Annotated in this window: 53 protein-coding genes and 1 tRNA gene (1 of these 54 only partly in view); 16 read left to right on the top strand and 38 right to left on the bottom strand. The window is 74.7% G+C overall.

Features of this window, described 5'->3' with window-relative positions:
- Positions 1–150 precede the first annotated feature (150 nt).
- The 12 genes from AC6CH9_RS17220 to AC6CH9_RS17165 form a co-directional block, all read right to left on the bottom strand.
- Positions 151–223, bottom strand: a tRNA-Ala gene (locus AC6CH9_RS17220).
- Between the two features lie 79 nt (positions 224–302).
- Positions 303–983 (bottom strand): histidine phosphatase family protein, encoded by a 681-nt coding sequence (locus AC6CH9_RS17215; protein WP_498155984.1) that lies wholly within the window; start codon positions 981–983, stop codon positions 303–305.
- Positions 980–1,426: a ribosome silencing factor gene (gene rsfS / locus AC6CH9_RS17210; protein ID WP_047233694.1), complete on the bottom strand. Its 447-nt coding sequence runs from the start codon at positions 1,424–1,426 to the stop codon at positions 980–982. Before rsfS ends, AC6CH9_RS17215 begins: the two co-directional genes overlap by 4 nt.
- Before the next feature lie 25 nt (positions 1,427–1,451).
- The gene (locus AC6CH9_RS17205; protein ID WP_498155983.1) at positions 1,452–2,561 is read right to left on the bottom strand and encodes a hypothetical protein; all 1,110 of its coding nucleotides are present in this window, start codon (positions 2,559–2,561) and stop codon (positions 1,452–1,454) included.
- The gene (gene nadD / locus AC6CH9_RS17200; protein WP_498155982.1) at positions 2,554–3,159 is read right to left on the bottom strand and encodes a nicotinate-nucleotide adenylyltransferase; all 606 of its coding nucleotides are present in this window, start codon (positions 3,157–3,159) and stop codon (positions 2,554–2,556) included. Before nadD ends, AC6CH9_RS17205 begins: the two co-directional genes overlap by 8 nt.
- A 43-nt stretch (positions 3,160–3,202) precedes the next feature.
- On the bottom strand, positions 3,203–3,358 hold the full coding sequence (locus tag AC6CH9_RS17195) for a hypothetical protein (protein WP_021483496.1): 156 nt from the start codon (positions 3,356–3,358) through the stop codon (positions 3,203–3,205).
- Positions 3,359–3,549: 191 nt separating this feature from the next.
- Positions 3,550–4,896 carry a glutamate-5-semialdehyde dehydrogenase gene (locus AC6CH9_RS17190; RefSeq protein WP_498155981.1) on the bottom strand — a complete coding sequence of 449 codons (1,347 nt, stop codon included), beginning with the start codon at positions 4,894–4,896 and terminating at the stop codon, positions 3,550–3,552.
- A 53-nt stretch (positions 4,897–4,949) separates the two neighbouring features.
- Positions 4,950–6,095, bottom strand: a complete 1,146-nt coding sequence (proB, locus tag AC6CH9_RS17185; RefSeq protein ID WP_498155991.1) for a glutamate 5-kinase — start codon at positions 6,093–6,095, stop codon at positions 4,950–4,952.
- A 130-nt stretch (positions 6,096–6,225) separates the two neighbouring features.
- Complete coding sequence (gene obgE, locus AC6CH9_RS17180) at positions 6,226–7,746, bottom strand: GTPase ObgE (protein ID WP_498155980.1); 1,521 nt, start codon at positions 7,744–7,746, stop codon at positions 6,226–6,228.
- 93 nt (positions 7,747–7,839) lie between these two features.
- On the bottom strand, positions 7,840–8,097 hold the full coding sequence (gene rpmA, locus AC6CH9_RS17175; RefSeq protein ID WP_047234735.1) for a 50S ribosomal protein L27: 258 nt from the start codon (positions 8,095–8,097) through the stop codon (positions 7,840–7,842).
- An 87-nt stretch (positions 8,098–8,184) separates the two neighbouring features.
- Entirely contained in the window at positions 8,185–8,493 is a 309-nt protein-coding gene (gene rplU, locus AC6CH9_RS17170) for a 50S ribosomal protein L21 (protein WP_498155990.1), read from the bottom strand.
- Positions 8,494–8,733: 240 nt separating this feature from the next.
- On the bottom strand, positions 8,734–8,940 hold the full coding sequence (locus tag AC6CH9_RS17165; RefSeq protein ID WP_047234741.1) for a dodecin family protein: 207 nt from the start codon (positions 8,938–8,940) through the stop codon (positions 8,734–8,736).
- A 195-nt stretch (positions 8,941–9,135) separates the two neighbouring features.
- Between AC6CH9_RS17165 and AC6CH9_RS17160 the strand changes: the two genes are divergently transcribed.
- Positions 9,136–9,777, top strand: coding sequence for a protein-L-isoaspartate O-methyltransferase family protein (locus tag AC6CH9_RS17160; RefSeq protein ID WP_498155979.1), 642 nt, complete (start codon positions 9,136–9,138; stop codon positions 9,775–9,777).
- On the opposite strand, the gene AC6CH9_RS17155 is transcribed toward AC6CH9_RS17160, so the two are convergent.
- Genes AC6CH9_RS17155 through AC6CH9_RS17140 form a run of 4 tightly spaced genes read right to left on the bottom strand, consistent with a single transcriptional unit; the run spans position 9,717 to position 16,111 of the window.
- Positions 9,717–10,406 carry a thymidine kinase gene (locus tag AC6CH9_RS17155; protein ID WP_498155978.1) on the bottom strand — a complete coding sequence of 230 codons (690 nt, stop codon included), beginning with the start codon at positions 10,404–10,406 and terminating at the stop codon, positions 9,717–9,719. The two genes, AC6CH9_RS17160 and AC6CH9_RS17155, sit on opposite strands and share 61 nt — an antisense overlap.
- A gap of 56 nt (positions 10,407–10,462) precedes the next feature.
- Positions 10,463–11,950 carry a 5'-nucleotidase gene (locus tag AC6CH9_RS17150; protein ID WP_498155977.1) on the bottom strand — a complete coding sequence of 496 codons (1,488 nt, stop codon included), beginning with the start codon at positions 11,948–11,950 and terminating at the stop codon, positions 10,463–10,465.
- Between the two features lie 52 nt (positions 11,951–12,002).
- Positions 12,003–12,614 (bottom strand): GNAT family N-acetyltransferase, encoded by a 612-nt coding sequence (locus AC6CH9_RS17145; RefSeq protein WP_498155976.1) that lies wholly within the window; start codon positions 12,612–12,614, stop codon positions 12,003–12,005.
- Positions 12,611–16,111 (bottom strand): Rne/Rng family ribonuclease, encoded by a 3,501-nt coding sequence (locus AC6CH9_RS17140; RefSeq protein WP_498155975.1) that lies wholly within the window; start codon positions 16,109–16,111, stop codon positions 12,611–12,613. Before AC6CH9_RS17140 ends, AC6CH9_RS17145 begins: the two co-directional genes overlap by 4 nt.
- A gap of 532 nt (positions 16,112–16,643) precedes the next feature.
- Between AC6CH9_RS17140 and AC6CH9_RS17135 the strand changes: the two genes are divergently transcribed.
- From AC6CH9_RS17135 to cydC, 4 genes are read left to right on the top strand one after another with little or no spacing between them, the layout of a single operon-like run.
- Positions 16,644–18,158, top strand: a complete 1,515-nt coding sequence (locus AC6CH9_RS17135; protein WP_498155974.1) for a cytochrome ubiquinol oxidase subunit I — start codon at positions 16,644–16,646, stop codon at positions 18,156–18,158.
- 39 nt (positions 18,159–18,197) lie between these two features.
- Positions 18,198–19,310, top strand: a complete 1,113-nt coding sequence (gene cydB / locus AC6CH9_RS17130) for a cytochrome d ubiquinol oxidase subunit II (protein ID WP_498155973.1) — start codon at positions 18,198–18,200, stop codon at positions 19,308–19,310.
- On the top strand, positions 19,307–21,091 hold the full coding sequence (gene cydD / locus AC6CH9_RS17125; protein WP_498155972.1) for a thiol reductant ABC exporter subunit CydD: 1,785 nt from the start codon (positions 19,307–19,309) through the stop codon (positions 21,089–21,091). Before cydB ends, cydD begins: the two co-directional genes overlap by 4 nt.
- Positions 21,088–22,920 carry a thiol reductant ABC exporter subunit CydC gene (cydC, locus tag AC6CH9_RS17120; RefSeq protein ID WP_498155971.1) on the top strand — a complete coding sequence of 611 codons (1,833 nt, stop codon included), beginning with the start codon at positions 21,088–21,090 and terminating at the stop codon, positions 22,918–22,920. The genes cydD and cydC overlap by 4 nt, the downstream gene beginning before the upstream one ends.
- 85 nt (positions 22,921–23,005) lie before the next feature.
- Here the strand turns inward: cydC and AC6CH9_RS17115 are convergent, their stop codons facing one another.
- Genes AC6CH9_RS17115 through gadC form a run of 3 tightly spaced genes read right to left on the bottom strand, consistent with a single transcriptional unit; the run spans position 23,006 to position 26,423 of the window.
- Positions 23,006–24,409, bottom strand: coding sequence for a dipeptidase (locus AC6CH9_RS17115; RefSeq protein WP_498155970.1), 1,404 nt, complete (start codon positions 24,407–24,409; stop codon positions 23,006–23,008).
- Positions 24,406–24,939 carry a hypothetical protein gene (locus AC6CH9_RS17110; RefSeq protein WP_389279715.1) on the bottom strand — a complete coding sequence of 178 codons (534 nt, stop codon included), beginning with the start codon at positions 24,937–24,939 and terminating at the stop codon, positions 24,406–24,408. The genes AC6CH9_RS17115 and AC6CH9_RS17110 overlap by 4 nt, the downstream gene beginning before the upstream one ends.
- Positions 24,936–26,423, bottom strand: coding sequence for a glutamate/gamma-aminobutyrate antiporter GadC (gene gadC / locus AC6CH9_RS17105; RefSeq protein ID WP_498155969.1), 1,488 nt, complete (start codon positions 26,421–26,423; stop codon positions 24,936–24,938). The genes AC6CH9_RS17110 and gadC overlap by 4 nt, the downstream gene beginning before the upstream one ends.
- Before the next feature lie 206 nt (positions 26,424–26,629).
- On the opposite strand from gadC, the gene AC6CH9_RS17100 reads away from it, so the two are divergent.
- Positions 26,630–27,571 (top strand): phosphoglycerate dehydrogenase, encoded by a 942-nt coding sequence (locus AC6CH9_RS17100; protein WP_498155968.1) that lies wholly within the window; start codon positions 26,630–26,632, stop codon positions 27,569–27,571.
- A 49-nt stretch (positions 27,572–27,620) separates the two neighbouring features.
- Here AC6CH9_RS17100 and mutM read toward each other — a convergent pair whose 3' ends face one another.
- The 6 genes from mutM to coaD form a co-directional block, all read right to left on the bottom strand.
- Entirely contained in the window at positions 27,621–28,574 is a 954-nt protein-coding gene (gene mutM / locus AC6CH9_RS17095; protein ID WP_498155967.1) for a bifunctional DNA-formamidopyrimidine glycosylase/DNA-(apurinic or apyrimidinic site) lyase, read from the bottom strand.
- Complete coding sequence (gene rnc, locus AC6CH9_RS17090; RefSeq protein ID WP_498155966.1) at positions 28,567–29,325, bottom strand: ribonuclease III; 759 nt, start codon at positions 29,323–29,325, stop codon at positions 28,567–28,569. The genes mutM and rnc overlap by 8 nt, the downstream gene beginning before the upstream one ends.
- A gap of 5 nt (positions 29,326–29,330) precedes the next feature.
- Positions 29,331–29,525 carry a 50S ribosomal protein L32 gene (gene rpmF / locus AC6CH9_RS17085; protein WP_021482203.1) on the bottom strand — a complete coding sequence of 65 codons (195 nt, stop codon included), beginning with the start codon at positions 29,523–29,525 and terminating at the stop codon, positions 29,331–29,333.
- A 2-nt stretch (positions 29,526–29,527) separates the two neighbouring features.
- On the bottom strand, positions 29,528–30,046 hold the full coding sequence (locus AC6CH9_RS17080; RefSeq protein ID WP_498155989.1) for a YceD family protein: 519 nt from the start codon (positions 30,044–30,046) through the stop codon (positions 29,528–29,530).
- A 309-nt stretch (positions 30,047–30,355) separates the two neighbouring features.
- Positions 30,356–30,955, bottom strand: coding sequence for a hypothetical protein (locus AC6CH9_RS17075; protein ID WP_498155965.1), 600 nt, complete (start codon positions 30,953–30,955; stop codon positions 30,356–30,358).
- On the bottom strand, positions 30,952–31,452 hold the full coding sequence (gene coaD / locus AC6CH9_RS17070) for a pantetheine-phosphate adenylyltransferase (RefSeq protein WP_498155964.1): 501 nt from the start codon (positions 31,450–31,452) through the stop codon (positions 30,952–30,954). Before coaD ends, AC6CH9_RS17075 begins: the two co-directional genes overlap by 4 nt.
- A gap of 87 nt (positions 31,453–31,539) precedes the next feature.
- Here coaD and AC6CH9_RS17065 point away from each other — a divergent pair, with 87 nt between their 5' ends.
- Positions 31,540–32,283 carry a GNAT family N-acetyltransferase gene (locus tag AC6CH9_RS17065; RefSeq protein WP_498155963.1) on the top strand — a complete coding sequence of 248 codons (744 nt, stop codon included), beginning with the start codon at positions 31,540–31,542 and terminating at the stop codon, positions 32,281–32,283.
- Positions 32,284–32,386: 103 nt separating this feature from the next.
- Here AC6CH9_RS17065 and rsmD read toward each other — a convergent pair whose 3' ends face one another.
- The 3 genes from rsmD to AC6CH9_RS17050 all read right to left on the bottom strand — a co-directional run bounded on the left by rsmD (position 32,387) and on the right by AC6CH9_RS17050 (position 37,280).
- Positions 32,387–33,028 (bottom strand): 16S rRNA (guanine(966)-N(2))-methyltransferase RsmD, encoded by a 642-nt coding sequence (gene rsmD, locus AC6CH9_RS17060; protein WP_498155962.1) that lies wholly within the window; start codon positions 33,026–33,028, stop codon positions 32,387–32,389.
- 119 nt (positions 33,029–33,147) lie between these two features.
- A complete protein-coding gene (locus AC6CH9_RS17055) occupies positions 33,148–35,406 on the bottom strand; it encodes an ATP-dependent DNA helicase RecG (RefSeq protein ID WP_498155961.1) in 2,259 nt (752 codons plus the stop codon).
- The gene (locus AC6CH9_RS17050) at positions 35,403–37,280 is read right to left on the bottom strand and encodes a DAK2 domain-containing protein (RefSeq protein ID WP_498155960.1); all 1,878 of its coding nucleotides are present in this window, start codon (positions 37,278–37,280) and stop codon (positions 35,403–35,405) included. Before AC6CH9_RS17050 ends, AC6CH9_RS17055 begins: the two co-directional genes overlap by 4 nt.
- Before the next feature lie 323 nt (positions 37,281–37,603).
- Between AC6CH9_RS17050 and rpmB the strand changes: the two genes are divergently transcribed.
- Positions 37,604–37,795, top strand: coding sequence for a 50S ribosomal protein L28 (gene rpmB, locus AC6CH9_RS17045; protein WP_024840757.1), 192 nt, complete (start codon positions 37,604–37,606; stop codon positions 37,793–37,795).
- 162 nt (positions 37,796–37,957) lie between these two features.
- The gene (locus tag AC6CH9_RS17040) at positions 37,958–38,473 is read left to right on the top strand and encodes a GNAT family N-acetyltransferase (RefSeq protein WP_498155959.1); all 516 of its coding nucleotides are present in this window, start codon (positions 37,958–37,960) and stop codon (positions 38,471–38,473) included.
- A 9-nt stretch (positions 38,474–38,482) separates the two neighbouring features.
- Here the strand turns inward: AC6CH9_RS17040 and AC6CH9_RS17035 are convergent, their stop codons facing one another.
- Positions 38,483–39,529: a thiamine-phosphate kinase gene (locus tag AC6CH9_RS17035; protein WP_498155958.1), complete on the bottom strand. Its 1,047-nt coding sequence runs from the start codon at positions 39,527–39,529 to the stop codon at positions 38,483–38,485.
- A 64-nt stretch (positions 39,530–39,593) separates the two neighbouring features.
- Between AC6CH9_RS17035 and AC6CH9_RS17030 the strand changes: the two genes are divergently transcribed.
- Positions 39,594–40,148 (top strand): DUF3515 family protein, encoded by a 555-nt coding sequence (locus tag AC6CH9_RS17030; RefSeq protein WP_498155957.1) that lies wholly within the window; start codon positions 39,594–39,596, stop codon positions 40,146–40,148.
- 18 nt (positions 40,149–40,166) lie between these two features.
- On the opposite strand, the gene AC6CH9_RS17025 is transcribed toward AC6CH9_RS17030, so the two are convergent.
- The gene (locus tag AC6CH9_RS17025) at positions 40,167–41,336 is read right to left on the bottom strand and encodes a D-alanine--D-alanine ligase family protein (RefSeq protein WP_498155956.1); all 1,170 of its coding nucleotides are present in this window, start codon (positions 41,334–41,336) and stop codon (positions 40,167–40,169) included.
- Positions 41,337–41,544: 208 nt separating this feature from the next.
- Between AC6CH9_RS17025 and AC6CH9_RS17020 the strand changes: the two genes are divergently transcribed.
- The 4 genes from AC6CH9_RS17020 to AC6CH9_RS17005 all read left to right on the top strand — a co-directional run bounded on the left by AC6CH9_RS17020 (position 41,545) and on the right by AC6CH9_RS17005 (position 46,482).
- Positions 41,545–42,975, top strand: a complete 1,431-nt coding sequence (locus tag AC6CH9_RS17020; RefSeq protein ID WP_498155955.1) for a hemolysin family protein — start codon at positions 41,545–41,547, stop codon at positions 42,973–42,975.
- On the top strand, positions 42,972–43,997 hold the full coding sequence (locus tag AC6CH9_RS17015; RefSeq protein ID WP_498155954.1) for a CNNM domain-containing protein: 1,026 nt from the start codon (positions 42,972–42,974) through the stop codon (positions 43,995–43,997). The genes AC6CH9_RS17020 and AC6CH9_RS17015 overlap by 4 nt, the downstream gene beginning before the upstream one ends.
- An 81-nt stretch (positions 43,998–44,078) precedes the next feature.
- Entirely contained in the window at positions 44,079–45,269 is a 1,191-nt protein-coding gene (locus tag AC6CH9_RS17010; protein WP_498155953.1) for an acyl-CoA dehydrogenase family protein, read from the top strand.
- A gap of 64 nt (positions 45,270–45,333) precedes the next feature.
- A complete protein-coding gene (locus AC6CH9_RS17005) occupies positions 45,334–46,482 on the top strand; it encodes a trans-sulfuration enzyme family protein (RefSeq protein WP_498155952.1) in 1,149 nt (382 codons plus the stop codon).
- A gap of 17 nt (positions 46,483–46,499) precedes the next feature.
- Here the strand turns inward: AC6CH9_RS17005 and AC6CH9_RS17000 are convergent, their stop codons facing one another.
- Complete coding sequence (locus AC6CH9_RS17000) at positions 46,500–46,850, bottom strand: DUF6191 domain-containing protein (protein WP_498155951.1); 351 nt, start codon at positions 46,848–46,850, stop codon at positions 46,500–46,502.
- 173 nt (positions 46,851–47,023) lie between these two features.
- On the opposite strand from AC6CH9_RS17000, the gene AC6CH9_RS16995 reads away from it, so the two are divergent.
- Positions 47,024–47,743 carry an AMIN-like domain-containing (lipo)protein gene (locus AC6CH9_RS16995; RefSeq protein WP_498155950.1) on the top strand — a complete coding sequence of 240 codons (720 nt, stop codon included), beginning with the start codon at positions 47,024–47,026 and terminating at the stop codon, positions 47,741–47,743.
- A gap of 24 nt (positions 47,744–47,767) precedes the next feature.
- On the opposite strand, the gene AC6CH9_RS16990 is transcribed toward AC6CH9_RS16995, so the two are convergent.
- From AC6CH9_RS16990 to AC6CH9_RS16965, 6 genes are all read right to left on the bottom strand, one after another.
- Entirely contained in the window at positions 47,768–48,826 is a 1,059-nt protein-coding gene (locus AC6CH9_RS16990) for an NAD(P)H-dependent glycerol-3-phosphate dehydrogenase (protein ID WP_498155988.1), read from the bottom strand.
- Positions 48,827–48,846: 20 nt separating this feature from the next.
- Positions 48,847–49,572, bottom strand: coding sequence for a lysophospholipid acyltransferase family protein (locus tag AC6CH9_RS16985; RefSeq protein ID WP_498155949.1), 726 nt, complete (start codon positions 49,570–49,572; stop codon positions 48,847–48,849).
- Positions 49,573–49,604: 32 nt separating this feature from the next.
- The gene (locus AC6CH9_RS16980) at positions 49,605–50,210 is read right to left on the bottom strand and encodes a response regulator transcription factor (protein ID WP_498155948.1); all 606 of its coding nucleotides are present in this window, start codon (positions 50,208–50,210) and stop codon (positions 49,605–49,607) included.
- Positions 50,207–51,511: a sensor histidine kinase gene (locus AC6CH9_RS16975; RefSeq protein WP_498155947.1), complete on the bottom strand. Its 1,305-nt coding sequence runs from the start codon at positions 51,509–51,511 to the stop codon at positions 50,207–50,209. The genes AC6CH9_RS16980 and AC6CH9_RS16975 overlap by 4 nt, the downstream gene beginning before the upstream one ends.
- A gap of 75 nt (positions 51,512–51,586) precedes the next feature.
- The gene (gene murA / locus AC6CH9_RS16970) at positions 51,587–52,903 is read right to left on the bottom strand and encodes a UDP-N-acetylglucosamine 1-carboxyvinyltransferase (RefSeq protein ID WP_064317243.1); all 1,317 of its coding nucleotides are present in this window, start codon (positions 52,901–52,903) and stop codon (positions 51,587–51,589) included.
- A gap of 332 nt (positions 52,904–53,235) precedes the next feature.
- Entirely contained in the window at positions 53,236–54,276 is a 1,041-nt protein-coding gene (locus AC6CH9_RS16965) for an adenosine deaminase (protein WP_498155946.1), read from the bottom strand.
- 197 nt (positions 54,277–54,473) lie between these two features.
- Between AC6CH9_RS16965 and AC6CH9_RS16960 the strand changes: the two genes are divergently transcribed.
- Positions 54,474–55,832, top strand: a complete 1,359-nt coding sequence (locus AC6CH9_RS16960) for a lytic polysaccharide monooxygenase (protein ID WP_498155945.1) — start codon at positions 54,474–54,476, stop codon at positions 55,830–55,832.
- Positions 55,833–55,914: 82 nt separating this feature from the next.
- On the opposite strand, the gene AC6CH9_RS16955 is transcribed toward AC6CH9_RS16960, so the two are convergent.
- Positions 55,915–55,968, bottom strand: partial view of an SDR family oxidoreductase gene (locus tag AC6CH9_RS16955; RefSeq protein WP_498155944.1) — the 3' end only. The gene runs 837 nt beyond the window's last position; only the last 54 of its 891 coding nucleotides appear in the window; its start codon lies off the right edge, out of view; the stop codon is at positions 55,915–55,917.

Below are 55,968 nucleotides of genomic sequence, written 5' to 3'. Positions count from 1 at the left end.
GTGCGCGAGGTGCGTCGCAACCGTCCGCAACGCCTCGGAGCGGACGAGTGTCAGATCGCGATGGAGCAGTGAAGTCGAGGGAAAATGGATGGAGGCCATCCTGGAGCCCTTCTCTAGAGCTCTGGGATGGCCTCTGTCCTGGTGTTTCGGTGGAGCTGAGGGGACTCGAACCCCTGACCCCCTGCATGCCATGCAGGTGCGCTACCAGCTGCGCCACAGCCCCGTGGATCTGCGAAGATCCTGGTCAAACACTGGATGAACACTCCCCCGGCCGGTTTCCCGTCCTGCGGAGCGTCGCTAGTCTACGCAGAAACCGGCTCCAGATTCCAATCCGGTCCGGCGTTCCACTCGTCGAGGGGGAAACCGGCACCGACGTTGTGCGCCACGAGGCGCCACGCAGGCGTCGCGGCGGGCGCGGAGCGGTGCAGGTGGGACCAGTGGACGTTGTGCAGCCCGGAGATCCCGCGCCAGCCCTCCGGGTCCAGCCCGAGCAGCGCGGTGACGGCGAGCGTGATCGCGGCGCCGTGGGACACGACGACGAGCGTGTCGTCCTTCTCGAGGGCCTCGACGTGCTCGGTGACGGCCTCCACGAGGCGCGCGGCGACGTCGGCCTTGGCCTCGGCGCCCGCGCGCGTGGGCTCCTCGCCCCGGCGCCACGCCGCGTACTCCTCGGGCCACCGCTCGGCGATCTCCGGGCCCGTCAGGCCCTCCCACTCCCCGAAGCCGCGCTCGCGCAGCCGAGGGTCGAGCTGGACGTCCGCGCCGATCGCACCGGCGTACGCGCGCGCGGTGTCCGCGGCACGCACGAGGTCGGACGCGACGACGCGCGTCGCACGGTGCGCGCTCGCGAGCGCCTTCGCGCCGTGCTCGGCCTGCCACTGCCCGACGTCGTCGAGCGGGATGTCGACCTGGCCCTGCAGGCGCATCGCGGCGTTGTACGCCGTGCGGCCGTGGCGCAGGAGGACGAGCGTGCCGGCGGTCACGCCAGGGGCTCCCCCGAGAGGCGGATGGCGCCGTCGCCGCGGGTCGTGTCGTCGGCGTCGTCGGCCGTGCCGTCGCCGCCGCGCGCGTCCTCGGGGAGCTCGACGACGGGGCAGTCCTTCCACAGGCGCTCGAGCGCGTAGTAGACGCGGTCCTCGGAGTGCTGCACGTGCACGACGACGTCGCCGAAGTCGATGAGGACCCAGCGCGCCTCCTGCTTGCCCTCGCGACGGATCGGCTTGGAGCCCGCCTTGTACATCGCCTCCTCGACCGCGTCGACGATCGCCGAGACCTGGCGCTCGCTCGACCCGGAGGCGATGAGGAACACGTCCGTGAGGACGAGCTGCTCGCTCACGTCGAGCGCGATGATCTCCTCGGCCTTGCGGTCGGACGCCGCCCGCGCCGCGATGACGGCGAGCTCTACGGCTCGTTCGGTGGCAGTCACGTGTCTCCGTTCGTGGTGCGGCCGCTCAGCGGCCGGTGTCGAGGGTGCCGGGGCCGTCCCACGTCGACACGGCGGACGCCGAGTCGCTCGTGTCCTCGGTGGCGAGACCCGGGTCGTCGCGCGAGACGAGCGTCCACACGAGCAGGCCGAGGACGAACGCCACGGCGACGAGGATGAGGTAGTGCAGCCACGTGTACGAGGGGCCGCGCGGCTCGTCGTCGAGGTCGTCGTCCGCCTCGTCGTCGAGGTCGTCCGCGCGGGCGCGCACACGGGGGAAGAGGTCGTCGGACGGGCCGCTCGCGGCGGCGGGCGCCGCGGCCGCCTGCTCGCGCACGCCGCCGAAGGGCGAGACGGGCTCGCGGCCCGCGCTCGCCGGCTCGGGTGCCGAGCCCGACGTGATCGCCGACCACGGGAGCGCGGCCCCCGGGGCCTCGGCGGGCGCAGCCGCAGCAGGCGGAGCCGGGGGCCGCGCGGCAGCAGGCGTGCGCTCAGGCGCGGGCGCCGCGGTCGAGCCCCACGGCGAGGGAGCGGGTGCGGGAGCCGGCGTGGCGGAGGGCGCGGCAGGTGCCGCGGCGGGGGCAGAGAAGGCCGACAGCCGCTGCGGCTGGGCAGGTGGCGCCTCGGGCGCTCCGACCCGGCCCACCGGCGCGGAGCCGAAGCCGCCCACGGGGGCGGACGGCGTCGGGGGGCGGACGGGGCCGGTGGCGCCCGGCACGGTCGGCCGCGGCGTGCCCGCAGGGGGGCGGGAGCTCGTGCGCGTCGGCACGACGGGAGTCGGGGCCGGCGGGCGGATCGCGACGCGCTCCGCGGTCTCCTGCACCGGGGTGAGCCGGCCCGTCTCGTCGAGGCCGCGCATGCCGCCCGAGGCGGCCGGCGGGCGGACGACGGACGGCTGCGACGGGTAGTCCGTCGGGCCGGTCGTCTCGCGCAGGGTGCGGCGCGACGGCGACGGTGTCGCCGGAGCGGCGGGCCGCGCCGGGGCTGGCTGCTGCCACCCGCCGGCGCCGGTCGCCGGGGCGGGTGGAGGCGTGCCGGGCTGCGCGGACCGCTCGGCCGCGGCCGCCTGCTCGCGCTCGCGCATCTCGCGCCGCGTGAGGGGGCGGACGGGCTGCATGTTGCTGCCGTTGTCACTCATCGTGCTGACCTCGATACAAACCGTGCTTGGCGATGTACTGGACCACGCCGTCCGGAACCAGGTACCACACCGGCTGGCCCGCCTCCGCACGCCGACGGCAGTCCGTCGACGAGATGGCGAGGGCCGGGACCTCGAGCATGGTGACCACGCCCGGCGGCAGACCCTCGACGCTCAGGCTGTGGCCCGGGCGGGAGACAGCCACGAAGTGTGCCATCTTCCACAGCTCGTCGGCATCCTTCCAGGTGAGGATCTGCTCGATCGCGTCCGCACCCGTGATGAAGAACAGCTCCGCGTCCGGACGCGCGGCCCGCAGGTCGCGCAGCGTGTCGACCGTGTAGGTCAGGCCCGGCCGGTCGACGTCGACCCGGCTCACCGTGAAGCGCGGGTTCGAGGCGGTCGCGATGACCGTCATGAGGTACCGGTGCTCGGCCGGGCTGACGCTCTGGTGCTGCTTGAACGACGGCTTGCCCGTGGGGACGAACACGACCTCGTCGAGGTCGAACCGCGCCGCGGCCTCGCTCGCCGCGACGAGGTGGCCGTGGTGGATGGGGTCGAACGTGCCACCCATCACCCCCAGGCGGGGACGGCGCGGGCTCATCGGGATGTCATCGGTCGCGGGCGCTTCCGTCGTTCCCTACCGGTCAGTGCCGCGTGCCGACGCTGCGGAACGCGTAGGTCACGAGCAGCAGGGCCACGAGCCCGCCGAACCCGAGCAGCCCGTACGCGAGCGGCGGGATGGGCAGGTGCGACGCGGCCTCGGCGCCTTCCTCGGCGGCCAGCACGACGGCAGAGATCACGACGTCCTCCTCGAAGGTCGTCCCCGGGGCGGACGGTGTCGTGCCGCGGCCCGGGGTGGTGCGGTGGTTCGGTACGCCTGCCGGGACCGGCCCGACGGCGGACCGGACGGGCTCCGGTCGCCGACCAGTCTCTCACGACCGCCCGCCGGCCTGGTCCTGCAGGTATCAGGTACTTGCCGACGAACCGCTCGTCACGGACGAACGTGACCGTCGCCGTGCACGACCCATTTCGTCGTCGTGAGCTCGGCCAGGCCCATGGGGCCGCGCGCGTGGAGCTTCTGCGTCGAGATGCCGATCTCCGCGCCGAGGCCGAACTGGCCGCCGTCGGTGAACCGCGTCGAGGCGTTGACCATGATCGCGGCCGAGTCGAGCTCCGCGACGAACCGCTCCGAGGACGCGAGGTCGCGCGTGACGATCGCCTCGGTGTGCCCGGACGTCCACGTGCGCACGTGCTCGATCGCGGCGTCGAGGTCGTCGACGACGCGGACCGCGATCTCGGGCGCGAGGTACTCGGTCGCCCAGTCCTCGTCCGTGGCGGGGAGCACCCCGGTACCCTCGGGCGCGAGAGCGGCCGTGCGGTCGTCGCCGTGCACCACGACGCCCGCCGCGGCGAGAGCGGCGAGAGCGGTGGGCAGGAAGTCCGGTGCGGCGTCCGCGTGGACCAGGAGCGTCTCCGCGGCGTTGCACACACCCACGCGCTGCGTCTTGGCGTTGAGCAGGATCTCGAGCGCCATGGCCCGGTCCGCGCTCGCGTCGACGTACACGTGGACGTTGCCGACGCCGGTCTCGATGACGGGGACGGTCGACTCGCGGACCACGGTGCGGATGAGGTCGGCCCCGCCACGCGGCACGAGCACGTCCACGAGCCCGCGCGCGTGCATGAGCGCGACGGCGCCAGGCCGCCCGTGGCGGTCGATCGACTGCACGAGGTCGCCCGGCAGGCCCTGCGCCTCGAGAGCGCGCGAGAGCACGCCCACGATCACCTCGTTGGAGCTCGCTGCCGCGGACCCGCCGCGCAGGATCACGGCGTTGCCGCTCTTCAGCGCGAGCCCCGCGGCGTCGACGGTCACGTTGGGCCGCGCCTCGTAGATCATGCCGACGACGCCCATGGGCACGCGCAGCTGGCGCAGGCGCAGCCCGTTCGGCAGCGTCGAGCCGCGCACGACCTCCCCGACCGGGTCCGGCAGGCCCGCGAGGGCGCGCAGCGCGTCGGCGATCGCGGCGATGCGCGGGCCGTCGAGCGCGAGGCGGTCGAGCAGGCCCTCGCTCATCCCGTTCGTGCGCTCGCGCTCGAGGTCGACGGCGTTCGCCGCCACGATCTCCGCCGTCGCCGCGACGAGCGCGTCGGCGAGCGCGAGGAGGGCGGCGTCCTTGGTCGCGCGCGTGGCCGTCGCCAGCGTGCGCGAGGCGACCTTCGCGCGGCGCGCGACGTCCTCGACGGCGGTCGCGACGTCGGTCGCGGCACCCGCTGCGGCGGGACCGGCGGGCTGGGGCTCGGCGGCGCCCGCGACGACGGGCGCGTCCTCGGTGGTGGTCATGGACCGAGCCTACGTCGGCCGGCCGTGCGCCGGGGGCGCCGTCCGACGGCCGGTCAGCGGGCGCGCTTGCGGACCAGGACGAGGTCGTCGCGGTGCACGACCTCGCGGTCGTACCCCTCGCCCAGCTCGGCCCGCAGCTCGGTGGTGGACCGGCCGAGGAGGTCGGGGATGTCGCGGGACTCGAACGCGACGAGCCCGCGGGCGACCACGCGACCGTCCGACGTCACGAGCTCGACCGGGTCCCCGGCGTCGAACTCCCCCTCGACGGCCGTGACGCCCGCGGGCAGGAGCGACGCGCGCCCTCCCTGCACGGCCTTCACCGCGCCGTCGTCGAGGACGAGCCGGCCGCGCGTGCGCGCGGCGTGCGCGAGCCACAGCCGCCGGCGCGTCGTCCGCTTGCCGGTCGCCGCGAACCACGTCCCGACGGCGTCGCCCGCGAGCGCGGCGGCGGCGTTCTGCGCCTTCGTCAGCACGACGGGGATGCCGGTACCGGTCGCGATGGAGACGGACTCGAGCTTGGTGAGCATCCCGCCGGTCCCGACGGCGCTCCCCCGGCCCGTGACCTCGACGCCCTCGATGTCGGCGGCCGAGCGCACCTCGGCGATCCGCCGCGTGCCCGGGCGCGACGGCGGGCCGTCGTACAGGCCGTCGACGTCCGTGAGCAGGACCATCGCGTCGGCGCGCACGAGGTGGGAGACGAGCGCGGCGAGGCGGTCGTTGTCGCCGAACCGGATCTCGTCCGTCGCCACGGCGTCGTTCTCGTTGACGATCGGCACGACGCCGAGGTCGAGCAGGCGCTCGAGCGAGCGCTGGGCGTTGCGGTAGTGCCCTCGGCGCACGGTGTCCTCCGCGGTCAGCAGCACCTGCCCGACGCGCAGCCCGTGCCCCGCGAACGCCTCCGTGTAGCGGGCGACGAGCATGCCCTGGCCGACCGAGGCGGTCGCCTGCGCCGTCGCGAGGTCGCGCGGCCGGCTCGCGAGCCCCAGGGGCCCGATCCCCGCGGCGATCGCCCCGGACGTGACGAGCACGACCTGGCCGCCCGCCGCGCGTCGGGCCGCGAGGACGTCGACGAGCGCGCGCAGGGCGGTGAGGTCGAGGTGCCCGTCCGCGCCCGTGAGCGAGGACGAGCCGATCTTCACCACCACGCGGTGGGCGGTGGCGATCTCGGAGCGGGAGGACAGCGCGTTCACGCGTCCCATCATCGCCGCCGGACGGTCGCGGGCGCGCAGGATTTCACGGACCAGGACGCCCCGAACCGGTTGTGGGCATGGAATGGGCCCGGTCCCCACGAGGGGACCGGGCCCATTCCATGCCCACAACGGACCCGCGTCAGTCCGCGTCGGGGTCCGTCCACGTGCCGGCCTCGCGCTCGGTCCACAGCTCGCGGCGCGCCTCCGCCTTGGCGTCCATGCGCTCGTGGTGCTCGCGGCGCTTCTCCGAGCGGGTGGGGCGCAGACGCTCGTCGAGGCGGTTGTCGGAGCCGCGCGGGCCGCCGAGCAGCTCGGAGCCGGTCATGAGCGTCGGCTCCCAGTCGAAGACGACGGCGTTGGCGTCGGTGCCGATGCGCACCTCGTCGCCCCCGACGGCCCCGGCGGCGAAGAGCTTCTCCTCCACGCCCAGGCGGGCGAGGCGGTCGGCGAGGTAGCCGACGGCCTCGTCGTTGCTGAAGTCCGTCTGGCGCACCCAGCGCTCGGGCTTGGCGCCGCGCACCTCGAACCAGTAGTCCGTGGCCCCGCCCTTGCGGGTGACGGTGAACCCGGCCTCGTCGACGGCGCGCGGCCGCAGCACGACACGCGTCGGCTCGGGCGCGGGCGCCTCGGCCCGCGCCTTCTCGACGAGCTCGGCGAGCGCGTAGGTCAGCGGGCGCAGGCCCTCGTGGCTGGCCGTCGAGATCTCGAACACGCGCAGGCCGCGCGCCTCGAGGTCGGGCTTGACGAGGTCGGCGAGCTCGCGCGCCTCGGGCACGTCGATCTTGTTGAGGACGACGAGCCGCGGGCGCTCGGTGAGCGGCACGCGGCCGCCCTCGATGTCGAGGTCCTGGGCGTAGGCCGCGAGCTCCGCCTCGATGACGTCGAGGTCGCTGATCGGGTCGCGACCCGGCTCGAGCGTCGCGCAGTCCAGGACGTGCACGATCACGGCGGTGCGCTCGATGTGGCGCAGGAACTCGAGCCCGAGCCCCTTGCCCTCGCTCGCGCCCGGGATGAGGCCCGGGACGTCCGCGACGGTGAAGCGCGCCGAGCCCGCCTGCACGACGCCGAGGTTCGGCACGAGCGTGGTGAACGGGTAGTCGGCGATCTTGGGCCGCGCGGCCGAGATCGCGGCGACGAGCGACGACTTGCCGGCGCTCGGGTACCCGACGAGCGCGACGTCGGCGATCGTCTTCAGCTCGAGGACGACGTCCCGCTCCTCGCCCGGCTCGCCCAGCAGGGCGAAGCCCGGCGCCTTGCGGCGCGGCGACGAGAGCGCGGCGTTGCCGAGCCCGCCGCGGCCGCCCTCGGCGACGACGTACTCCGCGCCGTCGCCCACGAGGTCGGCGAGGACGGTCCCGTCCGTCGCCTTGACGACGGTGCCGTCCGGCACGCGCAGGACGAGGTCGTCGCCGTTCGCGCCGTCGCGGTCGTCGCCCATGCCCTGCGTGCCGGACGTCGCGTGCCGGTGCGGCGAGTGGTGGTACTCCAGCAGCGTGGTGGTCTGCGCGTCGACCACGAGCCGCACGGTGCCTCCGTCGCCGCCGTTGCCGCCGTCGGGGCCGGCGAGCGGCTTGAACTTCTCGCGACGGACCGAGGCGCACCCGTTCCCGCCGTTGCCGCCGGAGACGTGCAGGACGACACGGTCGACGAAGCTGGCCATGGAACGATCCTCTCAGAGGTGGGTGTGCGAGAAACAGCAGGAGGGGCGCACCGCGTCGGTGCGCCCCTCCTGCTCGAAGCCTGTGGCTGTCGCTCAGCCCTCGACGGCGACGATGTCGATGACCTTGCGGCCACGACGCGTGCCGAACTGGACCGCACCGGCGGCCAGGGCGAACAGCGTGTCGTCCTTGCCGCGGCCGACGTTCTCACCGGGGTGGAAGTGCGTGCCGCGCTGGCGGACGATGATCTCGCCCGACTTGACGACCTGACCGCCGAAGCGCTTGACGCCGAGGCGCTGGGCGTTCGAGTCGCGACCGTTGCGCGAGGAGCTCGCGCCCTTCTTGTGTGCCATGACGAACCTGCTTTCGTGCTGGTTGCTTGAGGGAGGGTGCCGATCGGCGCGGGGCGGCCCGTGGCCGCTACCTCGCGCCGGGCGAGGTCACTTGATGCCGGTGACCTTGAGGCGGGTCAGCTGCTGACGGTGACCCTGACGACGGCGGTAACCGGTCTTGTTCTTGTACCGCAGGATCGTGATCTTCGGACCCTTCTCGTCCTGCACGACCTCGGCGGTGACCTTGACCTTCGCGAGCTTCGCCGCGTCGGTGGTCACCTTCTCCCCGTCCACCAGCAGGAGAGCGGGCAGCTCGAGGGACTCACCGACCTTGGCGGACACCCGGTCCACCACGACGATGTCGCCGACGGAAACCTTCTCCTGACGGCCACCGGCCTTGACGATCGCGTACACCACGTTGCTGCTCATCTCTCCTAGTCTTGGCGTGCTCGTCACGGCGAGTTCGTCTTGGAGACTCCGGCCACGCCGCGGCGTGCGAGTGCGAGTCGTCCGTGGGCACACGGGACCGGCGCGCCTGGGCGCGCCGACGTTCAAGACTACGGAATTCGACTGGGCAGGTCAAATGGCGCGGGCCATGGCCGCGCGCGCGATCGCTCGCGCGCCACGGCCTCGTCCCGCGGTCCTCCGACCGACGCCCTACTCGAGGACGAACGTGATCTCGAGGACGACCTGCCAGGTCGTGATGCGACCGTCGACGATGTCGACCTTCTGCTCCTTGACCCACGCGCCCGAGACGTTGCGCAGCGTGCTCGCCGCGCGCTCGACGCCGATCTTCACGGCGTCCTCGAAGCTCGTGTCCGACCGCGCGCTGATGTGCGTGATCCGTGCCACCGTGCCGCTCATGCCGGGCTCCCCCGTCCGGGGCGGGCGCACCGACGCGCCCGCGCACCCGTCGAGCATCCCGCTGCGCGTGCGCCCTCGCCACCGGGAGAGGTCCGGTCGCGTCCGTCGTCGTCCGACCCCACCACCGCCGGCGACCGCCACGACGGAGGGCGCGTGGCGCACGGCCGTGCCTACGCTGGCGGTGGAGGTGGTCGCATGCGCCCGGCAGGCCCGCCCGACGGCAGCCGCCGTCGCGGGCACGACGCCGTCGCCGCCGCGATGCGCGCGGTCGACCGCCGCGCGTTCCTCCCCCGGGCGCAACGCCGCTGGGCCGGTCAGGACCGCCCGCTCGCGATCGGGCACGGCCAGACGAACTCGCAGCCCTCGACCGTCGCGGCGATGCTCCGGCTGCTCGACGTCGCCCCCGGCCACCGGGTCCTCGACGTCGGCGCCGGCTCCGGGTGGACGACGGCGCTGCTCGCCGTGCTCGTCGGGCCGTCGGGCGGCGTGCTCGGGCTCGAGCGCGACCTCGACCTCGCCGCGTGGGGCGCCGCGAACGTCGCGACGGCGCACGTCCCCTGGGCGCGCCTGGAGCCCGCGCGGCGCGGCGTCCTGGGCACACCGGGCGAGCAGTACGACCGGGTCCTCGTCTCCGCGGCGGCCGACGCGCTCCCCCACGCCCTGGTGGACCAGCTCGCGCCGGGCGGCCGGATGGTGGTCCCGGTCCGGCACACGATGCTGCTCGTCGAGGCCGACCCGGACGCGCCGGGTGGCGCCCGGGTGAGCGAGCACGGCTCCTACTCGTTCGTCCCGCTCGTCGAGGACCCGCCCGGTCCTCCGGGGTCGCCGGCCGGCTGAACCCGCCACGGCGCCGCGGGCAGGTGCGCGCGGCACCGCGCCTCGTAGCTCTCTGCGCCGCCGACGTGCGCGGCGACGGGTGCCAGCGGGTCGCGCGGTCCGTCGTCGGCCGTCGCCTCCGGAGCCACCCGCACATGGAACGCCGCGTCCTCACCGCACACCGCGCACACGGCGGTGAGCTTGTCGACGCGCTCGGCGAGGGCCGCGAGCGTCGGCAGGGGCTCGAACGGCCGCGCGTCGAACGTCACGTCGAGGCCCGCGACGACCACCACGAGCCCGTCGTCCGCGAAGCGCTGCACGACGTCGACGATCTCGGGACCGAAGAAGTGGGCCTCGTCGACCGCGACGAGGTCGAGCGCGCCACCGTCGTGGACCAGCCGCGCGAGGTCGGTCGCGTCGCGCGCCGTGCGCGACGGGATCGCGAGACCGGAGTGCGAGCTCACCGTGCCCGTGCCGCGCCGTGTGTCGAGGACGTGGCCGACCACCTCGACGCGGCGTCCCGCGACCTCGGCCCGCCGGACCCGTCGCAGCAGCTCCTCGGTCTTGCCCGCGAACATCGGGCCGCACACCACCTCGACGCGTCCGCCCATGCGGGGCGACGGATCGGGGAGACGTGCGGCGCCGCTCATGCGAGCAGTGAACCACCGGACCCCGACGGCGCGCGACGCGGGGGTGGGTGCGCCGGTCAGTGGTGCCGGGCCGAGCCGTTCGACGAGGGGCGGACCGGGAGCGGCTTGGGCTCCGCTGCCGGGCCGAGCACCGACACGCGGTCGGGCGCCCCCGGGCGCGCGAGGTCGCGACGACTGAGGAGCGTGATCCCGGTGGGCGCCGAGTCCTCGGCGCCGGACGGACGGCCCGTGGGCTCCGGGCTCGTCGCCGGCTCCGGCCCGGCCTCGTCGTCCTGCGGAGCAGGAGCGGAGGCCGCGGGGCCGAGGGTCGGCTCGGGACGCTCGGCCTCGCGCGCCGGCTCCGCGGCGGGCACGACCGTCGACGCCCCGGCGAGACCGGCGAGACCCGCACCACCGATGCCCGGCACGGAGCGCACGAGCGGGAGCTCGCGCGTGCCGGTCCCCCGGGCGCGGACCTCGTCGCCGCGCGGCGGCGCCGGCTCCTCCTCGGCGTCGCGCTCGCCCGTCGGCGGGGCCGGTGCCGGCGGCGTGGCCGCCTCGCGCCGCGCGGGCGCGGGCGGCACGGCGTCGGCCGGACGCGGGCGCCGGGTGTCGAGCGCCGGGTCCGCGGGCAGGACGCCACGGTTGAGCTCGCCGTAGGGGACGTGGACCGACGGGGCGACCCGGCGGGTCGCCTCCACGACGGCGCGCTGGTCGTCGAAGAAGATGTGCGGGCGCAGCACCTCGAGGACGCCGTCCTTGTCCACCCCACCGAGGAAGAACGCGTCGTCGACGGTGACGCCCCACGACGACAGCGTCGCGACCGCGCGCTCGTGCGCCGGGGCCGAGCGCGCCGTGACGAGGGAGACGTGCACGCGCGGCCGGTACGACGGGTCGGTCGCGTTCCGCTCGCGCTCGACGACCTGCACCCGGTGGATGCCGACGAGCAGCTCGCGCAGCGGGCCGCGCCCGAGCGGGACGTCGGCGTTGAGCGCCTCGTGCTCGCGGAACGAGGCGAGGCCGCCGTCCTGGAAGTGTCGCTCGGACGAGTCGTCGGCGAGCACGCCGTCGAAGTCGAACGCGATGCGCAGCTCGTCGCCGGCCTCGTCCGCGAACGTCGGGTCCAGCACGTACCCGGCCGGCAGACCGAGGTCGACCGCGTCGCGCACGGAACGCTCGTCGGCCGAGAGGAACAGGTCGACGTGCAGCGGGCGGATGAACTCGTGCGGGCTGCGGCCCTGGCGGAAGACGGCGCGCGTGATGTCGAGGTCGTGGTGCCGGATCGAGCGCATGACCCGCAGGCCCGTCTCGGGCGAGTTGCGCGACATCACGATGACCTCGACGAGCGGGTCGTCCGCCGACGGCGCCAGGTCGTTCAGCGCGAGCAGGCGGCGCACGAACCCGAAGGCGACGCCCGGGGCCAGCGCGTCGTCGCGGTGGCGCTCCTGGAACTCGCGGTACGCCGCCTCCCCCTGCGTGCGGAACACGCGGTCGGACTCGGTGAGGTCGAACAGTGCGGACGAGGCGACGCCGACGACGAGGCGGCCCGAGAGGTCGTAACCCATGGGCGCATGATGCCAGGTGCAGGTGACGAGGACGAAGACGGTCGCGCACCGGTCAGGGACCGGCGGTCCACTCCGAGCGCAGGACGCCCAGGACCACGGCGTCGTGCCGCACGCCGTCGACGACGCGGGCGTCGCGGAACCGGGCCTCCTCGACGAGGCCGAGGGCTCGGCCCGCGCCCAGCATCGCGGCGTTCCCGGACCACGTCGCGAGGTCCAGGCGGACCCAGTCCGTCACGGAGAACAGATAGGTGATCCACGCGCCGAGCGCGTCGCGGCCCAGGCCGCGGCCGCGCACCCCGGGGTCGTAGAGGCCGATCCCGACCCGTGCCCACTGCGTCTCGGCCGACTCCCAGTACCAGGAGCACGTCCCCACGAGGCGGTCCTCCTCGTCGGCGACGACGACGCGCCGCGGCGGGAGGCCGTCGTCGTCCAGGCCGTCCGGGCGGGCGGCCTGCGCAGCGGCCGCGCGGGCGAGGCGCGCGACCGCGGCATCGGACGCAGCGGCGTCGGGCACGGGGTAGTACGGGCCGTCCCACCGGTGCCACTCGTGCTCCGGGCGTAGCCACGCGCGGTACGCGGCGAGGTCGTCCGCGCGCCACCCGCGCAGGCGGGCGCGCGCCCCGGCGGCGTACAGCGGTACGCCGCCGGGTGCGGTCCCGGTCACTCCTCGCCGGGCTCCGTGCGCGCGTCGTCGCCGGTGACCGGCGCGGTGTCCGCGCCGTCGTGCTCGTGCTCGTGCTCGTGGGCGTGCGCCGCGGCCGCGGCGATCGTCGCGAGCGTGGCCTTCACGGCCTCGCGCGCCTCGGACGAGACCTCCGGCAGCACCGGGACGGCCGGCTGCGGGAGCGTGATGGCGGTGTCCTTGGCCGCCGCGGGGCCGGATCCCGACCCACGCTTGCGGCGCGACCGCGAGCGACCGGCCTCGGCCGGCTCCTCGACAGCAGGGCTGCTGCCCGTGCCGCCGCTGCTGCCGTGGTCGTGGCCCCCGCGACCGTTGCCGCCCGACTTCTCGATCGGGTCGGTGTGCACGATGAAGCCGCGCCCGTGGCAGTGCTCGCACGTCTCGCTGAACGCCTCGACCAGGCCCTGGCCGACGCGCTTGCGCGTCATCTGCACGAGCCCGAGCGACGTGACCTCGGCGACCTGGTGCTTGGTCCGGTCGCGGCCCAGGCACTCGACGAGGCGGCGCAGCACGAGGTCGCGGTTGGACTCGAGCACCATGTCGATGAAGTCGATGACGATGATGCCGCCGATGTCGCGCAGCCGGAGCTGGCGGACGATCTCCTCGGCCGCCTCCAGGTTGTTGCGCGTCACCGTCTCCTCGAGCGTGCCCCCCGAGCCGGTGAACTTGCCCGTGTTGACGTCGACGACCGTCATGGCCTCGGTACGGTCGATGACGAGCGAGCCGCCCGACGGCAGCCAGACCTTGCGGTCCATGCCCTTGGCGAGCTGCTCGTCCACACGGTGCACCGTGAAGACGTCCTGCGTGCCCGTCCACTTGGAGACACGCTCGCGCAGGTCCGGGGCGAGCTCCTCGACGTACGAGGAGATCTCGCTCCACGCCCCGTCCCCCTCGACGACGAGCGAGCTGAAGTCGTCGTTGAAGATGTCGCGGACCACGCGGATCGCGAGGTCGGGCTCGCCCTGGAGCAGCGCCGGCGCCGAGGCGCTCTTCGACTTCTTCTCGATGGCCTCCCACTGCCCGCGCAGACGCTCGACGTCGGCGCGCAGCTCCTCCTCGCTCGCGCCCTCGGCGGCGGTGCGCACGATGACGCCCGCGCCGTCGGGCACGACCTCCTTGAGGATCTTCTTGAGGCGGTTGCGCTCGGTGTCCGGGAGCTTGCGGCTGATGCCCGTCATGCCACCGCCCGGGACGAACACGAGGTAGCGGCCCGCGAGCGTGATCTGCGACGTGAGCCGCGCGCCCTTGTGCCCGATCGGGTCCTTGGTCACCTGGACGAGCACGGAGTCGCCCGACTTGAGCGCCTGCTCGATCCGGCGCGGCTGGCCCTCGAGCCCTGCCGCGTCCCAGTTCACCTCGCCCGCATACAGCACCGCGTTGCGGCCCTTGCCGACGTCGATGAACGCGGCCTCCATGCTCGGCAGCACGTTCTGGACCCGGCCCAGGTACACGTTGCCCGCCATGGACGCCTGCGACTGCTGGGAGACGTAGTGCTCGACGAGCACGCCGTCCTCGAGCACGGCGATCTGCGTGCGACCCGCGCGCTCGCGCACGACCATCGACCGCTCGACCGCCTCACGGCGCGCGAGGAACTCCGCCTCGGTGATGATCTGGCGGCGACGACCGGCGTCACGCCCCTCGCGGCGACGCTGACGCTTCGCCTCGAGACGCGTCGAGCCCTTGAGCGCCGTGACCTCGTCGGCCAGGCTGCGCTCGCGGGGCCGCGAACGGGTCGAAGAGCTCTCGCCGCTCTCACCCCGACCACCGCGGCGGCGGCGCCGCCGACGGCGGCTGCCGCCTGCCTCGTCCTCGCCGGGCTCGGCGTCGGCAGCGTCGTGCTCAGGCTCGTCCGCCTCGGCGGTCGCGCCGGCGTCGGTCGGCTCGTCCCCCTCGGCGGGGGTCTCGTCGTTCTCGTCCTGCTCGCGCCCGGCGTCCGGGCGACCACGGCGACCGCGGCCACCACGGCGACGACGGCGGCGGGGACCGGAGTCCGTGTCGTCGGACGCGGCCTGGTCCTCGGCGGCCTCGGGCTCGGCATCGTCCAGGTCGGCGAAGTCCTCCGGGCCGAACGCGTCGTCGGGGAGCTGGATCCCCTCGGCGACGAGCTCCGACTCGATGGCCTCGATCTCCTCGACGGCCGCGGCGTCCTCGCCCGTGAGGGCGACCTCGACCGTCACGTCCTCCGTGCGCTCGGACGCCACCGGGGCGGCCGCGGACTCCTTCGGAGCCCGCTCGCGCGGCTCGGCCGCGACAGGGGCGGCCGAGGCCACCGGGGTCGGCTCGACGTGGCGCGGCGGACCGGCCGGGCTCTGGGCCCGGCGGGGACGACGCGGCGCGGCCGCGGGGTCGGGCGCCTGGAAGAGCAGGGCGGTCGTCGCGAGCCGCGGCGTGCTCGTGCCCGCGCCGGTGGCCGCGGGCGAGACGGGGGTCTCGGGTGCGGCCGTGGGCGCCGGAGCGTCGCTCGCCGCCGTCTCGACCGCCTGCTGCGGCTCGGTCGCGGCCTCGGCGGGGGCGGTCTTCGAGGTGGCGCGGCGCGAGCGGCGCGCGGGCTTCTTCGGCGCCTCCTCGGAGGCCGGCGCGTCCGGCTCGCCAGGCGCGGCGTCGTCGGCCGTCGTCACCGGCGCCTGCGGGTCGGCGACGTTCGCGGTCGGGGCCTTCGCGGTCGGGGCGCCGGCTGCGGAGGTCGCGCGGCGCGAGCGGCGTGCGGGCTTCTTCTCCGCGGGCGCCTCGGACGCGGCCTGCGCAGGCGCGGTCGGCGCGGCGGGCTCCACCTCGGGCGCGTCGGGCGCGGCGACGTCGTCCGCCGGGGCCGCCTTGCGCGTGGTGCGGGTGCGCTTTGCCTTGCGCGGCGCGTCGGACGCTCCGAGCAGCGCGTCGGCGTCCGGGCCGGTGGCCGCGGGCGCTGCCTGCTCCACGGCGGGGGCCGCGCTCAGCCCGAACTCCGAGAGCACGTCGAGCGGGGCGTCGGTCACGGCGGTCGCGGGCTTCTTCGCGCCACCCTGGGCGCGGCGCGCGGTGCGGCCACGGCCCTTCGGGGCGGTCGTCTCCGGCGCAGGCTCGGCCTCGGCGGGGGGCGGGACGTCGGAGGACGCCAGAGTTGCGGAGGACGCCGCCTCGGCGGCAGGGGCCGCGGTCGAACCGGCGGCGGAGGCCGCGGGGGCGTCGACGGCAGGCTCGACGGTCGCGGACGTCGCGCGGGTCGCGCGGCGCGACCGGCGCGCGGGCTTCTTCTCGGCCGCGTCGGGTGCCGCCGCCTCGGCGACCGGCGCCGGGTCGGCGGGTGCCGTGGGCACGTCGACCGGGGTGGTCGCACCTTCTGGCGGTGCGGCGAGCGCCTGGGGCGGCGCCGCGCTGCGGGTGGCGCGGCGGCGGGCGGGCTTGCGCCCGGCGGTGGTCGGGCTCTCGGCCCGGTCGTGGGTCGCGGCGGTGTCCGCCGTCGACTCTGAGGGAGTGCTGTCGGAGGTGCTGTCGAGCGTCACGCGTCGTGCTCCTGCTGCCACAGGGACCGCCCCGCACCGTGCGGCCCCTCGGGGCGGTCGGTCGTCGCTCGTGACGAGCGCACCGGAGCGCGTCGTCCGGCGACGGAAGTCGTCGGCCACGGCCGCGGTCCGCGTGCGCGGCGCGGGCGCCTGCCACCGGGCCCTTCGCCCCGGTCGGCGCTCCGACTGCCGCGGTCCGCTGGTGCCGCGATCTCGTGCTCGTCGGGAGGGCGATGCGGAGCCCACCCGGCTCCGCCCAGTATCGCACAGGGGCGCGAACGAACCCCGGCGACACGCACCGCGCCCCGGGCCGCGGGTCCCGGCACGCCGGGACCATGGTCCCGGAGGCTTGTGAACATAGTCACAAGCGGCGGGTTTTCGGCACTTGGCGTCATCTCCCGCCCTGCTGATGGGGCAGATTGGGCCTACCGTCGGAGCATGGGCGGTCCTCCCCCGGACCGTCCTGACCGGCGTCGTAGCTCAGCACCTCCCCCTGAAGCCCGCCGACCCGTCGGCCCCCCGAGGAGCGCACGTGGAAGCCCTGGATCTCGCCCGGTGGCAGTTCGCCATCACGACCGTCTACCACTTCATCTTCGTCCCGCTGACGATCGGGCTGGCGCCCCTCGTCGCGATCATGCAGACGGCCTGGGTGCGCACCGGCAACGAGCGGTGGCTGCGCCTGACCAAGTTCTTCGGCAAGCTCCTGCTCATCAACTTCGCCCTCGGCGTCGTGACGGGCATCGTGCAGGAGTTTCAGTTCGGCATGAACTGGAGCGAGTACTCGCGCTTCGTCGGCGACGTGTTCGGCGCCCCTCTCGCGATGGAGGCGCTCGCCGCGTTCTTCATCGAGTCGACGTTCCTCGGGCTGTGGATCTTCGGCTGGGACCGCCTCAACAAGAAGGTGCACCTCGCGTGCATCTGGGCCGTGGCGATCGCGACCAACCTCTCGGCGTTCTTCATCCTCGCCGCGAACTCGTGGATGCAGCACCCGGTGGGCGCGATCTTCAACCCCGAGACCGGGCGCGCCGAGATGAACGACATCGGCGCCGTCCTCACGAACAACACCCTCTGGGCCGCGTTCCCCCACCAGATCACGGCGACCTTCCTCACCGCGGGCACGTTCGTCACGGGCGTCGCCGCCTGGTGGATGGTCCGGCTCGTGCGCACCCGGAAGGCGGAGAACGTCGAGCTCGCGCGCGACGTCTACCGCCCGGCCGTCACGCTCGGCGTCATCGCCATGCTGGTCGGCGGGATCGGGGTCGCCGTCTCCGGCGACATCCAGGGCAAGATCATGTACGAGCAGCAGCCCGGCAAGATGTCCTCGGCCGAGGCGCTGTGCCAGGGGCAGGAGGGCGCCGCGTTCTCCATCCTCACGATCGGCGACCTCTCGAACTCGTGCGAGAACGTCACGCACCTCATCGAGATCCCCGGCCTCGCGTCGTACCTCGGCACGGGCCACTTCTCCGGGCCCGAGTCCTACCTGCCGGGCGTCGAGGACGTCCAGGAGCAGATGACCGAGCGCTACGGCGACGTCACCGCCTCCGGCGACCCCGTCACGTACACGCCGAACCTCGCGATGACCTACTGGTCCTTCCGGCTCATGATCGGCATGGCCGCCGGCTCCGTGCTCCTCGCGCTCATGGCACTGTGGCTCACCCGCAAGGGCCGCGTCACCGACAACGTGTGGTTCGCGCGCGTCGGCCTCATCGCCATCCCCATGCCGTTCCTCGCGAACTCGTTCGGCTGGATCTTCACCGAGATGGGCCGCCAACCCTGGGTCGTCGCCCCGAACCCCACGGGCATCGACCAGATCCGCCTGCTCACCGAGCGCGGCGTGTCCACCGTGGTGAGCCCCGGCGTCGTGCTCACGTCGATGATCGTGTTCACGCTCCTGTACGGCGCGCTCGCCGCAGTCTGGTTCACGCTCATGCGCCGCTACGCGATCGAGGGGGTACCGCTGGTGGTGCGCGACGAGTCGCCCGAGGCGCAGGAGCCGCCCGACGACGGCACCGAGGCCGCAGACCGCCCGCTGTCCTTCGCGTACTGACGCGCCCGGACCCGTCCAGAATCTCAGGAGAACACCACCGTGGATCTCGCCGTCGTCTGGTTCGTGCTCATCGCGGTCCTGTGGACCGGCTACCTCGTGCTCGAGGGCTTCGACTTCGGGGTCGGCATGCTGCTGTCGATCCTCCCGCGCGGTGACAAGGAGCACCGCGAGAAGGAGCGCCGCGTCCTCATCAACACCATCGGCCCGGTCTGGGACGGGAACGAGGTCTGGCTGCTCACCGCGGGCGGCGCGACGTTCGCCGCCTTCCCCGAGTGGTACGCGACCCTCTTCTCCGGCTTCTACCTGCCGCTCCTGCTCATCCTCGTCGCACTGATCGTGCGCGGCGTCGCGTTCGAGTACCGCGGCAAGATCCGCGACGAGGGCTGGGCGCGGCGCTGCGACGTCGCGATCCAGGTCGGGTCGTGGGTCCCCGCCGTGCTGTGGGGCGTCGCGTTCGCCAACCTCGTGCGGGGCGTGCAGCTCGACGCCGACCACCAGTTCGTCGGGGGGTTCTTCTCGCTCCTGTCGCCCTTCGCGCTCCTCGGCGGCCTCGTCACGCTGAGCCTGTTCCTGCTGCACGGCTCGGTCTTCGTCGCCCTCAAGACCGACGGCGAGATCCGCGCCCGGGCTCGGCAGCACGCCTCGGTCTTCGGCGTCGCGGCGCTCGTGCTCGCGGGCGGCTGGGCCGTGTGGGCCCAGGTCGCGTACTCCGTGCCGTGGACGTGGGCGGCCGTCGTGCTCGCCGCCGGCGGCCTCGTCGCGGCGCTCGTCGCCAACCGCCGCGGCGCCGAGGGCTGGGCGTTCACCGCCTCCGCCGTGACGATCGTCGCGGCCGTCGTGCTCATCTTCGGGTCGATGTACCCCGACGTGATGCCCGCCGTCGACCCGGCGAACTCGCTGACGATCCACAACGCGTCGTCCACGGACTACACCCTGACCGTGATGACGTGGGTCGCGGTGATCCTCACCCCGCTCGTCATCGCCTACCAGTCGTGGACCTACTGGGTGTTCCGGCGCCGCCTCTCGACCAAGGACATCCCCGCGCCCGCCGGTCTCTCGCTCAAGAAGGTCCGCGAGGCGGCGTTCGGCGGGGCGTCCTCCGGTGGATCGGCCGGACGCAGCCTCGGGACCGGCGGGTCGGGAGACGCGTGAAGCCGCTCGACCCGCGGCTCCTGCGCCATGCGCGGGCCGCGCGAGGGTACGTCGTCCTGACGGCGGTGCTGGGGTTCATGACGGCAGCCCTGGTCGTCGCCCAGGCGATCGTCCTCGCGTCGGTCCTCGCCCCGGCGATCCAGGGGACGGCCGACCTGGCCGACCTCGGGCCGCGGGTCGGGCTGCTCGCCGGGGTCGTCGCGGCCCGGGCAGCGACGTCCTGGGCGCAGGAGCGGTTCGCGCTGCGTGCCGCGACCCGGACCGTGGCCGAGCTGCGCGAGCAGGTCGTCACGCACGCCGTGGCGCTCGGCCCGCGGTGGCTCGCCTCGGGGCGTGGCCCCGAGGTCGCGACGCTCGCCACGCGGGGTCTCGACCAGCTCGAGCCCTACATGGTGCGGTATCTGCCGCAGCTCCTGCTCGCCGCGACCGTCACACCCGCGACGCTCGCCGTCGTGCTCGGCCTGGACTGGGTCTCGGCCGTGATCATCGCCGTGACCATCCCCCTCGTCCCGATCTTCATGACGCTCGTCGGGCGTCTCACCGCGGGGACGTCGGAGCGGCGCCTCGTCGTCATGCAACGGCTCGGCGCGCAGGTGCTCGACCTGCTCGCCGGCCTGCCGACCCTCCTCGCGTTCGGCCGCGCCCGCGGCCCGGAGCGGCGCGTGCGCGCGCTCGGCGAGGCCAACCGGCGCGCGACCATGGGCACGCTGCGCATCGCCTTCCTCTCGGGCATGGTCCTCGAGCTCCTCACGACCCTGTCCGTGGCGGTCGTCGCGGTCGGCGTCGGGCTGCGCCTCGTGCACGGCGGCATGGAGCTCGAGCCCGCGCTCGCGGTGCTCGTGCTCGCGCCCGAGGTCTACCTGCCGCTGCGCCAGGTCGGGCTGCACTTCCACGCGTCGACCGACGGCATCGCCGCGGCGGAGCAGGCGTTCGCAGTCCTCGACGAGGAGGCCCCCGAGCCCGGGTCGACACCCGCGCCCGCGCTCGTCGGCACCACGCTGGCCCTGCGCGGCGTGAGCGTCCGGGCCGGCGACCGCGACGTGCTCGCGCCCGCGGACCTCGACCTCGGGCTCCGGCTCGGGACGTCCGGCCGCGTCGTCGCCCTCACCGGGCCCAGCGGAGCGGGCAAGACCACGACGGCGCTCGTCCTCCTCGGCCTCGTCCGCCCCGACCGGGGCACGGTCACCCTGACCGCTCCGGGTGCCGAGCCGCTCGACCTCGCCGACGTCGACCCCGCGACGTTCTGGGCCCAGGTGGCCTGGCTCCCCCAGCGCCCGGTGCTCGCCCCGGGCCGGCTGCGCGACGTCGTCGCCGGCGGCCTTCCTGTGAGCGACGCCGACCTCGACCGCGCCGCGCGCACCGCGGGTCTGGACGCCGTGCTCGCGACGCTGCCCGACGGCTGGGACACCGAGATCGGACGCGGCGGCGTCGGACTCAGCGTGGGCCAGCGCCAGCGCGTCGCGCTCGCCGCGGCCCTGCTCGGCGACCCCGCGCGCGTCCCGCTCGTCGTGCTCGACGAGCCGACCGCCCACCTCGACGCGCGCGGCGAGCAGGTGGTGCTCGACGCCGTGCGGACCTTCCGCGACCAGGGCAGGACGGTCGTCGTCGTCGCGCACCGCGCCTCGCTCGTCCGCGCCGCGGACGACGTCGTCGAGGTCCGCTCGGCACCGCTCGACGACCCCCCGGCTCCCGCGGACGACGGGACCGACGACGCGGACGTACTCGCCGCAGCCGCCGGCCGCGCACCCGCACCCGCACCCGCTGAGGGGAGGCACCCGTGACGGGCTCCCGTGACCGCCTCGCGACCGATCCGCTGTGGCGCGCCGTCGGGCTGCTCGACGTGCGCTGGCGTCGCGTCGTGTGGGCCGTCGTCCTCGGCACGCTCTCGCTGGGGAGCGCCGTCGGCCTCGCGGCCGTCGCCGCGTGGCTCATCGCGCGCGCCTCGCAGATGCCGCCCGTCCTCACGCTCTCCGTCGCCGTCGTCGGCGTCCGCGCCTTCGGCATCTCGCGCGGCGTCTTCCGCTACCTCGAACGCCTCGCCTCGCACGACGTCGCGCTGCGCGGCATGGCCGCCCTGCGCGCGAACCTCTACACCGCCCTGGCGCAGGGATCGCCCGCCACGCTCGTCGGGCTGCGGCGCGGCGACCTGCTCGCCCGGGTCGGCGCGGACGTCGACGCGGTGGGCGACGTCGTCGTCCGCGCGCTCGTCCCGGCGGGCGTCGCGCTGGCGATCTCCGTGGGGTCGGTGCTGCTCGTCGGGGCGTTCCTGCCCGCCGCGGGCGTCGCGCTCGCGCTGTGCCTGCTCCTCGCCGCGGTCCTCGCGCCGTGGCTCTCCGCGCGGTCGGCGCGCGAGGTCGAGGCGCGCGGCGCGACGACGCGCGCGGCGATGACCGCGACCACGCTCGAGATCCTCGAGCAGTCCGGCCCGCTCGCGGTCTCCGGTCGCCTCGGCGCGCGCCTCGACGACCTGCGTACGACGGACCGCGCCCTCGCCCGCGTGACCGACGACGGCGCCCGCCCCGCCGGGATGGCCGCCGGGATCGCCGCGCTCGCGGTCGGCCTCGCGGTGATCGCGTCGCTCCTGCTCGGCATCCCTGCGGTGACGGCCGGGACGCTCGCGCCCGTGGAGCTGTCCGTCATCGTGCTCACTCCGCTCGCGGTGTTCGAGGCCGCGAACGCCCTGCCCGCAGCCGCCGTCCAGCTCCACCGCTCGCGCCAGGCGGCGGCGCGCGTCGTCGCGCTCCTCGACGACTCCGCACCCCGCGTCACGACGGCGGCCCCCGCCGCGGACGCGTTCGCCTCCGGTCCGGCGGAGCCGTCGTCCACCGAGCAGGCGTCGCTCGCGCTCGACGACGTCGCGGCGGGCTGGCCCGGCACGGTGCGCGTCGTCGTGGCGGGCGTGGACCTCGACCTGCGTCCCGGGCGCGCGGTCGCGGTCGTCGGGCCGTCCGGCGTCGGCAAGACGACGCTGCTCGCGACCGCCGCCGGGCTCGTCCCCGCGCTCGCGGGCCGGGTGACGCTCGACGGGACCGAGGTGAGCACCCTCCCCCGCGAGGCCGCGGCGCGCGGCGTCGTGCTCGTCGCCGAGGACGGGCACGTGTTCGACACGACGGTGCTGGAGAACCTGCGCGTCGCGCGGGGCGACGTCACGGCCGAGGAGGCCGCGGCGACGCTGCACGACGTGGGCCTGGACGCCTGGCTCGCCGCGCTGCCGGACGGTACCGAGACGCTGCTCGGCCCGGACGCCACGACGGTGTCCGGGGGCGAGCGCCGTCGTCTGCTCGTCGCGCGGGCGCTGTTGTCACCGGCGCCGCTGCTCCTGCTCGACGAGCCGGCCGAGCACCTCGACGCGGCCGGCGCCGACGCGCTCGTGCGGCACCTCGTCGCGACGACGCGCGGGCCGGCCGGAGCCGACCGGCGCGGCGTCGTCCTCGCGACGCACCGGCTCAGCGCGCTCGAGGCCGTCGACGAGGTGCTGCTCCTCGGTGTCCCCGCCGGTGCGTCGGACGACGCGCCGGCGCGGGTCGTCGCGCGCGGGACGCACACCGAGCTGCTCGGGCTCCCCGCCTACCGGTGGGCGCTCGACCAGGAGGCACCCGCACCGCGGTAGCCCCGAGATCGACCCGTACGATCGAGGTCGGCCCTCCGCGTCGATCGGGAGACCGACGGGTCACACCCCGGCCGGTGTCAGCGCGTCAGCCCTCGCCGAGACGCGCGAGGAACAGCGCCTCGCCGACCGCGAGGTTCTCGATCTCGCTCGGCGCGACCGACTCGTTCGGCGCATGGATGAGGCACGCCGGCTCCTCGACGCCGAGGAGCACGATCTCGGCGTCCGGGTACTGCCCGGCGAGCACGTTGCACAGCGGGATCGAGCCGCCCTGCCCCGCGGTCACCGTCTCGCGCCCGTACGCGTCCGCGAGCGCCGCCGTGAGCGTGTCGAACACGTGTCCGCTCGTGCGCGCCGCGAACGGCTGCCCGACGGCGTCGCGCTCCACGCGCACCCGTACTCCCCAGGGTGCGTGGTTCTCCAGGTGGGCGACGAGCTTGTCCTGGAGGTCCTGCGCGTCCGAGCCCGGCGGGACGCGCAGGTTGAGCCGGGCCGAGGCGCGGGGCTGGATCGCGGCGGCGGAGCCGACGACGCTCGGCGCGTCGATCCCGAGGATCGTCACCACCGGGCGCGCCCAGAGCCGGTCGGCGACGCTGCCCGTCCCGACGAGACCGACGCCGTCGAGCACGCCCGCGTCGTGACGGAACTGGCCCTCGTCGTACGCGACGCCGTCCCACGTCCCGTGCGCGACGGCGGCCGGCACGCCGTCGATGGTCGTGTCGCCCTTCTCGTCGCGCAGGCTCGCGAGCACCGCGACGAGCGCGGCGAGCGCGTCCGGTGCCGCCCCGCCGAACATGCCGGAGTGGATCTCGCCCTCGAGCGCCTCGACGTGCACGACGACGTTCGCCGCGCCGCGCAGCGTCACGGTGAGCGTCGGCAGGCCGAGCTCGGCGTTGCCCGTGTCCTGGATGAGCATCGCGTCGGCCGCGAGCGCCCCCGGGTTCGCCTCGACCCACTGGTCGAGGCCGCCCGTCCCCTGCTCCTCCGAGCCCTCGACGACGAGCCGCACGCCGACCGGGTAGTCCTCGCCGCCGAGCGTGCGCAGAGCCCGCAGCGCCGTGAGGTGCGTGACGACGTTCCCCTTGCAGTCGGCGGCGCCGCGTCCGTAGAGCCGGCCTTCGCGCTCGGTCAGCTCGAACGGCGGGGTCGTCCACGCGGCGTCGTCCAACGGAGGCTGCACGTCGTAGTGGGCGTAGAGCAGCACGGTGGGGGCACCTTCGGGGCCGGGGCGGTGCCCGAGCACGACCTGCGACCCGTCGGGGGTGACCTCGAGGCGCGTGTCGATCCCCTCGGCGCGGAACGCGTCGGCGACCCACTGCGCGGCCCGTTCGCACTCGGCGCGCGGGAAGAGACGTTCGTCGGCCACGGACGGGATGGCGACGAGCGTGCGCAGGTCGTCGAGCGCGCGGGGCACGAGGTCCCGCACGGCGGCGCGCACCTCCTCGACGTGACCGGCGCCGGCGGGTCGTGCTCCGGTGCCCTGCTGGCTCATGCGTCCTCCTCGGTCGGGGTGCCGTCGGCGCCCTCGGTGGCGTCGCTGCCCGGCTCGGTCGTGCGGCCGGGGTCGAGGTCGAGCGAGTCGACGTAGGCGTCGAACTCGTCGAGCTGGTCGGGGCAGTAGACCTCGATGACGAGCCGGTCGCCCGCGAGGCGGCGCTCGTCGAGCACGGACGGGCGCAGCCCCGGTCCGGCCGCCCCGTTCGCCGCGCCGAGGTTCGCCGTCGCCTCGACGAGCGCGGCGGGGTCGGTGCAGAAGCCGCCGCCGTCGTCGCCCAGGACGTCGGCGATCGTCTCCTCGCTGAAGGCCGTGATCCCGATCTCGGCGAAGCGGTCGTGCAGCTCGGCCGCCTTCTGCTCGGCCTCGCGCGCGTCGCGGTGGGACCGCACGTTGTCGAAGAGGATCAGCATGACCGCGCCGAGCGCGACCAGGAGCAGCGCGGCGGCCGTGTACGTCACCCACCGCTTGGACGAGACCGGCTCGGGCTCGTGCACGGGAACGTGGTCGGGACGCGTCGAGGTCATGCCGCCTCGCCCTCCCCCGCCTCGTCCGCCGCCGCGATGGCCGCGGCCTCGGGGTCCTTCCAGGACGGCTTGCGCAGCAGGTAGAACAGCGCCGGGACGAGGAGGCCGATGATGCCGAGACCGCCGCCCACGATGAGCACGTAGACCCCGACGTTCCCGCTGGAGAACTGGGCGGGCGGCACGAACCCGATGATCATCGCCGCCACCGAGGCGCAGAAGCCGACGACGCACAGGAGCGTGAGCGCCGGGGCGCGGTAGCCGCGCGGGTGGTCGGGTGCACGACGGCGCAGCCGCACGGCCGCGATGAACAGCAGCAGGTACATGACGAGGTACACCTGCGTCGTGATGACGGACAAGATCCAGTAGGCGCTCGACACGTCCGGGATGAAGGCGTAGAGGAGCGCGATCCCGGTCGTGATGACGCCCTGCGTGACGAGGATGTTCTGCTGCACCCCGTGCTTGTTGAGGCGCTGGAGGAACGGCGGCAGGTAGCCCTCCTCGCGTGCGACCGTGAGCAGGCCCTTGGACGGCCCGGCGAGCCACGTGAGCATCCCACCGAGGGACGCCGCGATGAGCATGAGGCCGAGGATCGGCGTCAGCCAGCTCACGCCGAAGTTGGCGAAGAACGCGTCGAACGCCTGCATGACTCCCGCGGTGAGGCTGAGCTGGTCAGCCGGGATCACCCAGCTGATGGCGACGGCCGGGAGGATGAAGATGAGGAGCACGAGCCCGATCGCGAGGAACATCGACCGCGGGAACTCGGTCGAGGGCTTGCGCAGGCTCGTGACGTGCACCGCGTTCATCTCCATGCCCGCGTAGGACAGGAAGTTGTTGACGATGAGGACGAGCGACGCGAGCCCCGTCCAGGCGGGCAGCAGGTGCTGGGCGTCCATCGGCGCGGCCGACGGGTTGCCCTGGCCGAGGAACACGATGCCGAGCACGACGAGGATCGCCGCCGGGATGAGCGTGCCGATGATGAGTCCCCAGCTCGACAGCCCGGCCACCGTCTTGGTGCCCTGCGAGGAGAGCCACACGCCCGTCCAGAAGAGCACGACGATGACGATCGCCACGTACAGCCCGTTGCTCGCGAGGCTCGGGTTGATGACGTACGCGAACGTGCTCGCGACGTATCCGAGCAGGCTCGGGTAGTAGAAGATCGTCATCGCGAACTGGCACCAGATGGCGAGGAAGCCGAGCGGCTTGGAGACGCCGTCGGCGACCCACCGGTACACCCCGCCCGACCAGCCGGACGCGAGCTCGGCGGACACGAGCGACGTCGGCAGCAGGAACACGAGTGCCGGGACGACGTAGAGGAACACCGCCGCGAGGCCGTAGACCGCCATGGTCGGCGCCGCGCGCAGGCTCGCGACCGACGACGTGATCATGAACGCGAGCGTGAGCCACGTGATGTAGTTCTTCGGCGTCCGTGCCGTGATCGCCGCGCGCACCTCTGCGTGCGTCGGCGCGCCCGTGGACGAGCCCATCCCCACCCCCGAAGCCGTGACCCCCGCGGGGCCGACCGGGACGGCGCGCGGAGGGCGCGTCGTCGGAACATCGCGAACATATCCCCGGGGGCTAGGTCGCGCCTGCGGAAGCGCAGGTGAGAAGGGCGCGCGACGCCGGTGATACGTTCGCGAGGCGGTCCGGCCCGCGCCGGGGCCGCGACCTGACGGACCACCCGGGAGCAGCGTTGAAGATCCTCGTGCCCAGCACCATCGCCCTCGACGTGCACGCCGGGCCGGGCGACGTCGTCGTCCGCTACGACGCCACGGCACCGCTGGGTCCCGAGGACGCCGACGCCGAGGCGCTCGTGGCGTGGGCGAACACCCCCGGGAACCTCGCGGACGCCGCCGCACGGCTGACCCGCCTGCGGTGGGTCCAGACGCTCGCGGCGGGTCCGGACGCCGTGCTGGCAGCCGGGTTCGGGCCCGAGGTGACGATCACGTCGGGCCGGTCCCTGCACGACGGCCCGGTCGCCGAGCACGCGCTCGCGCTCGTCCTCGCGGCCGTGCGCCGGCTGGACGAGCTCGGGGCGGCGCAGCGCGACCACCGGTGGGACACCACCGTGAACCGGGCGCAGGCCGACCCCGCCACCGCCGAGCGGTACACGCTCGACGGCGCGCGCGTGACGGTCTGGGGGTTCGGCTCGATCGCGGCACGCCTCGCGCCGCTGCTCGTCGCACTGGGCGCCGAGGTGACGGGTGTCGCGAGCCGCAGTGGCGAGCGCCACGGCTTCCGCGTCGTGACCGACGACGACCTCCCGGACGTCCTCGCGACGACCGACGTCCTCGTCTCCCTGCTCCCCGCGCTCGACGCGACCCGGCACGCGTTCGACGCCGCCCGGGTCGACCAGCTCCCCGACCACGCGGTCTTCGTCAACGTGGGCCGCGGCGCCACGGTCGACGAGGACGCGCTCGTCACGGCGTTGCGCGACGGACGCCTCGGCGGTGCCGCGCTCGACGTCACGGAGACCGAGCCCCTGCCGGAGACGTCACCCCTGTGGGACGCACCCCGGCTGATCCTCACGCCGCACGTCGCGGGCAACCGCCCCCAGCGTGCGTCGGACCTCGTCAACGCCAACCTCGACGCGCTCCGCGCGGGCCGCGAGCTCCGCAACGTCGTCCCCCGCTGACCCAGCGACGACGGCGAGACGAACGGAGAGCCGACGCCGGACCGACGAGCTACCAGCGGCCGTTGCGGGGGCGCGGCTGGCAGCGCGGGCACGTGTAGGACGAGCGGTTCATGAACTCGTCGCGGCGCACCGGCGTCCCGCACCGCGGGCACGGCTCGCCCTCCTGCCCGTACACCGCGAGCGACCGCGAGAAGTAGCCGGACTGCCCGTTGACGTTGACGTAGAGCGCGTCGAAGCTCGTGCCGCCCTGGGCGAGCGCCTCCGTCATCACCTCGGCCGCGGCGTCGAGCAGGCGGTGCGCCTCCGGGCGGCGCAGCGTGTCGGTGGCGCGCGCGAAGTGCAGCCGGGCGCGCCACAGCGCCTCGTCGGCGTAGATGTTGCCGACGCCGGAGACGACCGTCTGGTCGAGCAGCGCACGCTTCACGCCGGTCCGACGACGGCGGATCGCGTCCACGACGTCGTCGCGCCGCAGGGCGGGGTCGAGCAGGTCGCGGCCGATGTGGGCGACCGGACCGGGGACGGCGGCGAGGTCGGACCCGAGGCCGCCGGGGGCGCCGTCGGGCGTGGGCACGAGGTCCTGGACGGACAGGTGCCCGAACGTGCGCTGGTCGACGAAGTCGAGCGCGAGCGCGCCCGCCGGCCCGGCGCCGTCGGGCTCGAGCACGAGCCGCACGCGCAGGTGGGGCGACCGCTCGCCGAGGCCCGGTCCCGAGCGCACCAGGAGCTGGCCCGACATCCCGAGGTGGGCCAGCAGCGCGGCTGCGGGGCCGTCGTCGGGCCTGCCCGTCGGCCTGCCCGGCACGAGCGGGAGCCAGAGGAACTTGCCGCGGCGCACCGCCGCGTCGAGGCGCTGGCCGAGGAGCTGGTCCCGGAAGTCCGCGGGGCCGCCGTCGTGGCGCCGCACGCTGTAGTCGCGCAGCACCTCGACGTCGACGACCCGTGAGCCCAGCACGTGACGAGCGAGACCGTCACGGACGGTCTCGACCTCGGGCAGCTCAGGCACGGGTGTCCTCGGCCGCCTCCGCCGTCGCCGTCGCGTGCTCGTCGGACTGCTGGGACTGCGCCCGTTCGGTCGCCAGGGCCCGGTAGGCGCGCTCGGCGGCCTCCTGCTCGGCGTACTTCTTCGCGGTCCCGCTGCCGGTCCCGTAGAGCCGGCCGTCGAGGTGCACGTACGAGGTAAAGACGCGCGCGTGGTCCGGCCCGACGGCGTCGCTCGAGTACGAGGGCGCGCTGAGCCCCGCAGCCGCGGCCGCCTCCTGGAGCGACGTCTTCCAGTCGAGCCCCGCACCCAGGCCCGCAGCGGCGGCCAGCGTCGGCTCCACGAGCCGGAGCACGAGGCCGCGCGCGGGCTCGAGCCCGTGGCTCAGGTAGACCGCACCGATGATCGCCTCGACCGTGTCCGACAGGATCGAGTCCTTGTCGTTGCCGCGCGTGCGGATCTCGCCCTTGCCGAGCAGCACGTACTGCCCCAGGCCGAGCCGGCGCGCGATCGCGGCGAGCGACTTCTGCGAGACGGTCGCGGCCCGCATCTTGGCGAGCTCGCCCTCCGACAGGTCGGGGTGGCGGCGGTAGAGGGTCTCCGTGACGACGAGGCCCAGGACGGTGTCACCGAGGAACTCGAGACGCTCGTTCGTGGGGATGCCGCCGTTCTCGTGCGCGAACGACCGGTGCGTGAGCGCAAGCACGAGAAGCTCGGGGTCCAGATGGACCCCGAGCTTCTCGAGAAGACCGGATGCCGGTGCAGCCGGTGCCACGCGCCTCAGCCTGCGTGCTCGGTGCGCAGCGCCTCGGCGTACTGGCGGCCCTTGTAGGTACCGCACGTCGGGCACGCCGCGTGCGACAGCTTGTCGCCCTTGCACTGCGGGCAGGTGGTGAGGTTCGCGGCGGTCGTCTTCCACTGCGAACGACGCGCACGGGTGTTGCTGCGCGACATCTTGCGCTTCGGAACAGCCACGGCTAGCTCTCTTTCGTCTCGTCGGACACGTTCGAGGTGTCGAACATGCTCTCCAGCGCCGACCACCGAGGGTCGACAAGTTCGTGCGTGTGCCCCGGGTCGTCCGCCAGACGCGCCCCGCACTCGGAGCACAGCCCCGGGCAGTCCGCTCGGCACACCGGACTGAATGGTAGTGCAGTGACGACCGAATCCCGTAGCGCGGGCTCGATGTCCGCGAGGTCGCCGTCGAGGTCGTAGACGTCCTCGGCGTCCTCCAGGTCGTCACCCGACTCCTGGGCGGCCTTCGCCCGCTCGGGGTAGGCGAAGAGCTCCCCGAGCTCGACCGTGACGTCCTCGTGGACCGTGTCGAGGCAGCGCACGCACTCCCCGACCGCGTGGCCCGACACCGTGCCCGAGACGAGCACGCCCTCCATGACCGCCTCGAGACGCAGGTCGAGCTCGAGCTCGCTGCCCTCGGCGATGCCGATCACGGCGGTCCCGAGGTCGGCCGGCGCAGGCACGGTCCGGCGGACCGTGAGCATGCTCCCGGGTCGCCGACCGAGCTCGTGCGTGTCGAGCACGAGCGGCGACGTCTTCTCGGCGGTGATGGCGGACTCCAGGATCGCCAGGCCGCGGGCGTGGGCGCCCGCGGACGGATGGTCAACGATGGTCGGGGGCCGACGGCCGCTCGACGGCGGCTGCCAGGCACAGGCCGACGCGTGACGCGCCGAGCCAAACATCGATCTTACGTCACGCGACGGCCCGACCGCCACCTGCCGTCCGCACCCGAAGAGCCGGGATCCCGGCGTCGGGCCGACGGCCCCCCACGGCTCGGTCGCGGCCCGCGAACCTCAGCGGCCGGCGCGCTCGCGCATCGTCGCCGGGAACGGCGACTCCTCCGGCTCGCCGGCCCGGTCCCCGAGGCGGTCCGCGAGCTTCGCGCGGCCGCCCTGGACCTGCGCGAGCAGCTTGCCGAGGTCGACCTCGAAGTCCGCGAGCCTGCGGTCGCAGTAGTCGTCGGCGTCGCGCCGGAGCGCGGCCGCCGCCTCGTCGGCCTCGTCGACGATCTCCCGTGCCCGCGACTCCGCCTGGACCACGACCTGCTCCGCCTGCACGAGCTCGATCGCGCGCGCCCGCGCCGTCGTGAGGATCTCCTCCGCCTGCCGGTGCGCGTCCTCGAGAACGGCATCCGCCTGGGCCAGCACCTCGTCGGCGTGCGCGAGCTGCTCGGGCAGCGCGCCGCGCAGCTCGTCCAGGAGCGCGACCGCGTCGCCCTTGTGCACCAGCACGGACGCCGACATGGGCATCGCGCGCGCCGACTCCACGAGGTGCGTCAGGTCGTCGAGGATCGCGTTGAGCCCGACCTGCGCCTCCTGCGTCGCGCGGTCCTCGTGCGTCACCCGTCGGTCCTGCTGCTCGCTCACGTACCCGGTCCTTCCCGTCGTGCTCACCTGCTGCTCCCCTGCACCCGTGCCAGCGCCGCACGGACGGCGTCCCCGACTCCCGGCGGGACCAGGTCGTCGACCGGCCCCCCGTAGCGCGCGATGTCCTTCACGAGCGACGACGCGACGTGCAGGAGCGCGGCGTCGCCCGCGACGAACACGGTCTCGACGCCCGCCAGGTGCCGGTTCATGAGCGCCATCGGCAGCTCCGCGTCGAAGTCCGCGCCGCCGCGCAGTCCCTTGACCACGGCGCCCGCGCCGATCTCCCGGCAGAAGTCCACCAGGAGCCCGGGCACCACCTCCACGCGGACGTCGTCGAGCCCGGCGTCGGCGACCGCCGCACGAGCCAGCGCGACCCGCTCGTCGACGCTCAGCAGCGCCGACTTCGACGCGTTCCGCGCGACGCCGACGACGACCTCGTCGAAGAGCGCGCGGGCACGTCGGACGATGTCGAGGTGGCCCAGGGTGATCGGGTCGAACGACCCGGGACAGACTGCTGTGGTCACCTCGTCACGGTAGTACACGAGGCCGCGCGGACCCCGGCGGCACGACCGGGCGGGCGCGGATCGTCGTCGCGCGCGACGATGGTCGGCGTGACCGCCCCGGAGGAACCCGCCGTCGTCCCGCTCACCACACCCGAGCTCGTGCGCTCGCTCCACCGCGACGTGCTCGCGCCGTCGTTCCCTCCCGCCGAGCTCGTGGACGTCGACGAGCTCGTCGGCGACCACGCGAGCGGACGCCTGCGCAGCCTCGGGGTGGTGGAGGACGGCCGTGTCGTCGCCGGCGTCGTCGGCGAGTGGTTCCCCGACGCGCGCGTCCTCCTCGTCCTCTACCTCGCCATCGCGCCCGGCCGGCGCGGCGGCGGGGTCGGCGGGCGGCTCCTGGCCGCGGCCCTCGCCGACTGGCGCACCCTGGACCCGCTCCTCGTCGTCGGGGAGGTCGAGCACCCCGCGCACCACGTCGGCAGCGAGGCGCACGGCGACCCCGTCGCACGGCTGCGGTTCTACGCGCGCCTCGGCGCACGGGTCCTCGAGCTCCCCTACTTCCAGCCCGGCGACGGCCCCGGCGGCGAGCGCGTGCCCGCGCTCCTGCTCGTGTCGTTCCCCCTCGGGCCGGGCGAGGACGACGACGTCCCGGCCGCGCCGCTGCGCGCGTTCCTCGCGGAGAACCTCCGCACGAGCGAGGGCAGCCTGGCGGACGGCGCCGCGACCCGCCGCCTGCTCGACGCCGCGAGCGGTGACCGCGTCGCGCTCGTCGACCCTGCCGACACCTCCGCCCTCGCCACCGTCCCGGTCGGAACGCTCGCGCCCTCGGAGACCCGGGCGCCCACGGCCTGAGCCCCGGGCCACCAGGCCGTCCCGGCAGGGCGAACAGCCGATCCGTGCGCGTCAGGTGGTCCGGACGCGCCAGAACCACCTGCTCGGTGCGGTGGCGGGCGGGCTATGTCTCGTCGGGGAGCTCGGGGCCGACGAAGTACACCGTCGTCTCGCCGTAGTCCTTGCGCGCGACGAGCTCCCAGCCGCTCGGCCAGGCCGGTTCCGGGGTCCGGGTGGAACGCTCGACGACCACGACGGCGGCCGGGTCGAGGACGCCGGGCACCGCGAGGTGGGCGAGGACGCGCTCCAGAGCCTCGGCGGTGACGTCGTACGGCGGGTCGACGAGCACGAGGTGGTACGGGCCGTGGCCACGCCCGGCGGTCTGCTCACCCGCTGCTCCGACCGCGCCGCCGACCGCCGCCCGCTGCGCCACGCCTGCGGCCACGCCGGCGACGAACGTCTCGGCGGGTTGCGCGACGACGTGCGCGTTCGACAGCCCGAGGGTCGCGACGTTGCGTCGGGCGACGTCGGCGGCGACCCGGGCAGAGTCGACGAGCGTCACGTCGGCGGCGCCGCGGCTCGCGGCCTCCAGTCCGAGCGCGCCCGAGCCCGCGTAGAGGTCGAGCACGTGCGCGTCGTCGACCACGCCCAGGTGCTCGAGGCGCGAGAAGATCGCCTCGCGAACTCGCTCGCTCGTCGGCCGCGTCCCGCGCGGCGGGACCTGCAGCGTGCGTCCCCCTACCGTTCCCGCCACGATCCTCGTCACGTGCCCAGCCTAGACACGCCGCGCCGCGTTCGACGCACGGCGCCGTGGTGCGGGGACACCATGTCCACGCCGTGGTGCCGGGTCACGACGACCGGCGCCCGGTGGACGACGCCGCACGCTCACGCGCGCTCGAGGAACTCCTCGCGCTCGGGGTCGAGCTGGTCGCGGATCGCGTCGGCGAGCGTCGGGTGGTCGGCCAGGTCCGGGTCGTCCGCGACGACGGCGGCCGCGTCGGTGCGCGCGGTCGCGATGACGTCGGCGTCCTTGACGACGCGCAGGAGCCGCAGCGAGCTCGCCCGCCCCGACTGCGCGGCGCCGAGGACGTCCCCCTCGCTGCGCAGCTCGAGGTCGACGGTCGCGAGCTCGAACCCGTCGGTCGTGCGGGCCAGCGTCTCGACACGCGTCGCGGCGGGTGTGCCCGGCTGCGCCGTCGAGACGAGCAGGCACAGCCCGGCCGCGGACCCGCGCCCGACGCGCCCACGGAGCTGGTGGAGCTGGGAGATGCCGAACCGGTCGGCGTCGAGGACCACCATGACCGTGGCCTCGGGGACGTCGACGCCGACCTCGACGACCGTCGTCGAGACGAGCACCTGGACCGCGCCCGAGGCGAAGTCCGCCATCACCGCGTCCTTGTCCGCCGGCGGCATCTGCCCGTGCAGCACGCCGACGTCGAGCCCCGCGAGGCGCGGGTGACCCCGCAGCTCCTCGGCGACCTCGAGCACGGCCCGCAGGGGCGCGCGGTCCGAGGCATCCGGTGCGTCGGGGTCGAGGAGGAAGTCGGGCACCTCGTCGAAGTCGTCGGTCCCCCTCGGCGGCCCGTCCACGTCCGGCGCGTCCGGGTGGATGCGCGCGCACACCACGTACGCGCGGTGCCCGGCGTCGACCTCCTCGCGCACGCGCGCCCACGTGCGCTCCATCCACGCCTCGTTGCCGGCGGGCACGACGTGGGTCGTGATCCCCGCACGTCCCGCCGGGATCTCCGTGAGCGACGACGTCTCGAGGTCACCGAACACCGTCATCGCGACCGTGCGCGGGATCGGGGTGGCCGTCATGACGAGGAGGTGCGGGGCCGTCCGCGCCTTGGCTCGCAGCGCGTCGCGCTGCTCGACGCCGAACCTGTGCTGCTCGTCCACGACGACGAGGCCGAGGTCGGCGAGCTGCACGTTCTCGGACAGCAGCGCGTGCGTGCCGACGACGATCCCCGCTGCGCCGCTCGCGGCGTCGAGCAGCGCCTCCTTGCGCGCCGCCGCGCCGAGCGACCCGGTGAGGAGCGCGACGCGCGTCCCGTGCTCCGCGCCGCCGAGGAAGCCACCCTCCGCGAGCGGCCCGAGCAGCGCGCGCAGGGTGCGCGCGTGCTGCGCGGCGAGCACCTCGGTCGGGGCGAGGAGCGCCGCCTGCCCGCCGGCGTCGATCACCTGGAGCATGGCGCGCAGCGCGACGACCGTCTTGCCGGAGCCCACCTCGCCCTGCAGGAGCCGCTGCATGGGCCGCGCCAGCGCGAGGTCCGCCGCGATCTCCTCGCCGACCTCGCGCTGACCCGCCGTCAGCGTGAACGGGAGGGCGGCATCGAAGTCGGCGAGGATGCTCGGCTCCCCCGGTCCGCGGGGAGGGCGGGCAGTCGCCGGCTCGGCCGCAGCCCGGGCCCGGCGCTGCGCGAGCGCCGCCTGGAGGACGAACGCCTCCTCGTACCGCAGCCGGTCTCGGCCTCGCCGCCACTGCTTCTCGTCATAGGGCTCGTGCACGTCGCGCAGCGCCTCGAGCCGTGTCCCGAGCCCGTGCCGCTCGCGGACGGCGTCCGGGAGCGGGTCCGGGACGTCCTCCTCGCGCAGCGGGTCGAGCACGGTGCGCACTGCGGGCTGGATCTTCCAGCTCGGGATGCTCGCGCTCGCGGGATAGATGGGGATGGGCCGGCTCGCCTCGAGCACGGCGCTCTCCGTGTCTTCGGCGTCGTCGTCGACCCCGATGATCTTGTAGTCCGGGTGCGTGAGCTGGCGCGTGCCCCGGTACAGCCCGACCACCCCCGTGAAGAGCCCGTGCCGCCCCGGGGCGAGCCGCTGCTCGTGGTAGCGCAGGACGTTGGGGCTCTTGGCGAAGAACGTGAGCGAGAGCTGCTGCGGGCCGTCGGTCACGATCGCCTCGAGGATCGCGCCCGCACGGTTGCGCATGCGCCGGACCGTCGCGCTACGGACCTGCGCGACGATCGTCACGTGCTCACCGAGGGCGAGGCCGCCGAGGTCGGTGAGGCGCCCCGGGTCCCCGTAACGACGCGGGTAGTGCCGCAGCAGGTCCCCCACGGTCTCGAGGCCCAGCTTCGCGAGCGGGCCCGCGCTTCGCGTGCCGACGGCACGGGTCAGCGGCTCGGCCAGGCGGTCGCTCATCCCTCGGCCTCCACGATGACCTCGACGACACCGTCCGCGGCCTCCGGCCCCTCGACGGCGAGCGTGACGACGCCGCCGTCGCGCCCCGAGCGCAGGAGCACGACCTCAGCGCCGTCCCCGGTCGCGCGCGCCGCGAGCGCGTGGAGGGCCACGCCCGGCACGTCGTCGTCGGCGAGCACCGTGACGAGCGCCCCGCGGGGAGCCCCGGGCGGTCCGAGCAGGTCCGTCAGCCGCTGCGCGACCGCCGGGGCCGGAACGCCCGCGGTGTCGAGGCGGGCCCACCGTGCGGCGGCGAGCGCCGACCGGGCCGCCTCGATCCGCTCTGCGGCACCGGGCTCCACGAGCTGCGCAGCGGCGAGCGCCACCGCGACGTGCAGGTCGGTCACGGCGGGCAGCACCTCGAGCGTGTCGACCCCGTCGTCACGCAGGGTCGCGCGCAGGGACTCGACGTCGCGCTCCGGCAGGTCCGCGCCGGGCAGGAGCGCGACGTGGGGCGCGCGGGCGTCGACCGCGACGCGGTGCAGGGCGGCCAGGTCGAGAGGGCCGGGGGCCTCCCGCAGCAGCACGACGGCGCCTGCCCGGGCGAGGTCCGCGACGAGCGCGGGCGCCGTGGTCACCGCGACCACCCCGGGAGCGTCGGCGACGGGGGGCGCGCCGGTCCGGGCGTCGTGCGCCCCGTCGGCAGCGGCGTCCGGGGCGTGGCCCGGTTCGTGAGGTCCCGGGAGGTGGCGGACACGCACCTGGCGCAGTGCGACGTCGGTCCCCGCCGTGGAGGGCGCGCCGACCTCGTGGTCGTCCCGCAGGGTCGCGAGCGCGGCACGCCCGACGGCGACCGCCGCCATCGGGTCGTCGGTGTGGACGTGCGCCTGCCAGAGGCCCGAGCCGTCGTCGCCCGGCCCACCCACCACGACGACGGAGTCGCCGATCCGCGCGAGCTCCGCGCGGAGCAGCTCCGCGGGGTCCTCGGCGGCCACGCGGGCAGGGTGCTCCGCGCCGCCCACCGGGACGTCGACCACGTACATCACCTCGAACTCGCCACCCTCGTGCCCGGACCGCGGCCCCGCGCCCCCGCCCCCTGGGGAGCCCGGCACCGGCACCATGCCTGCCATCATGCCGAGCACCTCCGACACGCCCGCCCCCGCGGGCCCGGCGTCGTCGTGCCCACCGAGCGCGAGGAGCGGGGCGGAGACGGCGGCCACGGGCTCGGTCGCCGCGACGCGCGCGTCGAGCGCCGCGACGAGGGCGCCGAGGACCAGCACGAGGCCGAGCGCTCCGGCGTCCAGGACCTGCGCCCGGGCGAGCACGTCGAGCTCGCCGGTGCTGCGGAGCGCCGCGGCACGCGCCGCGTCGCGGGCCGCGGCCGCGACGACCGCGGGCGAGGAGGCGCCGGACCCCTGCGACGCGGTCGCCGCGGCACGCGCCGCGGCGTCGGCCGCCGTGAGGATGGTGCCGGGTGCGGGGCGGGCGACCGCGCCGCGCGCGGTGCGGGCGGCGCGCTCGAGGCCGGCCGCGAGCGCGGCACCGGTCACGGTCCGGTGCTCGGCGAGCGCGAGCGCGATCCCGCGGAGGTACTCGCTGAGGATGACGCCCGAGTTGCCGCGAGCCCCGACGAGCGCGCCGCGGGCCAGCCGCACGAGCAGGTCGCCGGCGCCGCCCGCCGCGCCCACCTCCGCGGCTCCCGCCGCGTCACCGCCGGGCAGCGCCCGGACCGCGTCGAGGAGCGTGAGATACATGTTGGTGCCCGTGTCGGCGTCCGCGACGGGGAAGACGTTCACGCGGTCGAGCGACTCGCGCGCGGCGGCGAGCGCGCGGACGCCGCCGCGGCCCCACGCGACGACGACGGCGGCGTCGACCACGTCGGCTCCGGGGCTCACGTCTGACCGGCTCCTCGCGCTCGGGGGACGACCGGACCGGGCGGCCGGACGGTCGGACGGCACCGCGGGCCGTCGGGACCACGGTAGTCAACCGCGCGCGCCGTCGGGGCGCGCGGCGGGCCGCCTCCGGGCACCCGAGGGTGTGACGAGCGCCCGGTTTGAGCTCAGGCCCTCGGATCGGCTACCCTGACGAGGTTGCCCGGGTGCTTCGCGCGCCCTCGACACCGTCGAGGAGCCGCCGAGGAACACCGGGCGAGACACCCTACAGACCATTCAGGACGTCGCCGCTGCGTGCGCGACGTGCACGACGATCAGGAGAAACCGTGGCTGCCAACTGCGACGTCTGCGGCAAGGGCCCGGGCTTCGGGCACAGCATCTCGCACTCCCACATCCGCACGAAGCGCCGCTGGAACCCGAACATCCAGCGCGTGCGCGCCGTGGTCGCGGGGACGCCCAAGCGTCTCAACGTGTGCACCTCCTGCCTCAAGGCCGGGAAGGTCACCCGCCCCGCCTGAGCATCGCGAGACCTGACGAGAGCGCCTGCCGGATCCCCGGTGGGCGCTCTCGTCGTCTGTACACCGCTCACCTCGCCCTTCGCCCCGCCGAGATGCGGAGATCTCCTGAAGATCGGGGCAAACCGGTTTGGCGGATCTCCGGCGCGGTGGCAGTCTTTGTGCATGGTGACGGAACTGAGCGAGGTAACCATCCGCCCGGCCGCTCCCGCGGACGCGAGCGCCATCGCGGCCGTGCACATCGCGTCGTGGAGGGGCGCGTACGCAGGCATCGTCCCCGACGAGTACCTGGCCTCGCTCGACCACGACCAGCGCGAGCAGCACTGGGTCCAGAGCCTCGCCACCGCGGGCGCCCGCACCTGGCTCGCGGACGCGGACGGCCGCACGATCGGCTTCGCCACCCTCGGCCCGAGCCGCGACGAGGACGCCGAGCCGGGCGACCTCGAGATCTACGCCATCTACCTCGACCCCGAGTCCTGGGGCCGCGGCGTCGCGCGCGACCTCATGCGCACCATGCTCGGCGAGGTGCGGCCCGGCACGACCGTCACGCTCTGGGTCCTCGAGGACGCGGAACGCGCGCGCCGCTTCTACCGCCGCCACGGCTTCACGCCGGACGGCGTCGAGCGGCGTGACGACATCGGCGGCAAGGACCTCACCGCCGTCCGCTACCGCCGGGGCTGACCGCCGCGCTCACGCGCGGAAGTGGTCCCACCCGGTCGCGCGGTGCGCGACACGGCCGTCGACCCGCACCCCCGCGCCCTCGCCGTCCACGGTGCGCACCGTGCCGATCGCCCGGAACGCGTCGGGCAGGTCGGCGTCGGCGGGGAACGTCGCGAGCAGCGCGTGGTCCTCGCCTCCCGACAGCACCCAGCCCTCGGCGCGGTCGCCGACGTCCGCCCCGGCGTCGGCGTCCGTCGCGTCAACGCTGTCCCCGCTCGCACCGTCCCCGCTCGCGCTGTCGAGCGCGGCCGCCGCCACGCGCAGCCGGTCGAGGTCCGCGCCCAGGGCGGCGAGCTCGAGGTCCACGACGACGCCGCTCGCCCGCGCCATCCGGCCCGCGTCCCGCAGCAGCCCGTCGGACACGTCCATCATCGCGGTCGCGCCGGCGTCGGCGGCCGCGGGACCCGCGGCGAGCGGAGGGTCGGGACGCAGGTGCGCGACGACGAGCGCGTCGTCGAGGTCCGCCCGGTCGGCGTCGAGCAGCGCGAGACCCGCCGCGGACCGGCCCAGGCTCCCCGCGAGGGCGACGACGTCGCCCGGCCGGGCGCCGGAACGCAGCACGGGGGCGCGGCCCTCGAGGTCACCGTGGACGGTGACCGCGACGACGACCTGGTCGCCCCCCGACAGGTCTCCCCCGACGACCGCGGCCCCGAGCGGCGTGCACGCGTCGGCGAGCCCCCGCGCGAGGCCCGTGACCCAGTCGACGGGCAGGTCGCCGGGCATGACGAGCGACACGACGAGCGCCGCGGGGCGCGCGCCCATGGACACGACGTCGGCGAGGTTCTGCACCGCGGCCCGCCACCCGACGTCGTACCCGGACGACCAGCGCCGGCGGAAGTGCCGGTCCTCGACGAGGACGTCGGTCGACACGACGTAGCGGCCGTCGGGCGCCGCGACGACGGCGCAGTCGTCCCCCGGTCCGACGAGGGTGGTCGGTGCGGTGGGCAGCAGGGGGAAGATCCGGGCGAGGAGCGCCTCCTCGGGCACGTCGCGGACCAGCAGGGGCGTCTCGCTCACGCCGCCACCCTAGTCGCCGCCCGGGCGGTCACGGGCACCCTCCGCGGGCCGCTACGGTGGTCGCGTGCTCGACGCCGTCCCTCCCGCCTCGCCGTCCTCCCACCCCGGTGCACCCCGGCCCCGCCGGCCGCGCCCCCTCGCCCGGGCCCTCGCGGTGCCCGCGCTCCTCGGCGTCGTCGCGGCGACCGCGGCGTGCGCGCCGCGCATCGGCGTCCCGGTGGCGGACGACGCCCAGAACCCGCTGTGCGCGGACGTCGTGCTCGCGCTGCCGGAGACCCTCGGCGAGGACCTGGCGAAGGTCGGCACGACGAGCCAGGCCACCGCGGCCTGGGGCGAGCCGGGCGCAGCGGTGACGCTGCGGTGCGGAGTCGAGGTCCCCGGGCCGACGACGACGGCGTGCCAGAGCGTCGAGTCCGAGGGCGGCACCGTGGACTGGCTCGTGGTCGAGGACCAGGGCACGTGGACGTTCACGACCTACGGTCGCGACCCCGCGGTCCAGGTCGTCGTGCCGCCCGCGGTGACCGAGGGCCACTCGACGGCGTTCATCTCGGACCTGGGTCGTGCGGTCATGGAGGTCCCGCAGACGCGCGCGTGCGTCGGCGCGGCCGACGCGGGCTGAGCCGGCCGGACCAGCGAGTCAGCGCAGGCCGGTGGGGCGCTCGAGCGCGAGCGCGACGAGCTCGTCGATGAGCTCGGGGTAGCTCAGCCCCGACTTCTCCCACATGCGCGGGTACATGGAGAACGGCGTGAAGCCGGGCATCGTGTTGATCTCGTTGACGACGACCTGCTCGTCGGGCGTGACGAAGACGTCGACGCGCGAGAGGCCCTCGGCTCCGACCGCCTCGAACGTGCGGACCGCGATCTCGCGCACCCGCTCGACGAGGTGCTCGGGGAGGTCGGCCGGGCACGACAGCTCGACCCCGGCCTCGTCGAGGTACTTGGCCTCGAAGTCGTAGAAGTCGTGCGCCTCGCCCGTCACGACGATCTCGCCGGGCAGCGACGCGCGCGGACGTGCGCCCCCGCGGCCCCCGAGGACCGCGCACTCGATCTCGCGGCCGACGACGCCCGCCTCGACGATCACCTTGGGGTCGTGCTCCTGCGCGGCGGCGATGGCGGCGGGCAGGTCCGCGAGGTCGTCGACCTTGGAGATGCCGAGGCTCGACCCGGCGCGCGCGGGCTTGACGAACACCGGCAGGCCGAGGGCCGCGACGGTCTGCGTCCACGCCTCCGGGTCGCGCTCGAACGCGCCCGGGCGGATCACGGTGTACGGGGAGACGGGCAGGCCCTCGCCCGCGAGCACGAGCTTCATGAAGTGCTTGTCCATGCCCACGGCGGAGGCCAGGACGCCCGCGCCGACGTAGCGGACGTCGGCGAGCTCGAGCATGCCCTGGAGCGTGCCGTCCTCGCCGAAGGGGCCGTGCAGCAGCGGGAAGACGACGTCCACCTCGCCGAGCACGCGCGGGACGTCGCCCGGGGTGAGGACGCGCAGCTCCCGGCGCCCGGTCGACAGCGGCAGGATGACCTCCTCGCCGGTCGGATCGACCTGCGGCAGGCGCCCCTCCGTGATCTCCCAGCGCGCGGGCTCGTCGGCCGCGAGGACCCACTCCCCCGTCGGCGTGATCCCGACGGGGATCACGTCGTAGCGCGACCGGTCGATCGCGCGCAGGACGCCCGCGGCGGTCGCGGCGGAGATGGCGTGCTCGCCCGAGCGGCCCCCGAACAGGACGAGGACGCGGGGCTTGCGGGGCGCGCCGGTGGGGTGCTCGTCGGTGGACGGCACGGACCGGTCGGGGCTCTGGCTGGACATCGCGGACGACCCTACCGGACACCTGCTCGCGCACCTGACGTTCCCGCGGGAACGATCCGGGGACGTCCCGCGTTGGGAGTGCCGTGGAAGACACGACTCTCGAGGCCCCCGCGGCCGACGACCCCGACCATAGTCCCGGCCGCACCGGCCCCGGCAGCGAGCGGACGCGCGAACGCGTCCCCGACGACCGGAGGGCGGTGCGGGCACGATGACGACCTTCCTCTCCCTCCTGCTCGGGCTCCTCGTGGTTCTCGCGATCACGGCGGCGACGGCCTACTTCGTCGCCCAGGAGTTCGCCTACATGACCGTCGACCGCTCCCGCCTGGGGGCCAAGGCGGAGGCCGGCGACGAGTCGGCCCGGCGCGCGCTCGCCGTCACCCGGCGCACCTCCTTCGTCCTGTCCGGGGCCCAGCTCGGGATCACCGTGACGGGCCTGCTCGTCGGCTACGTGGCCGAGCCCCTGATCGGTGAGTCGCTGGGCACGATGCTCGGCGGCGTCGGCGTCCCGACGGGCGTCGGCGTGGCGGTGGGCACCGTCCTCGCCCTCGTGCTGTCGACGATCATCCAGATGCTCTTCGGCGAGCTGTTCCCCAAGAACCTCGCCATCGCGCGGCCCGAGCCGCTCGCGAAGGGCCTGGCGCGCTCCACGACCGCCTACCTCACGGTGTTCGGCTGGCTCATCGCGGTGTTCGACAAGGCGTCCAACGCCCTGCTGCGCCTGCTGAAGATCGAGCCCGTGCACGACGTGGACAACACCGCGACGGCGCGCGACCTCGAGCACATCGTGGCGGACTCGCGCGAGAGCGGCGACCTGCCCGACGAGCTGTCCGTGCTCCTCGACCGCATCCTCGACTTCCCCCAGCGCGACGTCGAGCACGCGATGATCCCGCGCTCGCGCGTCGGGACGGTGCGGCCCGAGGCGACCGTGGCCGAGGTGCGCGAGCTCATGGCCCGCGCGCACACGCGCTACCCGGTGGTCGACGAGACGGACCAGCCGCTCGGCGTCGTCCAGCTCGCCGACGTCCTCGCGACCGGCCTGCCCGACGACGCGCCCGTCACCGACCTCATGCGTCCGGCCGTCGTGCTGCCGACGACCATGACGCTGCCCGCCGCGCTCGGGCAGCTCAACTCCACGCGCAACCAGCTCGCGTGCGTCATCGACGAGTACGGCGGCTTCACCGGCGTGCTGACCGTCGAGGACCTCGCCGAGGAGCTCGTGGGCGAGATCACCGACGAGCACGACCCGGAGCAGCCCGTCACGGTCACGGCCGAGGACGACGGCGTGTGGGTCATGGGCGGCGACGTCCACGTCGACGAGGCGGAGCGCGCGCTCGGCCACGACCTGCCCCGCGGCGACCACGAGACGGTCTCCGGGCTCCTCATCGCCCAGCACGGCGCCCTGCCGCGCGCGGGCGACACGATCGAGGTCCCGCTCCCGGACGACCCCGCCGACCTCGTCCACGACGAGCCCGTGCACCGCACGCTCGTCGTCGACGTCCTGTCGGTCGAGCGGCACGTGCCGCGCCTCGTGCGCGTCCGGCTCGTCGAGCAGCGGGGCGACGCCCCGCCCGCCGACGACGCGCACCACACCACGCACGAGGCTGCCCGCCCGACGGACGCAGCGGAGGAGACCCGATGAGCAACCCCTGGGTCGTCGTCGTGGCGACCGTCGCGATCATCGCGCTCAGCGCGTTCTTCGTCGCCGTGGAGTTCGCGCTCCTCGGCGCCAAGCGGCACCGGCTCGAGGACGCCGCACCCACGAGCCGCGCGGCGCGCGCCGCGCTGCGCAGCTCGAACGAGCTCACGCTCCTCATGGCCGGCGCACAGCTCGGCATCACGGCGTGCACGCTCGCGCTGGGCGCCATCACCAAGCCGGCCGTGCACCACTGGCTCACGCCCGTCTTCGAGGCGTGGGGCGCGCCCCTGTGGGCCGCCGACGTCGCGGGCTTCGTTCTGGCCCTGATCGTCGTGACGTTCCTGCACCTCGTCATCGGCGAGATGGCGCCGAAGTCGTGGGCGATCGCCCACCCGGAGCGCTCGGCCACCCTGCTGGCGCTGCCGATGCGCGGGTTCATGTGGGCGTTCCGGCCGCTCCTGCGCTGGCTCAACGCTCTCGCGAACCGCTGCGTGCGCGCCGTGGGCGTCGAGCCGGTCGAGAACGTCGAGGGCGGGGGGCAGGACGCCGCGACCCTGCGGCACCTCGTCGAGCACTCGGCGAACGTCGGCGCGCTCGAGGCGTCGTACCGCGTGCAGATCTCGGGCGTCATCGAGCTCGAGACCCTCACGGTCGACGCGCTCGTGCCGACCGAGGGCCGGCCGACGTCGGTCGCCGCGACGGCCACGGCCGCGGACGTCCGCGCGGCGTCCGCCCGGTCGGGGCACCTGCGCATCCTCGTCCAGAACGGGAGCGTCGTCCCCAAGGTCGTGCACGTGCGCGACACGCTCCTGGAGCCTGACGACCGGCCCGCCGGGGAGCTCGCGCGGCCGGGCTTCGTGCTCGCGTCGGGGACGACCGTGCACGCCGCGCTCGCGCGCATGCGCGAGTCGAGCGAGCAGCTCGCGATCGTCATGGACGGCGAGCGGTTCGTCGGCGTCGTGACGCTCGCCGACGTGCTGCGCCGCATCCTGCCGTCCCCGGAGGAGCCGGCGCTCGTCGGCTGACCGGCCCGGCGTACGGTGGAGGGGCCTCGGCGACGCGCGTCGCCGGGGCCTCTCGCCGTCCGCCACGACCGAAGGCAGGCCATGTCCACGCCCGTCGCTGCACCCTTTGCTCCGCCGTTCCCGGAGCGGCGCACCCTCCTCACCGACGACCTGCTCGACGCCGTCCGCGGCCGCGCGGCGGGCTACGACCGCGACAACGCGTTCTTCGACGAGGACCTCGCCGCCCTGGCCGAGGCGGGGTACCTGCGGGCGCTCGTGCCCACGTCGTTCGGCGGCGCCGGGCTCGGCCTGCGCGAGGTCGCGCACGAGCAGGCGCGGCTCGCGGCCGCGGCACCCGCGACGGCCCTCGCGGTGAACATGCACCACGTGTGGACCGGCGTCGCGCGCTACCTGCACGAGCGCGGCGACGCCTCGCTCGACTGGCTGCTCGAGGAGGCGGGTCGCGGCGAGGTGTTCGGCTTCGGGTACTCCGAGGGCGGCAACGACCTGGTCCTGCTCGGGTCCCGCACCGAGGCGCGACCGGACGGCACGGGCGGCTACACGTTCCACGGCCGCAAGATCTTCACGTCGAACTCGCCCGCGTGGACGCGCCTGGGCGTCCTCGGGCTCGACACGGTGTCCGACGACGGCCCGCGCCTCGTGCACGCGTTCGTCCCCCGGGGCGCCGGGGTCGAGGTGCTCGACGACTGGGACACGATGGGCATGCGGGCCTCGCAGTCCCGCTCCACGGTCCTCGACGGCGCTCACGCGCCCGCCGACCGCGTCGTCCGGCGGCTCGCGCCCGGGCCCACGCTCGACCCGCTCGTCGTGGGGATCTTCACGACGTTCGAGACGCTCCTCGCGTCCGTCTACACCGGGATCGCGGAGCGCGCGCTCGAGCTCGGCGTCGCCGCAGCGCGCCGCCGCACGTCGATGAAGAACGACGGCGCGTCGCTCGCGCAGGACCCGGACATCCGCTGGCGCCTCGCGGACGCCGCGCTCGCGCTCGACGCGGTCTGGCCGCAGATCGACACCGTCGCGGGCGAGCTCGACGCGCTCGTCGACCGCGGCGCCGGCTGGTTCCGCTCGACCGCAGGGCTCAAGGTGCGCGCCACGGAGACGGCGAAGACGGTCGTCGACCAGATGGTGCGCGTCGCGGGCGGGTCCAGCTACTTCGCCGGGAACGAGCTCGGCCGCCTGTACCGCGACGTGCTCGCCGGGATCTTCCACCCGTCCGACGACGAGTCCGCGCACTCCACGGTCGCGCAGTCCCTCCTGGGCCCGCTCGACTGACGGCACCTGGTCAGGGGGTGGTTGTTCGGGGCATGCGTCGAGCGACCGGGCGTACTCTGCCGCCATGAGCGACCCGCACGTCTCCGCCCTCTCCCCCGCGACCGTCGTCGTCGCCGCGGGGCGTCCCGAGCGGGCGCAGGGCGCGCCCGTGAACCCGCCGATCGTGCTCTCGTCGACCTACGTGTCGCAGGGCGTACAGCAGCCCGGTGAGCTCCTGTACACGCGCATGGACACCGAGACGTGGCAACCGTTCGAGGAGGCGCTCGCAGCGCTCGAGGGGGGCGAGCACCCCGGCGTGGCCTTCGGGTCCGGGATGGCGGCGATCGCGGCGGTCTTCTCGCTCGTGCCCGCCGGCGGCAAGGTCGTGCTCCCCCGGCACGCCTACCAGGTGACGCTCGGCTTCGCCGACGACCTCGCCGCGCGCGCGGGGGTCGAGGTCGTCCGGGTCGACGTCGCGGACACCGACCAGGTCGTCGCCGCGCTCGACGGCGCCTCGCTCCTGCTCGTCGAGTCCCCGACGAACCCCATGCTCGAGGTCGCCGACCTGCCCGTGCTGCTCGTGGCCGCTCGCGAGCGCGGCGTGCTCACCGCCGTGGACAACACGTTCGCGACCCCGCTCGGGCAGCAGCCGCTCGCCCACGGCGCGGACGTCGTCGTGCACTCGGTGACGAAGTACCTCGCCGGGCACTCCGACGTCGTCCTCGGCGCCGCCGTCGCGCGCACGGCCGAGCTCACCGCGACGCTGCGCTCCTACCGGACGCTCCACGGGTCGATCCCCGGTCCGTTCGAGGTGTGGCTCGCGCTGCGCGGCCTGCGCACCCTCGCGCTGCGCGTCGAGCGCGCCCAGGCGAACGCCGCCGAGCTCGCGCGGCGCCTCGCCGACCACCCCGACGTCGTCGAGGTGCGCCACCCGAGCCTGCCGACGGACCCCGGGCACGAGCGCGCGTCGCGACTCATGACCGGGTACGGCTCGATCCTCGGCGTCCGGCCCCGTGGCGGGGCCGCGGGCGCCGACGCCGTCGTCGCTGCCGTGCGCCTCTGGGTGCCCGCGACGAGCCTCGGCGGCGTGGAGTCGAGCCTGGAACGCCGCCGCCGGTTCGCGACCGAGTCGCGCACGGTCCCCGAGGACCTGCTGCGGCTCTCCGTGGGCATCGAGGACGTCGAGGACCTCTGGCGTGACCTCGACCGCGCGCTGCGGGCACCCGCGGCCTGAACTCCCCCTGAAGCGCGCTACGGCGCCTCCGCGTCCGGGCGCGCGGGCCGCGGAGGGTCTGACGAGTCCGTCGGGACGTAGAAGACGCCGCCGTCGAGGTCGACGTCGAACGGGCGGCCCTCGGCGGGGCGCTGCACGATGTCGAGGCGCTGGCGCTCCTTCTCCTCGGTGAGGTGAGTGCGGCTCGGCTGGAAGATCTCGACGATCTCGCCGAACATGCCCGACGACGCGCTCTCGCCCCCGCCCGCGTCGCGGCGGGCGCGCGCCTCCGCGCCGGAGGTGAACCGCGTGATCCCGACGACGAGCATCCCCGTGAGCGCGACCGCGACGAGCACGCCCACCGCGCCTGTGCCGATCCCCTGCAGCATCCTCCGAGCCTAGCGTCGACCACCCGGACGGGGCCACGACGTCCGGAGACCTCCCGCACGCACGCACGCACGACATCAGCGAGATGCCGCCGAGACGCTGCCGTGACCCGACCGGGACCGGACCGTGCTCTGCCCGCCGCGCGAGCGTGACCTGCGGTTTCTACGATCGGTCCATGAAGGCGCGAGGAACGATGCGGACGGACCGAGGCGACCGGGCGCGACGCGGAGCCGCGACATCACCACGGGCCGCGACGGCCGCCGTCGGGCTGCTGGTGCTCTCGCTCGCCGCGTGCACCCCCGGCGGCACGGACGACTCTCCCTCGCCGTCGGACACGGCGACGAGCGGCTCGCCCAGCCCCACGGGCTCGCCGACCGACGCCCCGGCCGAGAGCCCGACGGACGATTCCACGGCACCGGCCGACGACGCGACCGAGGCACCGCTCCCGTTCCCCGCGAACACCGACCCGGACACGCAGGACCCGTCCGCGGACGCGGCCCTGACCGTGACGGACATCCGGGTCGGGCACCACGACGGGTACGACCGGGTCGTCTTCGAGCTCGGCGGGACCGGGACGCCCGGGTGGCGCGTCGAGTACGTCGACCAGCCGGTCGACGACGGCAAGGGCGACGTCGTCGCCGTCGACGGCGACGCCTATCTCCAGGTCATGATCTCCGGCTCGGGGTACCCCATGGACACGGGCGTGGACGAGTACGCGGGACCGAACCCGGTGCGCGCGGGGGACGGCGGCGAGGTCGAGGAGGTCCTCCTGCGCGGCGTCTTCGAGGGCTACACGCAGGCGTTCGTCGGGGTCGACGACGAGCAGCGCCCGTTCCGGGTGTTCTCGCTCGAGGACCCGACGCGCGTGGTGGTCGACGTCCGCGACGACGACTGACCGTCGCCTCGGCCGCCGTCGACCTCAGCGCTCCGCCGAGATCCCCTCGGCCTTCTGCGGCCGGGCGAGCAGGCCGCGCGCCATCTCGTCGACCGGCATCCCCTCGTGCAGCACCGCGACGACGCCGGCCGTGATCGGCATCTCGACGCCCACCTTCTGCGCGAGCTCGAGGACCGACCGGCAGGACTTGACGCCCTCGGCCGTGCCGCCGGTGGCGGCGATCGCGTCGTCGAGGCTCAGCCCCTGGCCCACGTGCTTGCCGAGCGTGTGGTTGCGCGAGAGCGGGGACGAGCACGTCGCGACCAGGTCGCCCATGCCCGCGAGGCCGGGGAACGTCTCGGCGTCCGCTCCGAGCGCGAGACCCAGGCGCGTGATCTCCACGAGTCCGCGCGTGATGACGGTGGCGGTCGTGTTGTAGCCGAACCCGCGGCCCTGGGCGATCCCCACGGCGAGCGCGATGACGTTCTTCACGGCCCCGCACAGCTCGACCCCGACCACGTCGCGATTGGTGTACGGGCGGAAGTACGACGACGAGCAGGCCCGCGCGACGTACCGCGCCACGTCCTCGTCGACGCACGACACCACGGTCGCCGTCGGCTGACGGTGCGCGATCTCCCGCGCCAGGTTCGGGCCCGACACCACGGCGACGCGCTCGGGCGGCAGTCCGAGGGACTCCGCGACGACCTCGCTCATGCGGCGGTCGGTGCTCAGCTCGACGCCCTTCATGAGGGAGACCGCGACGGCGTCGGGCTCCAGGTACGGGCGCAGCTCGGCGAGCGTCGTGCGGGCGACCTGCGAGGGGATCGCGACGACCACCAGGCCCGCCCCGGCGAGCGCGTCGCGCGCGTCGGTCGTGGCCCGGATGCCCGCAGGCAGCTCGATGCCCGGCAACCGCTTCTCGTTGCGGCGGGAGAAGTTCACCTGCGCGGCGACCTCGGGGTCGCGGCCCCACAGGCGGACCTCGCAGCCGGCGTCGGCGAGCACGGCGGCGAAGGTCGTGCCCCAGCTCCCTGACCCGAGGACCGCGGCGACGACGCGCTCCTCGGCGGGGACGTCGGCGGCGCCGAGCGGCGCGGGGCTGATCTCGACGGTCTGGTCCCCGCTCACCGGCGGCGCTCCGAGCCCGGGTGCTGACGCAGGTCGAAGCGCTCCGCGGGCGCCTTCGCGCCGCGGATCTCCTCGAGCTGGCGCGTGATCGCCGCCATGATGCGCTCGGTCGCCTCGCGCAGCGTCGCGGTGTCCTGCGGACGGTCGTAGAGGTCGGAGAGGTCGACGGGCGGTCCCGCGTGGACGGCGACCCGCTTGGGCGGGATCGGCTTGAACACCTTGCCGTACGGCGCCAGGAGCTTCTCGGCGCCCCACTGCGCGATGGGCACGACGGGCGCGCGGCTCGTCAGCGCGAGCCGAGCGACGCCCGTCTTGCCGACCATGGGCCAGCCGTCAGGGTCACGCGTCAGCGTCCCCTCGGGGAAGAACACGACGCACTCCCCCTCGTCGAGGCGCGCCGTGGAGTCGACGAGGGACTGCGCCGCACCTGCCGTGCCGCGGTGCACCGGGATCATGCCGGTGCTGGTGAGGATCCGGCCGAGGACCGGCACCTTCCACAGCGACGCCTTCGCCGTGATCTTCGGCGCGCGGCCCTGGTCGTAGAGGAAGTGCGCGAGCGTCACGGGGTCGACCTCCGTGACGTGGTTCGCCGCGGCGATGAAGCCGGTCGGGGGCAGGTTCTCCGCACCGCGCCAGTCACGGCGGGTGATCGCGAAGAGGATCGGGCGCAGGAAGAACGCGAGGGTCCTGTACGCGCGCGGGGTCTCGGGCAGGCTCGGCACGGTCACCGAGCCTACCGGGCGCGGCCCTCCGCTCAGATCCAGCCGTGCCGCCGCGCCACGTGCGCCGCCTCGTGACGATTCGCCGCCCCGAGCTTCGCGGCGGCCGACGACAGGTAGTTGCGCACGGTCCCTGGGGCCAGGTGGGCGCGCGTGGCGATCTCCTCGACCGGCGCGCCGTCGGCGGCGAGCTCGAGCACGTCCGCCTCGCGGGCGGTGAGCGGGCTCGCGCCCGCCGCGATCGCCTCCGCGGCGAGCTCGGGGTCGACGTACCGACCGCCGTCGCGCACCTGCCGCACGACGTCCGCGAGCACGCGCGACGAGACCGTCTTGGGCAGGAAGCCGCGCGCGCCCGCCTCCAGCGCGCGCTTGAGGTAGCCCGGCCGGCCGTGGCTCGTGACGATCACCACACCGCACGAGGGCAGGTCGCGCGCGAGGCGCTGCGCGACCTCGACCCCGTCGAGCCCCGGCATCTGGAGGTCGAGGACCGCGACGTCGGGCTCGAGCTTGAGGGCGGCGGCGACGGCCTCGGGGCCCGAGGCCGCCTGCGCCACGACCTCCAGGTCGCCCTCGAGGGCCAGGAGCGACGCGACCGCGTCACGGATGAGGTTCTCGTCGTCGGCGAGCAGGATGCGGATCACGCGCGCGTGGTCCTCTCGGTGGTGGGGGCGGGAAGGTCACGGGCACTGCCCCGCGCCGGCGCTCCCCGGGCCGCGCCGTCGTCGGGCACGCGCGCGACGAGGTTGTACCGGCCGCCGTCGGACCACGTGCGCAGGCTCCCGCCGGCGCCCTCCAACCGCTCCCGGAGACCGACCAGCCCGGATCCGCGCCCGTCGCCCGTCCCGGGAGGGACGCCGTCGTTGACGATCTCGACGACGCTCGACGTCCGGTCCCGGTGCACCGTGATCGTGCACGTGCGAGCGGTCGAGTGCCGCACCACGTTGGTGACGCCCTCGCGCACGGCCCAGGCGAGCGCCTCCTGGGCCGCGGTGCCGACCGGTGTCTCCTCGCCGTGGACGGTCGTGTCGATGCCCGCCGAGCGCAGGACCGAGCGTGCGCCCACGAGCTCGGCACCGAGGTCGGCGGTGCGGTAGCCGGCGACGACGGCGCGCACCTCGCGCAGCGCGTCCTGCGCGATGCGGCGCACCTCGAGCATCTGCTCCTCCGCGCCGGGGCGACCGCGGGCGGCCAGCTCTGCGGCGAGCTCGCTCTTCACCGCGACCACGGACAGGGTGCGCCCGAAGACGTCGTGCAGGTCGCGCGAGAACCGCAGTCGTTCCTCCGCGACGGCAAGGCGCGCGTGGAGCACGCGCGTGCGCTCCTGCTCCCACACGATGCCGAGCATCCACACGGACACGCGGTACGACCCGAAGATCGCGACGAGCATGACCGTGCCGGAGAGGCCGAGCCCGACCGCCATGCCCACGGTGGTCGAGGAGATCGGTCCGGTCCCCACCCACACGGAGCACCCCGTGACCGTACCGAGCAGCAGGGCGAGCAGGGCGAGGCGGCGGAACGTCAGGAGCGGCACGACGGCGAGCGTGCCGAAGCCGAACCCCACCAGGAGCGCGTAGTACCGGGCGCTCCCGGCGACGTCCTCCGCCGAGCCGACGGGGAAGGTCCAGAACCCGACCACCGCGACCGCGAGGGAGACGGCCCCGTGGAGGGCGAGCAGCCACGGGCGCACGACCGGGCCCCCCAGGAAGTGCACCACCCCCGCGCGGAGCAGGACGAGGCACGTGACGGTGTGCGCGAGCACGAGCAGCAGCCACGCGTTGACGGCCCCCGGCCGGAACGTCGGGTCGGAACCGACGAGCACGAGCGCGAGGAACGGCTCGAACAGCGAGAGCAGGTACAGCGACCAGCGCGTGTAGGCGTCGAACCGCTCGGGCGCGGTCCGACGGCTCCACACGTCGAGGAACGTGCGCGGTCGAGTGATCACGTCGACCAGCGTCCCACGCACGGGCGCCGCGCCGCCGTGACAGGCGTCATGACCTGCGGCGACGGGCGGTCCAGGTCAGTCGCGGCGGACGTCGGCGCCGAGGGCGACCAGCTTCTCCTGGAAGTTCTCGTAGCCACGGTCGATGAGGCTGATCCCGCGCACGGTCGAGGTGCCCTTCGCCGCGAGCGCCGCGATGAGGTGGGAGAAGCCGCCGCGCAGGTCCGGGACCTCGATGTCGGCCGCGGCCAGCGGCGTCGGGCCGGAGATCACCGCGGAGTGGTGGAAGTTGCGCTGGCCGAACCGGCAGTCGCGACCGCCCAGGCACTCCTTGTAGACCTGGATGGTCGCACCCATGCCGCGCAGCGCGTCCGTGAAGCCGAACCGGTTCTCGTAGACCGTCTCGTGCACGATCGACAGACCCTTGGCCTGGGTGAGCGCGACGACGAGCGGCTGCTGCCAGTCGGTCATGAAGCCGGGGTGCACGTCGGTCTCGAGCACGATCGGGGACAGGTCGCCGCCCGGGTGCCAGAACCGGATCCCATCGTCCTGCACGTCGAACCGGCCGCCGACCTTGCGGAACGTGTTGAGGAACGTCATCATCTCGGGCTGCGTCGCGCCCTTGACCGTGATGTCGCCGCCCGTGGCGAGCGCTGCCGAGGCCCAGGAGGCCGCCTCGATGCGGTCGCCGAGCGCCGTGTGGGTGTACCCGTCGAGGCGGTCCACGCCCTCGATGCGGATCACGCGGTCGGTGTCGACCGAGATGATGGCGCCCATCTTCTGGAGCACCGCGATGAGGTCCATGATCTCGGGCTCGATCGCGGCGTTCGCCAGCTCCGTGATGCCCTCGGCGCGCACGGCCGTGAGCAGGAGCTGCTCGGTGGCACCGACGGACGGGTACGGCAGCGCGATCTTGGTGCCCTGGAGGCGGCGCGGGGCGCGGATGTGGATCCCGTTCTCCCGCTTGTCCACGACCGCGCCGAACTGGCGCAGGATGTCGAGGTGGTAGTTGATCGGCCGGTCGCCGATCCGGCAACCACCCAGGTCGGGGATGAACGCCTCGCCCAGGCGGTGCAGCAGCGGGCCGCAGAACAGGATGGGGATGCGGCTCGAGCCCGCGTGCGCGTCGATGTCCGCGACGTGCGCCGACTCGACGTTGGAGGGGTCCAGGTCGAGGATCCCCGCGTCCGGGTCGGACTTCACCGCCACGCCGTGCAGCTCCAGCAGCCCCGTCACGACGCCGACGTCGCGGATCTGCGGCACGTTGCGCAGCACGCTCGGCGACTCCCCCAGCAACGACGCCACCATCGCCTTGGACACGAAGTTCTTCGCGCCCCGCACGGTGATCGTCCCGTCCAGCGGGGTCCCGCCGTTGACGTACAGCACATCCTTCATGAGCTCTGGTCGCCCTCTCGCCAAGCCGATGGTCCGTGGTGCCCCTGCGGGGCCCGGTCCCGCGCGTCGTGGCCGCGGACGGCTCGTCCGCGGGCGCGGGGCCCGAGTGCGCCAACATGCGGCACCCGGAGATTATTCACCCCTGCGGTCGTGCTCGCCGCCATCCGGACGGCGGCGGCCGTCCCCGACACGTTACTCCCCGGTACGCCGGCGCGGGACGAGCGCCCAGAACCGCGAGGTAGAGCCCCGGTCCCGCGAGGTAGAGGCGTGGTCATGACCACGCCTCTACCTCGGCGGACGGGGGCTCTACCTCGGTGCAGCGAGAGGCCGGGTCAGACGGCGGTCGCGTCGAACGTCGCGACGTACCGGTCGATCTCGGCGAGGTAGGCGGCCCGCTGGGAGTCACCCAGCCAGGACGCCTCGAACGAGTTGCGTGCGAGCTGCACGACCTCCTCCGTCGTCAACCCCGCCGCCTCCGCGAGCGCGACGTAGTTGTCGGCGACGTAGCCGCCGAAGTACGCCGGGTCGTCGGAGTTCACCGTGACCCGCACGCCCGAGCGCAGCAGGCCCGCGATCTCGGTCGCCTTCATGTCGTCGGTGACGAACGAGTTCGAGATCGGGCAGGTCGTGAGTCCCAGCCCGCGGTCGCGCACGACGTCGACGAGCGCCGGGTCCTCGACGACGTTCGTGCCGTGGTCCACGCGGTCCACGCCGATCTGGTCGAGCACGGTGCGGATGTTGTCGATGCTGCCGACCTGGTCGATGTCGCAGTGCATCGTCAGGCGGTAGCCGAGCTCGCGGGCGCGCGCGAAGACGTCGGCGAACTTCTGCGGCGGGTTGTCGCGCTCGTCGGAGTCGAGCCCGACGCCCAGGATCTTGTCGCGGAACGGCACCGACGCCTCGAGCGTCTCGGCCGCGCTCTGCGCGGAGTGGTCGCGCAGGAAGCACAGGATGAGGTGCGCGTCGATGCCGTGCTTGCTCGGCGCCTCAGCCGCGGCGCGGTGGTAGCCGGTCACGACCGCCTCGAACGACACGCCGCGCGACGTGTGCGCCTGGGGGTCGAAGAACATCTCGGCGTGCTTGACGCCGTCTGCCGCCGCGCGGGCGAGGTAGGCGTCGGCGAGCTCGTAGAAGTCGTCCGCGGTCTGGAGCACCTCCATGGCCGGGTAGTACACGGCGAGGAAGCTCGTCAGGGAGTCGAACGCGTACGTGGCGCGCACCTCCTCGACCGTCGACTGGCCGATGTCGATGCCGTTGCGCTGCGCGAGGCGCAGCTTGAGGTCGGGCTCGAGCGTGCCCTCCAGGTGCAGGTGCAGCTCCGCCTTGGGCAGGCCGGTGACGAACTCGCGGGTGGGCGTCGTGGGCGCGGGCATGGGTCTCCTTCTCGTGTCGGTGTCCCCCGCCCCTCATCCTCTCCCGTGCCCGACGCCGGTGGCACGCCCGCGCGCGACGCGATGGCTCGGCGAGGGGGCGGGGCCGGACGGACCGAATCGATTAGGTCGGTACCGCCGTCGCGCGCCCTGCGGCATCGTCACCGTGTTCGACATCCGAGAGCAAAGGAGCTGGAGAGATGCGACGCATTGCAGCGTGGGCCGCCGCGGTGGTCCTCGGCGCGGCGGGTCTGGTGGCGGCCTCGCCGCCCGCCCCCGCCGCGGCGCACGGGGCGGAGGTGTTCCCGGGGAGCCGCCAGTACCTGTGCTGGGTGGACGGCCAGACCGGCAACGGGCAGGTCGACCCGCAGAACCCGGCGTGCGCGAACGCCTACGCGGTCAGCGGCACGTCGGCCTTCTACAACTGGTTCGGGAACCTGGACTCGAACGGCGGGGGCCGCACCGCCGGCTACATCCCCGACGGCCAGATCTGCGACGGCGGGGGTCGCGGCCCGTACGACTTCAGCGGGTTCAACGCCGTGCGGGACGACTGGCCGCGGACGCACCTGACCGCCGGGGAGACCTACCAGTTCCAGCACAACAACTGGGCCGAGCACCCCGGACGCTTCGACGTGTACGTCACCGAGGAGGGCTGGGACCCGTCGGGCCCGCTCGCCTGGGACGACCTCGAGCTGATCGACTCCGTGACCAACCCGCCGGACACCGGCGGACCGGGTGCCCTGAACTACTACTACTGGGACGTCACGCTGCCCGCCGACCGCAGCGGCGACCACATGATCTTCACCCACTGGGTCCGCTCGGACAGCAACGAGAACTTCTACTCGTGCTCCGACGTCGCGTTCGACGGCGGCGACGGCGAGGTCACGGGCATCGGCGACGGCGGCGAGCCGACCGAGCCCGCGTGCCCGGACGAGGCGCCGGGCACCCCGGGTTCCGTCATGGCGATGTCCGTCACCGCCACGAGCGCGCACGTCATGTGGGGCGCGGCCGAGTCCGGGTGCGTCACCGGGTACGACGTGCTCGACCCCGCGACCGGGCAGGTGATCGCGAGCACCGACGGGTCGCCCATGGTCGACCTGACGGAGCTGGATCCCGGCACCGCGTACACGGTGGCGGTCCGGTCGCGCAACGACCACGCCGGCACCGTCTCGGCCACGCGTTCCGTCACGTTCACCACCCTGGAGGACGACGTGACGCCCGAGCCCACGGGCGCCTGCGAGGCCGACTACTCCGCCTCTTCGTGGGGCGGCAACAGCACCGGGTTCACCGCGTCGGTCACCGTGACCAACACGTCGGTCACCCCCGTGAACGGCTGGTCCGTCACGTTCGTCTACCCCGGCGGACAGACCGTCGTCGAGCCGGGGTGGAGCGCCGTCGTGAGCCAGGAGGAAAGCACCGTCACCGCGGCGCACCCGGCGTGGCAGTCGAGCATCGCGCCGGGGCAGTCGGTCACGTTCGGCTTCAACGGCGCGACCGCGACCGCCGGCACCCACCCGGCCCCGGTGGGGTTCGCGCTCAACGGCGTCGCCTGCGGCTGACCCGCTCCACGGCGGCGGGCAGGCGACTCACGTGCCGCCTGCCCGCCGCCGTGCGCGGTGAGCCGACGAGGACCGCAGCGTCCTAGAGCAGCCGGCCCCCGGTCACGCCGATGCGGTCGCCCGTGATGTAGCTGGA

The sequence above is a fragment of the Cellulosimicrobium sp. GQ32 genome (assembly GCF_059758455.1).
This window is presented reverse-complemented; position numbering and strand designations above follow the sequence as displayed.

What these genes read in the sequence shown, in the direction of transcription:
- AC6CH9_RS17005 (WP_498155952.1), top strand. Translation starts at nt 45,334, where the DNA reads ATGAGCGACCCGCACGTCTCCGCCCTCTCCCCCGCGACCGTCGTCGTC.
- AC6CH9_RS16965 (WP_498155946.1), bottom strand. Translation starts at nt 54,276, where the DNA reads ATGCCCGCGCCCACGACGCCCACCCGCGAGTTCGTCACCGGCCTGCCC.
- obgE (WP_498155980.1), bottom strand. Translation starts at nt 7,746, where the DNA reads ATGGCCAGCTTCGTCGACCGTGTCGTCCTGCACGTCTCCGGCGGCAAC.
- AC6CH9_RS17055 (WP_498155961.1), bottom strand. Translation starts at nt 35,406, where the DNA reads ATGAGCGACCGCCTGGCCGAGCCGCTGACCCGTGCCGTCGGCACGCGA.
- AC6CH9_RS17000 (WP_498155951.1), bottom strand. Translation starts at nt 46,850, where the DNA reads ATGCTGCAGGGGATCGGCACAGGCGCGGTGGGCGTGCTCGTCGCGGTC.
- AC6CH9_RS17025 (WP_498155956.1), bottom strand. Translation starts at nt 41,336, where the DNA reads ATGTCCAGCCAGAGCCCCGACCGGTCCGTGCCGTCCACCGACGAGCAC.
- AC6CH9_RS16995 (WP_498155950.1), top strand. Translation starts at nt 47,024, where the DNA reads ATGAAGGCGCGAGGAACGATGCGGACGGACCGAGGCGACCGGGCGCGA.
- AC6CH9_RS17040 (WP_498155959.1), top strand. Translation starts at nt 37,958, where the DNA reads ATGGTGACGGAACTGAGCGAGGTAACCATCCGCCCGGCCGCTCCCGCG.
- AC6CH9_RS17115 (WP_498155970.1), bottom strand. Translation starts at nt 24,409, where the DNA reads ATGAGCCAGCAGGGCACCGGAGCACGACCCGCCGGCGCCGGTCACGTC.
- rpmA (WP_047234735.1), bottom strand. Translation starts at nt 8,097, where the DNA reads ATGGCACACAAGAAGGGCGCGAGCTCCTCGCGCAACGGTCGCGACTCG.
- gadC (WP_498155969.1), bottom strand. Translation starts at nt 26,423, where the DNA reads ATGGGCTCGTCCACGGGCGCGCCGACGCACGCAGAGGTGCGCGCGGCG.
- AC6CH9_RS17165 (WP_047234741.1), bottom strand. Translation starts at nt 8,940, where the DNA reads ATGAGCGGCACGGTGGCACGGATCACGCACATCAGCGCGCGGTCGGAC.
- AC6CH9_RS17160 (WP_498155979.1), top strand. Translation starts at nt 9,136, where the DNA reads ATGCGCCCGGCAGGCCCGCCCGACGGCAGCCGCCGTCGCGGGCACGAC.
- AC6CH9_RS17080 (WP_498155989.1), bottom strand. Translation starts at nt 30,046, where the DNA reads ATGCTCACGGTCCGCCGGACCGTGCCTGCGCCGGCCGACCTCGGGACC.
- AC6CH9_RS17190 (WP_498155981.1), bottom strand. Translation starts at nt 4,896, where the DNA reads ATGACCACCACCGAGGACGCGCCCGTCGTCGCGGGCGCCGCCGAGCCC.
- AC6CH9_RS17010 (WP_498155953.1), top strand. Translation starts at nt 44,079, where the DNA reads ATGTCCACGCCCGTCGCTGCACCCTTTGCTCCGCCGTTCCCGGAGCGG.
- AC6CH9_RS17155 (WP_498155978.1), bottom strand. Translation starts at nt 10,406, where the DNA reads ATGAGCGGCGCCGCACGTCTCCCCGATCCGTCGCCCCGCATGGGCGGA.
- AC6CH9_RS17020 (WP_498155955.1), top strand. Translation starts at nt 41,545, where the DNA reads ATGACGACCTTCCTCTCCCTCCTGCTCGGGCTCCTCGTGGTTCTCGCG.
- AC6CH9_RS16960 (WP_498155945.1), top strand. Translation starts at nt 54,474, where the DNA reads ATGCGACGCATTGCAGCGTGGGCCGCCGCGGTGGTCCTCGGCGCGGCG.
- proB (WP_498155991.1), bottom strand. Translation starts at nt 6,095, where the DNA reads ATGGGACGCGTGAACGCGCTGTCCTCCCGCTCCGAGATCGCCACCGCC.
- nadD (WP_498155982.1), bottom strand. Translation starts at nt 3,159, where the DNA reads ATGAGCCCGCGCCGTCCCCGCCTGGGGGTGATGGGTGGCACGTTCGAC.
- AC6CH9_RS17205 (WP_498155983.1), bottom strand. Translation starts at nt 2,561, where the DNA reads ATGAGTGACAACGGCAGCAACATGCAGCCCGTCCGCCCCCTCACGCGG.
- AC6CH9_RS17015 (WP_498155954.1), top strand. Translation starts at nt 42,972, where the DNA reads ATGAGCAACCCCTGGGTCGTCGTCGTGGCGACCGTCGCGATCATCGCG.
- AC6CH9_RS17150 (WP_498155977.1), bottom strand. Translation starts at nt 11,950, where the DNA reads ATGGGTTACGACCTCTCGGGCCGCCTCGTCGTCGGCGTCGCCTCGTCC.
- murA (WP_064317243.1), bottom strand. Translation starts at nt 52,903, where the DNA reads ATGAAGGATGTGCTGTACGTCAACGGCGGGACCCCGCTGGACGGGACG.
- AC6CH9_RS17110 (WP_389279715.1), bottom strand. Translation starts at nt 24,939, where the DNA reads ATGACCTCGACGCGTCCCGACCACGTTCCCGTGCACGAGCCCGAGCCG.